52 protein-coding genes and 1 tRNA gene (1 of these 53 only partly in view) are annotated in these 56,612 nt (G+C 72.3%); 13 read left to right on the plus strand and 40 right to left on the minus strand.

The features are described 5' to 3' along the window. Positions 1–588 carry the final stretch of an oligosaccharide flippase family protein gene (locus tag E8D34_RS02540; protein WP_240771054.1) on the plus strand. 663 nt of this gene lie to the left of the window's left edge, so only the last 588 of its 1,251 coding nucleotides appear in the window; the start codon falls outside the window, past its left edge; its stop codon occupies positions 586–588. A 159-nt stretch (positions 589–747) separates the two neighbouring features. Here the strand turns inward: E8D34_RS02540 and polA are convergent, their stop codons facing one another. Continuing rightward, complete coding sequence (gene polA, locus E8D34_RS02545; RefSeq protein ID WP_136593032.1) at positions 748–3,447, minus strand: DNA polymerase I; 2,700 nt, start codon at positions 3,445–3,447, stop codon at positions 748–750. Between the two features lie 48 nt (positions 3,448–3,495). On the opposite strand from polA, the gene E8D34_RS02550 reads away from it, so the two are divergent. Next, a complete protein-coding gene (locus tag E8D34_RS02550; protein ID WP_136593033.1) occupies positions 3,496–3,918 on the plus strand; it encodes a hotdog fold thioesterase in 423 nt (140 codons plus the stop codon). Positions 3,919–3,972: 54 nt separating this feature from the next. On the opposite strand, the gene E8D34_RS02555 is transcribed toward E8D34_RS02550, so the two are convergent. Next, positions 3,973–4,611, minus strand: coding sequence for a GNAT family N-acetyltransferase (locus E8D34_RS02555; RefSeq protein ID WP_240771055.1), 639 nt, complete (start codon positions 4,609–4,611; stop codon positions 3,973–3,975). A gap of 308 nt (positions 4,612–4,919) precedes the next feature. Between E8D34_RS02555 and E8D34_RS02560 the strand changes: the two genes are divergently transcribed. The 6 genes from E8D34_RS02560 to E8D34_RS02585 all read left to right on the plus strand — a co-directional run bounded on the left by E8D34_RS02560 (position 4,920) and on the right by E8D34_RS02585 (position 11,985). Next, complete coding sequence (locus tag E8D34_RS02560) at positions 4,920–6,341, plus strand: lipase family protein (RefSeq protein ID WP_136593034.1); 1,422 nt, start codon at positions 4,920–4,922, stop codon at positions 6,339–6,341. A 181-nt stretch (positions 6,342–6,522) separates the two neighbouring features. After that, complete coding sequence (locus tag E8D34_RS02565; protein WP_206056521.1) at positions 6,523–8,046, plus strand: hypothetical protein; 1,524 nt, start codon at positions 6,523–6,525, stop codon at positions 8,044–8,046. Next, positions 8,043–9,413 carry a lipase family protein gene (locus E8D34_RS02570; protein WP_136593035.1) on the plus strand — a complete coding sequence of 457 codons (1,371 nt, stop codon included), beginning with the start codon at positions 8,043–8,045 and terminating at the stop codon, positions 9,411–9,413. The genes E8D34_RS02565 and E8D34_RS02570 overlap by 4 nt, the downstream gene beginning before the upstream one ends. Positions 9,414–9,614: 201 nt before the next feature. Further along, positions 9,615–10,403, plus strand: coding sequence for an ABC transporter substrate-binding protein (locus tag E8D34_RS02575; RefSeq protein WP_136593036.1), 789 nt, complete (start codon positions 9,615–9,617; stop codon positions 10,401–10,403). Between the two features lie 5 nt (positions 10,404–10,408). Beyond that, complete coding sequence (locus E8D34_RS02580; protein WP_206056522.1) at positions 10,409–11,215, plus strand: amino acid ABC transporter permease; 807 nt, start codon at positions 10,409–10,411, stop codon at positions 11,213–11,215. Beyond that, positions 11,212–11,985, plus strand: a complete 774-nt coding sequence (locus E8D34_RS02585; RefSeq protein WP_136593037.1) for an amino acid ABC transporter ATP-binding protein — start codon at positions 11,212–11,214, stop codon at positions 11,983–11,985. Before E8D34_RS02580 ends, E8D34_RS02585 begins: the two co-directional genes overlap by 4 nt. A 421-nt stretch (positions 11,986–12,406) precedes the next feature. On the opposite strand, the gene E8D34_RS02590 is transcribed toward E8D34_RS02585, so the two are convergent. The 6 genes from E8D34_RS02590 to E8D34_RS02615 all read right to left on the minus strand — a co-directional run bounded on the left by E8D34_RS02590 (position 12,407) and on the right by E8D34_RS02615 (position 18,145). Next, positions 12,407–13,126, minus strand: a complete 720-nt coding sequence (locus E8D34_RS02590; protein WP_136593038.1) for an ABC transporter ATP-binding protein — start codon at positions 13,124–13,126, stop codon at positions 12,407–12,409. Beyond that, positions 13,116–13,886, minus strand: coding sequence for an ABC transporter ATP-binding protein (locus tag E8D34_RS02595; RefSeq protein WP_240771088.1), 771 nt, complete (start codon positions 13,884–13,886; stop codon positions 13,116–13,118). The genes E8D34_RS02590 and E8D34_RS02595 overlap by 11 nt, the downstream gene beginning before the upstream one ends. Positions 13,887–13,959: 73 nt before the next feature. Next, entirely contained in the window at positions 13,960–15,093 is a 1,134-nt protein-coding gene (locus E8D34_RS02600) for a branched-chain amino acid ABC transporter permease (RefSeq protein WP_136593040.1), read from the minus strand. Beyond that, the gene (locus E8D34_RS02605) at positions 15,090–16,079 is read right to left on the minus strand and encodes a branched-chain amino acid ABC transporter permease (RefSeq protein ID WP_136593041.1); all 990 of its coding nucleotides are present in this window, start codon (positions 16,077–16,079) and stop codon (positions 15,090–15,092) included. The genes E8D34_RS02600 and E8D34_RS02605 overlap by 4 nt, the downstream gene beginning before the upstream one ends. Before the next feature lie 92 nt (positions 16,080–16,171). Continuing rightward, on the minus strand, positions 16,172–17,251 hold the full coding sequence (locus E8D34_RS02610) for a branched-chain amino acid ABC transporter substrate-binding protein (protein WP_206056523.1): 1,080 nt from the start codon (positions 17,249–17,251) through the stop codon (positions 16,172–16,174). A gap of 273 nt (positions 17,252–17,524) precedes the next feature. Then, positions 17,525–18,145: a response regulator gene (locus E8D34_RS02615; RefSeq protein ID WP_136593043.1), complete on the minus strand. Its 621-nt coding sequence runs from the start codon at positions 18,143–18,145 to the stop codon at positions 17,525–17,527. 118 nt (positions 18,146–18,263) lie between these two features. On the opposite strand from E8D34_RS02615, the gene E8D34_RS02620 reads away from it, so the two are divergent. Then, positions 18,264–18,336 (plus strand) — tRNA-Leu (locus tag E8D34_RS02620). A gap of 40 nt (positions 18,337–18,376) precedes the next feature. On the opposite strand, the gene pyk is transcribed toward E8D34_RS02620, so the two are convergent. The 8 genes from pyk to trpC all read right to left on the minus strand — a co-directional run bounded on the left by pyk (position 18,377) and on the right by trpC (position 30,674). After that, positions 18,377–19,837, minus strand: a complete 1,461-nt coding sequence (gene pyk / locus E8D34_RS02625) for a pyruvate kinase (protein WP_136593044.1) — start codon at positions 19,835–19,837, stop codon at positions 18,377–18,379. 122 nt (positions 19,838–19,959) lie between these two features. After that, on the minus strand, positions 19,960–21,429 hold the full coding sequence (locus E8D34_RS02630) for a glutamate synthase subunit beta (protein WP_136593045.1): 1,470 nt from the start codon (positions 21,427–21,429) through the stop codon (positions 19,960–19,962). Further along, complete coding sequence (gene gltB / locus E8D34_RS02635; protein ID WP_136593046.1) at positions 21,422–25,987, minus strand: glutamate synthase large subunit; 4,566 nt, start codon at positions 25,985–25,987, stop codon at positions 21,422–21,424. Before gltB ends, E8D34_RS02630 begins: the two co-directional genes overlap by 8 nt. 134 nt (positions 25,988–26,121) lie before the next feature. Further along, positions 26,122–27,153, minus strand: coding sequence for a prolipoprotein diacylglyceryl transferase (gene lgt / locus E8D34_RS02640; RefSeq protein ID WP_136593047.1), 1,032 nt, complete (start codon positions 27,151–27,153; stop codon positions 26,122–26,124). A gap of 3 nt (positions 27,154–27,156) precedes the next feature. After that, on the minus strand, positions 27,157–27,825 hold the full coding sequence (locus E8D34_RS02645; protein ID WP_136593048.1) for an SCO family protein: 669 nt from the start codon (positions 27,823–27,825) through the stop codon (positions 27,157–27,159). Next, positions 27,818–28,636 carry a tryptophan synthase subunit alpha gene (gene trpA / locus E8D34_RS02650; RefSeq protein ID WP_136593049.1) on the minus strand — a complete coding sequence of 273 codons (819 nt, stop codon included), beginning with the start codon at positions 28,634–28,636 and terminating at the stop codon, positions 27,818–27,820. The genes E8D34_RS02645 and trpA overlap by 8 nt, the downstream gene beginning before the upstream one ends. Further along, on the minus strand, positions 28,633–29,883 hold the full coding sequence (gene trpB, locus E8D34_RS02655; RefSeq protein WP_136593050.1) for a tryptophan synthase subunit beta: 1,251 nt from the start codon (positions 29,881–29,883) through the stop codon (positions 28,633–28,635). The genes trpA and trpB overlap by 4 nt, the downstream gene beginning before the upstream one ends. Then, positions 29,880–30,674: an indole-3-glycerol phosphate synthase TrpC gene (gene trpC / locus E8D34_RS02660; protein WP_136593051.1), complete on the minus strand. Its 795-nt coding sequence runs from the start codon at positions 30,672–30,674 to the stop codon at positions 29,880–29,882. The genes trpB and trpC overlap by 4 nt, the downstream gene beginning before the upstream one ends. 140 nt (positions 30,675–30,814) lie before the next feature. On the opposite strand from trpC, the gene E8D34_RS02665 reads away from it, so the two are divergent. Beyond that, positions 30,815–31,333 (plus strand): DUF4190 domain-containing protein, encoded by a 519-nt coding sequence (locus E8D34_RS02665; protein WP_206056524.1) that lies wholly within the window; start codon positions 30,815–30,817, stop codon positions 31,331–31,333. A 77-nt stretch (positions 31,334–31,410) separates the two neighbouring features. Here E8D34_RS02665 and E8D34_RS02670 read toward each other — a convergent pair whose 3' ends face one another. From E8D34_RS02670 to E8D34_RS02710, 9 genes are all read right to left on the minus strand, one after another. Then, positions 31,411–31,614 carry a hypothetical protein gene (locus E8D34_RS02670; protein WP_136593053.1) on the minus strand — a complete coding sequence of 68 codons (204 nt, stop codon included), beginning with the start codon at positions 31,612–31,614 and terminating at the stop codon, positions 31,411–31,413. Positions 31,615–31,710: 96 nt separating this feature from the next. Then, complete coding sequence (locus E8D34_RS02675; protein ID WP_136593054.1) at positions 31,711–32,064, minus strand: VOC family protein; 354 nt, start codon at positions 32,062–32,064, stop codon at positions 31,711–31,713. 65 nt (positions 32,065–32,129) lie between these two features. Further along, complete coding sequence (locus E8D34_RS02680; protein WP_206056525.1) at positions 32,130–32,561, minus strand: DUF2752 domain-containing protein; 432 nt, start codon at positions 32,559–32,561, stop codon at positions 32,130–32,132. 18 nt (positions 32,562–32,579) lie between these two features. After that, positions 32,580–32,780, minus strand: a complete 201-nt coding sequence (locus E8D34_RS02685) for an HGxxPAAW family protein (RefSeq protein WP_136593055.1) — start codon at positions 32,778–32,780, stop codon at positions 32,580–32,582. Between the two features lie 55 nt (positions 32,781–32,835). Further along, a complete protein-coding gene (locus E8D34_RS02690) occupies positions 32,836–33,516 on the minus strand; it encodes a Trp biosynthesis-associated membrane protein (protein WP_136593056.1) in 681 nt (226 codons plus the stop codon). Then, complete coding sequence (hisI, locus tag E8D34_RS02695) at positions 33,509–33,862, minus strand: phosphoribosyl-AMP cyclohydrolase (RefSeq protein WP_136593057.1); 354 nt, start codon at positions 33,860–33,862, stop codon at positions 33,509–33,511. The genes E8D34_RS02690 and hisI overlap by 8 nt, the downstream gene beginning before the upstream one ends. Then, a complete protein-coding gene (locus E8D34_RS02700; RefSeq protein ID WP_136593058.1) occupies positions 33,859–35,727 on the minus strand; it encodes an ABC transporter ATP-binding protein in 1,869 nt (622 codons plus the stop codon). Before E8D34_RS02700 ends, hisI begins: the two co-directional genes overlap by 4 nt. Next, on the minus strand, positions 35,724–37,559 hold the full coding sequence (locus E8D34_RS02705; RefSeq protein WP_240771056.1) for an ABC transporter ATP-binding protein: 1,836 nt from the start codon (positions 37,557–37,559) through the stop codon (positions 35,724–35,726). The genes E8D34_RS02700 and E8D34_RS02705 overlap by 4 nt, the downstream gene beginning before the upstream one ends. Positions 37,560–37,675: 116 nt before the next feature. After that, on the minus strand, positions 37,676–38,080 hold the full coding sequence (locus E8D34_RS02710) for a secondary thiamine-phosphate synthase enzyme YjbQ (RefSeq protein ID WP_136593059.1): 405 nt from the start codon (positions 38,078–38,080) through the stop codon (positions 37,676–37,678). Between the two features lie 189 nt (positions 38,081–38,269). Here E8D34_RS02710 and E8D34_RS02715 point away from each other — a divergent pair, with 189 nt between their 5' ends. Further along, complete coding sequence (locus E8D34_RS02715) at positions 38,270–39,583, plus strand: hypothetical protein (RefSeq protein ID WP_136593060.1); 1,314 nt, start codon at positions 38,270–38,272, stop codon at positions 39,581–39,583. Beyond that, on the plus strand, positions 39,576–40,088 hold the full coding sequence (locus E8D34_RS02720) for a SigE family RNA polymerase sigma factor (RefSeq protein WP_136593061.1): 513 nt from the start codon (positions 39,576–39,578) through the stop codon (positions 40,086–40,088). Before E8D34_RS02715 ends, E8D34_RS02720 begins: the two co-directional genes overlap by 8 nt. An 18-nt stretch (positions 40,089–40,106) precedes the next feature. On the opposite strand, the gene E8D34_RS02725 is transcribed toward E8D34_RS02720, so the two are convergent. The 11 genes from E8D34_RS02725 to E8D34_RS02775 form a co-directional block, all read right to left on the minus strand. After that, positions 40,107–40,568, minus strand: a complete 462-nt coding sequence (locus E8D34_RS02725; protein WP_136593062.1) for a VanZ family protein — start codon at positions 40,566–40,568, stop codon at positions 40,107–40,109. A gap of 58 nt (positions 40,569–40,626) precedes the next feature. Next, a complete protein-coding gene (locus E8D34_RS02730) occupies positions 40,627–40,989 on the minus strand; it encodes a hypothetical protein (protein WP_136593063.1) in 363 nt (120 codons plus the stop codon). 27 nt (positions 40,990–41,016) lie between these two features. Then, positions 41,017–41,787 carry an imidazole glycerol phosphate synthase subunit HisF gene (gene hisF / locus E8D34_RS02735; RefSeq protein ID WP_136593064.1) on the minus strand — a complete coding sequence of 257 codons (771 nt, stop codon included), beginning with the start codon at positions 41,785–41,787 and terminating at the stop codon, positions 41,017–41,019. After that, the gene (priA, locus tag E8D34_RS02740) at positions 41,784–42,539 is read right to left on the minus strand and encodes a bifunctional 1-(5-phosphoribosyl)-5-((5-phosphoribosylamino)methylideneamino)imidazole-4-carboxamide isomerase/phosphoribosylanthranilate isomerase PriA (RefSeq protein ID WP_136593065.1); all 756 of its coding nucleotides are present in this window, start codon (positions 42,537–42,539) and stop codon (positions 41,784–41,786) included. The genes hisF and priA overlap by 4 nt, the downstream gene beginning before the upstream one ends. Positions 42,540–42,631: 92 nt before the next feature. Beyond that, entirely contained in the window at positions 42,632–43,417 is a 786-nt protein-coding gene (locus E8D34_RS02745) for an ABC transporter ATP-binding protein (protein ID WP_136593066.1), read from the minus strand. Beyond that, positions 43,414–44,247, minus strand: a complete 834-nt coding sequence (locus tag E8D34_RS02750) for an ABC transporter ATP-binding protein (protein ID WP_136593067.1) — start codon at positions 44,245–44,247, stop codon at positions 43,414–43,416. The genes E8D34_RS02745 and E8D34_RS02750 overlap by 4 nt, the downstream gene beginning before the upstream one ends. Then, positions 44,244–45,191 (minus strand): ABC transporter permease, encoded by a 948-nt coding sequence (locus E8D34_RS02755; protein ID WP_136593068.1) that lies wholly within the window; start codon positions 45,189–45,191, stop codon positions 44,244–44,246. Before E8D34_RS02755 ends, E8D34_RS02750 begins: the two co-directional genes overlap by 4 nt. Then, the gene (locus tag E8D34_RS02760; RefSeq protein WP_136593069.1) at positions 45,188–46,204 is read right to left on the minus strand and encodes an ABC transporter permease; all 1,017 of its coding nucleotides are present in this window, start codon (positions 46,202–46,204) and stop codon (positions 45,188–45,190) included. Before E8D34_RS02760 ends, E8D34_RS02755 begins: the two co-directional genes overlap by 4 nt. A gap of 3 nt (positions 46,205–46,207) precedes the next feature. Further along, complete coding sequence (locus tag E8D34_RS02765) at positions 46,208–47,794, minus strand: ABC transporter substrate-binding protein (RefSeq protein WP_206056526.1); 1,587 nt, start codon at positions 47,792–47,794, stop codon at positions 46,208–46,210. Between the two features lie 136 nt (positions 47,795–47,930). Further along, positions 47,931–49,577 carry a hydantoinase/oxoprolinase family protein gene (locus E8D34_RS02770; protein ID WP_206056527.1) on the minus strand — a complete coding sequence of 549 codons (1,647 nt, stop codon included), beginning with the start codon at positions 49,575–49,577 and terminating at the stop codon, positions 47,931–47,933. Continuing rightward, entirely contained in the window at positions 49,570–50,664 is a 1,095-nt protein-coding gene (locus E8D34_RS02775; protein ID WP_136593070.1) for a DUF917 domain-containing protein, read from the minus strand. Before E8D34_RS02775 ends, E8D34_RS02770 begins: the two co-directional genes overlap by 8 nt. A 91-nt stretch (positions 50,665–50,755) precedes the next feature. On the opposite strand from E8D34_RS02775, the gene E8D34_RS02780 reads away from it, so the two are divergent. Further along, the gene (locus E8D34_RS02780) at positions 50,756–52,309 is read left to right on the plus strand and encodes a helix-turn-helix domain-containing protein (protein WP_136593071.1); all 1,554 of its coding nucleotides are present in this window, start codon (positions 50,756–50,758) and stop codon (positions 52,307–52,309) included. 453 nt (positions 52,310–52,762) lie between these two features. Here the strand turns inward: E8D34_RS02780 and hisH are convergent, their stop codons facing one another. From hisH to hisD, 4 genes are all read right to left on the minus strand, one after another. Then, positions 52,763–53,407: an imidazole glycerol phosphate synthase subunit HisH gene (gene hisH, locus E8D34_RS02785; protein WP_136593072.1), complete on the minus strand. Its 645-nt coding sequence runs from the start codon at positions 53,405–53,407 to the stop codon at positions 52,763–52,765. Between the two features lie 73 nt (positions 53,408–53,480). After that, complete coding sequence (hisB, locus tag E8D34_RS02790) at positions 53,481–54,089, minus strand: imidazoleglycerol-phosphate dehydratase HisB (RefSeq protein WP_136593073.1); 609 nt, start codon at positions 54,087–54,089, stop codon at positions 53,481–53,483. Beyond that, entirely contained in the window at positions 54,086–55,222 is a 1,137-nt protein-coding gene (locus E8D34_RS02795; RefSeq protein ID WP_136593074.1) for a histidinol-phosphate transaminase, read from the minus strand. The genes hisB and E8D34_RS02795 overlap by 4 nt, the downstream gene beginning before the upstream one ends. Further along, positions 55,219–56,520 carry a histidinol dehydrogenase gene (hisD, locus tag E8D34_RS02800; RefSeq protein ID WP_136593075.1) on the minus strand — a complete coding sequence of 434 codons (1,302 nt, stop codon included), beginning with the start codon at positions 56,518–56,520 and terminating at the stop codon, positions 55,219–55,221. Before hisD ends, E8D34_RS02795 begins: the two co-directional genes overlap by 4 nt. Positions 56,521–56,612 lie beyond the last annotated feature (92 nt).

The following is a 56,612-nucleotide window of genomic DNA, read 5'->3' on the forward strand; positions in this document are numbered from 1 at the left end:
AACTCCCAGGTCCTGCTCGCCTTCTTCGCGCTGTCCAACGTCGACATCGTGATCGCCCGCAACGTGCTCACCGAGCACGACGCCGGCCTGTACGCCGGCGGGCTGATCCTGACCAAGGCGGTGCTGTTCCTGCCGCAGTTCGTGATCGTGGTCGCGTTCCCCTCGATGGCCGATGCCGGCCAGCGGCGCCGCACGCTGAGCATCAGCCTCGCAGCGGTGGCCGTGATCGGCGTGGCCGTCACCGCCGGCGCCGCGCTGCTCTCGGACCTCGCCCTGGTCTTCGTCGGCGGCGACAGCTACAGCGAGATCGCGCAGCACCTGTGGATCTTCGCCGTGCTCGGCACGGTGCTGGCGATGCTCCAGCTGCTGACGTACTCGGTGCTGGCCCGCCAGGGCCAGCGCTCGGCGTACCTGGTCTGGGGCGCGCTCGTCGCGATCGTCGGCCTCGGCCTGGCCACCAGCACGCTGCGCGGCCTGCTCAGCGTCGTGATCGGCGTGGACAGCGCCCTGCTCCTGCTGCTGCTGGGGATCAGCCTCTACGTGATCCGCCCGACGCCCGACCGCGAGCCGGTCCCGTCCCACCGCTGACGTCCCGGCCACCCGGCACCGAGCGAACCTCGACCGCGCGCCGGCAGCGTGGCCGAGCGCAGCCGCCGCACGCCGCCAGTGCACAGCGACCACTGCGGCGACCGACTGCGCGCGCGGCAGCGGGGCGGAGCGAGGCGGAGACGCGCTCGCGCCCTCCCATCAGTGCGCGGCGTCGTGCCAGCTGCGGCCGGTGCCGACGGAGACGTCCAGCGGCACCGCGAGGTCGGCCGCTCCGCCCATCTCCGCCCGGACCAGCGCCTCCAGCTGCTCCCGCTCGCCCGGCGCGACCTCGAGGACGAGCTCGTCGTGGACCTGGAGCAGCATCCGGGAGGCGAGCCCCTCGGCCTCGATCCGGTCCTGCGTGCGCAGCATGGCGACCTTGATCAGGTCGGCGGCCGAGCCCTGGATGGGGGCGTTGAGCGCCATCCGCTCGGCCATCTCGCGGCGCTGGCGGTTGTCGCTGGTCAGGTCCGGCAGGTAGCGGCGCCGACCCATGATGGTCTCGGTGAAGCCGCTGCGCCGGGCGTCGTCGACGACGCCCGCGAGGTAGTCGCGGATGCCGCCGAAGGTCTCGAAGTACTCCTCCATCAGCGCGGCCGCCTCGCCGGTGGGGATGCCCAGCTGCTGGGAGAGGCCGAACGCCGACAGCCCGTAGGCCAGGCCGTAGTTCATCGCCTTGATCTTGGCCCGCTGCTCCGGGGAGACCTCGTCCTCCTTCACGCCGAAGACCCGGGAGGCGGTGGTGGAGTGGAAGTCGCGACCCGAGCGGAACGCCTCGATCAGCAGCTCGTCCTCCGACAGGTGCGCCATGATCCGCATCTCGATCTGGCTGTAGTCGGCGGTCAACAGGCAGTCCCAGCCCTCGCCGACGACGAAGCCCTCGCGGATCCGGCGCCCCTCCTCGGTGCGGACCGGGATGTTCTGCAGGTTCGGGTCGGTGCTGGACAGCCGGCCGGTGGCGGCGATGGTCTGGTTGAACGTGGTGTGGATCCGGCCGTCGGGGGCGACGGTCTTCAGCAGCCCCTCGATGGTCTGTCGCAACCGGGTCACGTCGCGGTGGCGCAGCAGGTGCAGCAGGAACGGGTGCTCGGTCTTGGCGAACAGCCCCTGCAGCGCGTCCGCGTCGGTGGTGTAGCCGGTCTTGGTGCGCTTGGTCTTCGGCATCCCCAGCTCGTCGAAGAGCACCACCTGCAGCTGCTTGGGCGAGCCGAGGTTGATCTCCTTGCCGATCACGGCGTAGGCCTCCTCGGCCGCCGTGCGCACCTCCTCGGCGAAGTGGGCCTCCAGCGAGGTGAGGTGCTCCAGGTCGACCGCGATGCCGGTCTGCTCCATCCGCACCAGCTGGGAGAGCAGCGGCAGCTCGACGTCGGCCAGCAACGCGCTGCCGCCGTGCTCGGCGACCGCGCCGTCCAGCGCCCCGGCGAGGTCGAGCACGGCCCGGGCGTAGAGCGCCGCGGTGGCGGCGACACCGTCGCCGGCGGGGTCGTCGTCGCCGAACAGCGACCCCTGATCGGCCTCGACCTCGGCCTTCAGCTCCCGCTTGAGGTAGCGCAGGGTGAGGTCGGCCAGGTCGTAGGAGCGCTGGTCGGGACGGACCAGGTACGCCGCCAGGGCGGTGTCGCTGGCCAGCCCGCGCAGCGTCCAGCCGTGCGCGGCCAGCGCGAGGATCGGCCCCTTCGCGTCGTGCAGCACCTTGGGCCGCTCGGCGTCCGCGAGCCAGGCGCCCAGCGCTGCGTCGTCGGCGGGGGCGAGCGTGGCGGAGTCGACGTAGGCGGCGCGCCCGTCACCGAGCGCGAACGCCAGCCCGTCCACCCGGCCGGTGCCCGAGCCCCAGTCGCCGCGGACGTGGACGCCGACCCGGTCGGTGCCGGCGGCGGTCAGCCAGGCGGCCACCTCCCCCTCGCCGAGGACGGTCGTGTCGAGCGCGAAACCGGCCTCCTCGACCTCCTCCTCGGAGGTGAGGCTCTCGAAGAGGCGGTCGCGCAGCACCCGGAACTCCAGGCTGTCGAAGAGGGTGTGCACCTCCTGCCGGTCCCACGGCCGGACCAGCAGATCGGCCGGCGTGAGCTCGAGGTCGAGGTCGCGGACCAGCGCGTTGAGCCGGCGGTTGCGCATCACGTCGCCGAGGTGCTCGCGGAACGCCTCGCCCTTCTTGCCGGTGATCTTGTCGGCGTGGGCGATCACGTTGTCGAGGCCGTCGTACTGGTTGATCCAGCGGGCCGCGAAGCCCGGACCGACGCCGGGCACACCGGGGAGGTTGTCGGAGGTCTCCCCCACGATCGCGGCCAGCTCGGGGTAGCGCGCCGGCGGCACGCCGTACTTCTCCTCGACGGCGGCCGGGGTCATCCGGGCCAGGTCCGAGACGCCGCGCATCGGGTAGAGCACCGTGGATCGCTCGGTGACCAGCTGGAGGGAGTCGCGGTCGCCGGTGAGGATCAGCACCTCCATCTCGGGGTCGTGCGCGAGCGCCTGGGTGACGAGGGTGGCGATGATGTCGTCGGCCTCGAAGCCCGCCTTCTTCAGGTACGGGATCCGCAGCGCGTCGAGCACGTCCTCGATCAGGGGCAGCTGGCCGCTGAACTCGCCGGGCGACTTGCTCCGGTTGGCCTTGTACTCGCCGTACTCCTCGGAGCGGAAGGTCGACCGGGAGACGTCGAACGCGACGCCGATGTGGGTCGGCTGCTCGTCGCGCAGCACGTTGATCAGCATCGAGGTGAAGCCGTAGACCGCGTTGGTGTGCTGCCCGGTGGTGGTGGAGAAGTTCTCGACCGGCAGCGCGAAGAAGGCGCGATAGGCCAGTGAGTGACCGTCCAGGAGGAGCAGCCGGGGGCGATCGGGCGTCGTCGTCTCGGTCACCAGCCGAGCCTATCCGCGACCGCCGACGGGGCCCGCACTAGGTTGTCGCCCATGGTGAGCGTGGACGACCTGGACGGAACCTTCCCCCACGGCCTGATGGGGCGGCTGAACGAGAAGCTGGGCGTCGAGCTGGTCGAGGCCGGCGCCGAGCGCCTCGTCGCGACGATGCCGGTGGAGGGCAACACGCAGCCGTACGGGCTGCTGCACGGCGGTGCGTCCGTGACGCTGGCCGAGTCGCTGGGCTCGATCGGCTCCGCGATGCACGCCCACCAGTTCGGCAAGATCGCCGTCGGCGTCGACATCAACGCCACCCACCACCGCTCCGCGACGGCCGGCACGGTCACCGGCGTCGCCACGCCCGTCCACCTGGGGCGGAGCAGCGCCTGCTACGAGGTCGTGATCAGCGACGAGGCCGGCAAGCGGCTCTGCACGGCCCGGATCACCTGCGCCCTGATCGAGGCGCCCCAGCGCTGACCAGCGCTGACCAGCGCTGACCAGCGGTGCGGGCGGCCGGACGCGGGCCCGGGCTCAGCCCCGCTGGGCTCCCGCGCCGGCGTCCTGCTCGTCGTCCGGCCAGTCCGGCGCGGCGGGGAGCTCGGCGATCTCGGCCAGCCCCGTCTCGTCGACCGGACGGGCCCGACGTGCGGTACGCCGGGCGGCGATCAGCCGGTTGCGGCCGGCGGCCGCCACCGGCTGCCGCGGGTGCGAGAGGCGGGAGCGCACCAGCATGGTCGGCGCCGCGCGCCACGTCGCGACCTGGGTCAGCCCCAGCCGCGCCATGAACCGGTTGGCCTCCCGCGTGGCCGAGGGGACCACGGTGGCCATCAGCAGCACGCCCTGCTCCTCGGCGAACGCCGTCGCGGCCTCCATCAGGGCCCGGCCGACGCCGTGTCGACGGAACTGCGGCAGCACCCGCGGCTGGATCGACTGCACGCACGGCTCGAGGTTGATCGGGGACAGCGTGCTCAGCCGGAGCAGGACCGCGCCGGCGACCGAGCCGTCGTACTCGACGACGACGAACCGTTGCTCGGGCGAGACGGCGGCCTGCTTGACGAGGAGCTCGATGTCCGCGGCCTGCTCGGAGCGGTCACCCCTGCGCAGCACGTCGGACCAGAGCTCGACGAGAACGGGAGCATCCTCCGGACGCGCGGCACGCGTCGAGATCACGGAACGGACCACTGGTCTCCGACCTTCCCCATGAGATGGCGTTGTCCCCAATGAAACTGTCCCCCGACGACCCCCAAGAGTACCCCGTGGTGCCGCTGCCGACCGATTCCACCTGTCCCCGATGACAGCGCGATGTCGGCTTCGTCACCAACGGACGACGGCCGCGCCGTCCGCGGGTCCCAGACTGGCCTATGCCGGAGGCGGCGCAAAGTAAAATCGTCCGCCCTCGTTCTAACTTCTCCCCACCTGCCTCGTTGGAGACGTACGTCACAGCGCACGGCGCGACGCGTCCCCAGGGAGGGAGACCCATGAGACGAGGCACCCGCCGATCAGGCATCCGCACAGCGGGCAGGCGCGCCATCGCGCTGGCCCTCTGCACGGCGGTGCTGGCGACGTCGCTGCTGGCACTCGCCGGCAGCGGGTCGAGCGCCGCCGCGGACACCGACGACCCCTCGGTCCGGCCCGGGATGGGCGACATCTTCAACGGCTACGTGGTCGGGGCGCTCTCCAGCGCCTCCGTCGGCTCGCCGAAGGAGATCTTCTCCGCGCTGCTCCCGAACGACCCGTTCTACGACGAGCCGACGCTGACCGGGCTGGAGCCCAACGGCACCCTGCTGAAGGCGAAGCCCGTCGACGTGATGTTCCTGGGCATCCAGCCGGGCAACCTCGATGCCTGGAAGGTGATGTACACGACCCGCGGCCAGCACGGGCAGCAGGTGATCAGCACGGGCATCCTGATGATCCCCGTCGACGGCACCCCGAACCACGAGCGGCCGCTGATCGCCTACCAGGAGGCCAACGACTCCGTCGGCGCCTACTGCCACCCGAGCACCCAGTGGACCGGGGGCGATCCGCTCGACGGATCGCTGTGGTCGGCGCTCGGACCGCTCGCGCAGATGTTCGGCGGCGGCGCGGCGGTGATGATCAGCGACGTCGGCAACAACGGGGATCCCGAGCCGCACGGCGTCTTCGGCGGGAAGTTCGGCGGCCACGCGCTCCTCGACGGGATCCGCGCCGCGATCGCGGTGCAGGACGCCGACCTCGCCGAGCGCCCCGAGATCGGCGTGTTCGGCATCGCCGGCGGCGGCGTCGGCGCCGCGTTCGCGGCGGAGATCGCCAAGAAGTACGCCCCCGAGCTGCGGATCAAGGGCACCGTGCTCGAGGGCATGGTGGTCGACCTGCAGAGCTTCTTCCGGACGGCCGACGGCTCGATCGGCTCGGGGTTCGTCTTCGCCACGCTGCTCGGGCTCGAGCCGTGGTACCCGGAGTGGGAGCTGGACAGCCAGCTGAACCTCGCCGGCCGGGCGATCGCCAAGCTCTTCCGCACCCAGTGCCAGACCCCGGCGTACTTCATGCTGCCGCTGGTGCCGCTGGACAAGCTCTTCAAGAACGGCGTGAACCCGGCTGACAACCCGATCTTCTTCAAGGCCTTCCAGGAGAACCTGCTCGGCAGCCCGTCCGCGAAGGACCCGGGGCGCGCCGCGCACCCGCCGCGCAAGAAGAACCGGATCCTGATCTCCTCCTGCGCCAAGGACGACTCACCGATGTCCCTGGTCCCGGCGAAGGACGCCCGCGACCTGGCCAAGCGGTACCGCCGCGCGGGCGCGAAGGTGAAGTACGCGCCGACGGACTGCTCGATGAAGCGGTTCATCACCGACCTCTACGGCTGGGGCACCGACCTGTTCGGGATGCAGACCATCCCGTGGCTCTTCAAGCAGATGCGGCGCTGAGGTGGCCCGTCACCCGTCGGCCGCGCCCGCGACACCGCCACGGCCGGCCCATCCCCCGTCAGGACCACCGTAGCCGACCGAACGTTCACTCACCCTGGGGCACAGCGACGCCTGATCGGGCTCGTTGTCGCGGGTCGCCCCCTTCACTCCACCGATCGACGACGCACGAAGGACGTACCCCATGCGCAACCGGATCGCCGGCGGCATCGCCGTCGCGCTCACGACCGGGGTGCTCTCCACGATGGCACCCGCACCGGCCCAGGCCGCCTGGCCCGCACCGGACTCGTGGCTGAGCATGCTCACCTCCACCCGCGACGCCGCGGCGGCCGCCGCCGCCGCGAGCACCACCTCGATCAGCTCCTCGAGCACCACCTCGACCAGCTCCTCGACCAGCTCCTCGACCAGCTCCTCGACCAGCTCCTCGACCAGCTCCTCGACCAGCACGGGGCTCTCCAGCGCGGCCCTGAGTGCGCTGGACCTGCCGCTGACCAACCGGGACGCTTCCGTCGCGACCGGCGGCGTCAACCCGGCGCTGCCCACCGACTCCGCGACGCTGGGCGCGCTGCTCGACCAGGTCCGCGCGGCCGGCTACGCCCCCACCCGGTACGCCGCGCTGCTGTACCAGTACTGGCTGGCCCGCTCCACCGAGGCCGCCGGCATCGACCTGGCCACGTGGAACCCGCAGACCACGGCCAAGGCCAACCGCACCAACCTGGTCAGGTCCTACCGCTACTACGAGGACTTCCAGCTCGCGCACCGCGAGCTGCAGTGGGCCGGCATGGCCGGCCAGGTCGGCGCCGACTTCGGCGGCGGCCTCGAGGACTTCGAGCTCGCCACCGACCTGCTCGACTGGGCCCAGCTCTCCACCCTGGTCAACAGGCTGGTAGCGAAGGTCGCCGCGGTCGCCGGCCAGGACTCGATCGACCAGCTGCCCGAGGGTCTGCCCGCCATCGTCGAGGCCTTCAAGACGGTCAAGCCGGCCGACTTCCGCTGGTTCCTCTCCCGCGTCCTGATCATGCAGAAGAACATCTTCGGCGACCTGATGCCGCTGCACACCGCCTACGTGGCCGACGGCGGCCAGCTGACCTCGGTCACCGAGATGATCGAGGCCGGCCTCTACGACGACGTCGACACCTACGCCGGCACCGGCACCGACGAGGACGAGGACGGCAACGGCGTCCACGACATGCTCGACACCTGGCGGACCATCGCGACCGGCTGGGACGGGATCTCCGCCGCCGAGGCCGGCCCGATCGCCGCCGCGAACAAGGAGCTGCTGCGCCGCGAGCAGTACGACGTGATCAGCACGCAGTGGGACGCCGCCCGCGCCTACAAGGGCTCCATCGGCGAGGCGCTGACCTACCTGATGACGATCATCGCCCACCCGTCGATCGCGGGCGTGCTGCCGCCGCGCGAGGCGAACCCCGTGATCGTCGAGAAGCGGCGCTGGACCGGCCGCACCGTCGTGGTCACCCTGCCGCTGCCGGACTGGAACTGGTCGGTCTTCGACGAGCGCTGGTCCTGGATCGAGGCGCAGCTGCTGCCCAAGTACGCCGACATGGTGATGAACGACTGGGACGCGCTGGAGGAGATCCTCACCAGGCCCTACGACTACCAGCTCGAGTCGGGCCGTCCGCTCCTCAACCTGCCCAAGATCCTCTACTCGATGATCACGACCCTCGACGTGAAGGTGGTCCGCAAGTGAGACGGCTCCGCACCACGATCGCCGTGGCCACGGCCGCGGCCCTGGCCACCCTCGCCGGCACCTCGCTGGCCCCCGCGCAGGCAGCGGACGACGGCTCGGTGTCGGTCACCCCGGCCCTCGGCGACGTCGTCAACGCCTTCGCGGTCGGCACGCTCCTGTCCGGCACCCTCGGCAGCCCGAGCGCCAACTTCGAGGCGCTCACCAACTCCGACCCGTTCTACGACGAGACCGGCGTCGACCGGTACGCCGAGCACGGCACGCTGCTGAAGTCGAAGGCGGTCGACGTCATGTTCCTCGGCTTCCAGCCGGGCAACATCCGTGCCTGGAAGGTGATGTACCCGACCACCGGCGAGCACGGGGAGAAGGTGATCAGCACCGGCATCCTGATGGTCCCCGACGACGGCAGGCCGGACTGGACCCGGCCGCTGATCGGCTACCAGATGGCCAACGACTCCCTCGGCCCGAACTGCCACCCCAGCGGCACCCTGACCGGTTCCAAGCCGATGGACGCGGCGGCCTGGTCGGCACTCGGCCCGTTGGCGATGTTCTTCGACCGCGGCGCCGCGGTGATGGTCAGCGACGTGGGCAACAACGGCTCCCAGGAGACCCACGGCGTCTTCGCCGGCAAGTTCGCCGGCGCGGCGATGCTGGACGGCCTCCGCGCGGCGCTGAACCTCTCGAAGCAGGAGCGCGGCCTGCGCCTCGCCCGGAGCCCGAAGATCGGCCTCTTCGCCGTCGCCGGCGGCGCGGTCGGCGCCGGGTTCGCCGGCGAGCTGGCCGCGAAGTACACCCCCGAGCTTCGGATCAAGGCCACCGTGCTGGAGGGGATGGTCGTCGACATGAAGACCTTCTTCAAGTACGCCGACGGCACCATGGGCTCGGGCTTCGCGTTCGCCACCCTGCTCGGCCTGGCCGAGTGGTACCCGGAGTGGCAGATCGACCGGGACCTCAACCTGATCGGACGGGCACTGGCGAAGGTCTACCGCAACGTCTGCCAGTCGCCGACGTACTTCGCGCTGCCGTTCGTGCCGCTGAAGTCCCTGTTCAAGGATCGGGTCAGCCCCGCGGACCGGCCGAAGTACCAGCAGGCGTTCACCGACAGCCTGCTCGGCCAGGCGGCCACCGGCACGCCGCAGGGCAAGGTGCTGGTCGCCTCCTGCGAGGAGGACAACTCCCCGCTGCAGCTGATCCCGGCGGAGGACTCCCGCACCCTGGTGCGGTGGTACCAGGAGCAGGGCGTCGACGTCACCTACGAACCGACCGACTGCTCGATGGTGCGCCTGCTGACCAACCCCTACGGGTGGGCGACCGACCTGTTCGGGATGCAGACCATCCCGTGGCTGTTCGACACCATCGAGGCCAGCTGATCCCCGGGTGACGCTGTCCGCAGCGTGGTGAGCGCGGGCCCGGCCGGGACCTCCCGGTCGGGCCCGCGCGCGTCCCGGCCACGGGTCGCGCCCAGGCCGCGGACCGACGCGCTCGCGGCCGGTGACGATTAGGTCACGATCCTGCACCGGTCAACCGGCTCGGCTCCCGCGGAGGACCGGGCCGCCCTAGGGTCCGGTGCCATGCACAAGCCGCGTATCGCTGCCCTGGCCCTGACCACCATCGCCGCCCTCGCGCTGGGCGCCTGCGGCTCGGACGACGGTGAGACGACCGACTCCGGCGCCGAGCTGATCAATGCCGGGACGCTGACCGTCTGCTCCGACGTGCCGTACCCGCCGTTCGAGGACTTCGACGAGGACAGCGACTCCGGCTTCAAGGGCTTCGACGTCGACATCGTCACCGAGATCGCCGCCCGCCTCGACCTCGAGCTCGTCATCCAGGACTCCTCCTTCGACGCGCTGCAGAGCGGCCAGGCCCTCAACGCCGGCCAGTGCGACCTGGTCGCCTCGGCGATGACCATCACCGAGGACCGCGCGAAGAACCTCGACTTCTCCGAGGGCTACTACGACTCCGAGCAGTCCCTGCTCGTGCCGGCCGGCAGCGACATCGCCTCGATCGGCGACCTCGACGGCAAGAAGGTCGGCGTCCAGCAGGGCACCACCGGCAAGGCGTACGCGGAGGAGAACGCCTCCGGCGCCGAGATCATCACCTTCCCCAGCGACGCCGAGATGTTCCAGGCGATCAAGGCCGACCAGGTCGACGCGCTCCTCCAGGACCTCCCCGTCAACATCGAGCACACCCGGACCGACAAGTTCGAGGTCGTCGAGAAGTTCGCGACCGACGAGCAGTACGGCTTCGCGATGAAGAAGGGCAACAGCGGTCTGGTCGACGAGGTCGACGGTGCGCTCGACGACATGCGCGGCGACGGCACCTACGACGACATCTACAACAAGTACTTCGCGACCAACTGATCGCCATGAAGCGAACGACCAAGGCTCGGGCCTGGCGTTGGGGGCTCAACGTCGCGGTCGTCGCGGCGATCGTCGGCCTGGCGCTGGCGGCCGACTGGCCGACGATCAAGGAGAACTTCTGGAACTCCGACGGCGTCGCGTTCACCGACGGCAACTGGGGTGACCTGATCACGATCGGCGTGGTCAACACCATCAAGTACACCGCGATCGCGTTCGGCGGCGGGCTGGCGCTGGCGTTGATGCTGGCGCTGGCCCGGCTCTCCCCGATCACGACGCTGCGGTGGCTGGCCACGGCGTACGTGGAGTTCTTCCGCGGGCTGCCGGCGCTGATCGTCATCCTGTTCATGGGCTTCGGCGTGCCGATCGCCTTCCAGTGGAAACCGCCGGGCGGGTTGATCGGCGCCGGCCTGATCGCCCTGATCATGGTCGCCAGCGCCTACATGGCCGAGACTCTGCGCGCAGGCATCCAGGCGGTGCCGACCGGGCAGATGGAGGCGGCGCGGTCGCTGGGCATGAAGCCCGGGGCCACGATGTTCAAGGTGATCCTGCCGCAGGCCTTCCGGATCGTGATCCCGCCGCTGACCAACGAGTTCGTGCTGCTGATCAAGGACACCGCGCTGCTCTTCGTCCTCGGCGCCGCGTTCGACGAGCGCGAGCTCACCACGGTGGCCAGGGACTTCCAGTCCTCCGGTCCGTCTGCCGGCACCGCCACCAGCCTGATCCAGGCCGCGCTGCTCTACCTGGTGATCACCATCCCCCTCACCCAGCTCGTCGCCTGGCAGGAGCGCCGGCAGAGGAAGGCGACCCGATGACCTCGACGTCCATGACGCCCACAGCCGAGCCGGGGGCCACCGTGCCCGCGATCGACGTGCGGGGCCTGCACAAGTACTTCGGCGAGAACGAGGTGCTCAAGGGCATCGACTTCTCGGTGAACCCCGGCCAGGTGGTCTGCGTGATCGGGCCGTCCGGGTCCGGCAAGTCGACGCTGCTGCGCTGCGTGAACCGGCTGGAGGAGCCCACGTCGGGAGAGATCCTGATCGAGGGCATCGACATCTGCGACCCCGAGGTGGACCTGGACAAGGTCCGCTCCCGGATCGGCATGGTCTTCCAGCAGTTCAACCTCTTCCCGCACCTGTCGGTGATGAAGAACCTCACCCTGGCCCAGCGCTCGGTCCACGGCCGCAGCCGGAGCGAGGCGGTCGAGGTGGCGCGACGCAACCTCGCCAAGGTCGGCCTCGACCACAAGGAGGACGCCTACCCGGCGCACCTCTCCGGCGGCCAGCAGCAGCGGGTGGCGATCGCCCGAGCGCTGTCGATGGACCCGGACATGATGCTCTTCGACGAGCCGACCAGCGCGCTGGACCCCGAGCTCGTCGGCGACGTGCTCGGCGTCATGCAGGAGCTGGCCCAGGAGGGCATGACGATGATGGTCGTCACCCACGAGATGGGCTTCGCCCGCGAGGTGGGCGACAAGGTCGTCTTCATGGACGGCGGCGTCGTCGTCGAGGAGGGCATGCCCGAGGAGGTCCTGGACGACCCGCAGCACGAGCGGACCCAGGCGTTCCTCTCCAAGGTCCTCTGAGGACACCGCCTCGCGGATGCAGCAGGGCCCGGACGGATCAGCCGTCCGGGCCCTGCTGCTGTCCAGGCACGGCGAGAGCGCTGCGACCGGGTGCGCGGCTCCGGAGCAGTGAGTGACAGCCCGATCGTCCATCGCGATGCAGACTGTCATCTAACACGCTGTTGCACGCGGTGGCCGGCCGTTGCGGACCCTTCGAGCCCGCTGGAACGGCCCGCCAGCAACGCGAACTGTCTCCGGGCGCGCGCAACAGCGTGTTACATGGCAACGCCGAGCCACCACCGCCGCCACCCCACCAGGGGCCCGCGCGGCCGGCAGATCGACGTTCTCGGCGGGAGCACGCGTGCGAATCAGCACGCACGGCACGGGGCCCCGGACGGTTCAACCGTCCGGGGCCCCGTGCCGTTTCAGCGGGTACGACGTCTCAGACGTCGCCGCCCAGGTACGCCGCCTTCACCGAGTCGTCCCCGGCGAGCTCGGCGCCGGTGCCGGAGCGGACGATCTCGCCCGTCTCCAGGATGTGCGCCTCGTCGGAGCGCTTGAGCGCCTGGGCGGCGTTCTGCTCCACGAGGAGCACGGTGGTGCCCTGCTGGTTGATCTCCGTGACGATGTTGAAGATCTGCTGGATGAGCTTGGGGGCCAGCCCCATCGACGGCTCGTCCAGCAGGAGCAGGCGCGGCCGCGCCATCAGCGCCCGGCCGATCGCGAGCATCTGCTGCTCGCCGCCGGACATCGTGCCCGCGATCTGGTCGATCCGCTCCTGCAACCGGGGGAAGAGCGTCAGCACCCGGTCCATGTCCTCCCGGTAGGCGGCCGACTTGCGGTCGCTCCGGTGGTAGGCGCCCATGTCCAGGTTCTCGCGGACCGTCATGCCGACGAAGCAGCGCCGCCCCTCCGGCGACTGGCCGATGCCGAGCTTGACCCGGTCGTAGGGCGGGACGTGCGTGATGTCCTTGCCCTCGAACTTGACCGTGCCGGCCCGCACCTTCCGCAACCCGGAGATCGTCTTCAGCGTGGTCGTCTTGCCCGCGCCGTTCGCGCCGATCAGCGTGGTGACCGTCCCCTCCGGCACGCCGAAGGAGATGTCACGGATCGCCTCGATGTGCCCGTAGTTGACACAGAGGCCCTCGACCTCAAGAAGCATCTTCTTCGTCCACTCCCAGGTAGGCGGCGATGACCGCCGGGTTGTCGCGGATCTCGGAGGGGCGACCCTCCGCGATCTTGCGTCCGAACTCGAGCACCACGATCCGGTCGGTGACGCCCATGACCAGCTTCATGTCGTGCTCGATGAGCAGCACGGTGTAGCCCTGGTCGCGCACCTTGCGGATCAGCTCCATGAGCTGCACCTTCTCGGCCGGGTTGAAGCCGGCGGCCGGCTCGTCCAGGCAGATCAGCTTGGGCTCCGTCGCCATCGCGCGGGCGATCTCGAGCCGCCGCTGGTCACCGTAGGAGAGGTTCGAGGCCAGCTCGTCGGCCTTGTCCACGATGCCCATGAAGCGCAGCAGCTCCATCGCACGGCGGTGGCCGCGCTCCTCCTCCTGACGATGCCGCGGGAGCCGGAACAACGCGCTGAGCATGCCGGTCCGGTGCTGGGCGTCGGTGCCGACCAGCACGTTCTCCAACGCCGTCATCGTCGGGAACAGACGGATGTTCTGGAAGGTGCGGGCGATCCCCTTCTGGGTGATCTTGTGCTTCTTCAGCCCGACGACCGACTCACCCTCGAACACGATGTCGCCGCTGGTCGGCTTGTAGACCCCGGTGACCGCGTTGAAGCAGGTCGTCTTGCCGGCACCGTTGGGGCCGATCAGGCCGAGGATCTCGCCCTCCTGGATCTGGAACGACACGTCGTCGAGGGCCGTCAGGCCACCGAACTTCAGGGTCAGGTGCCGCACATCCAGCACCACCGCGCCGTCCTTGACGGCCGGATCCACAGCACTCAGCGTCTCGGCCCCGTTCGTGCCGTACGCAGGGGTCTCCTCAGACACGGGCGTTCTCCTCTCCCCCGGAACCGTCATGACCTTCCTCGAGGTCCTCCAGCTCCTGCTCCATGTGCTTGGCACGCACCGTGCGCTTCGGCGGCAGCAGGCCCTCCGGACGCAGCGCGGCGAGCGCCACCAGCGCGAGGCCGAACGCCAGCACCCGGAAGTCGTCGAACTCCCGGAACCGCTGCGGCAGGTAGGCGACCAGGATCGCGCCGATGAGCACGCCCCACCGGTTGCCCTGGCCGCCGACGACGACCGCCGCCAGGAACAGGATCGAGTAGAGCAGCAGGAACGACTGCGGATTGATGAACCCCTGGCGGGTGGCGTAGAGGCCGCCGGCGAGACCGCCGACGAACGCACCGGTCGCGAACGCGAGCAGCTTGAACTTGAAGGTCGGCACGCCCATCAGCTCGGCGGCGTCCTCGTCCTCGCGGGTAGCCTCCCAGGCCCGACCGACCCGGCTGTTCTTGATCAGGATGTCGGCGATGAGCACCAGGATGACCGCGGTCAGCGCCATCCAGTAGTAGGGGATCTGGTCCAGCACGCCGAACTTGAGGAACGTCGTGGTGTCCTTCGTGTCGACCAGGACCGTGCCGTCGCCCCAGAACAGGTGCGGGATGTCGAACCAGCCCTCGTCGCCGCCGAGGCTCGGCGGCTTCACGACGCCCGGGATGCCCTTGGAGGCACCGAGCCACTCCGTGTTGACCGCGACGAGACGGATGATCTCACCGAAGCCGAGGGTCACGATCGCCAGGTAGTCGCCGCGCACCCGCAGGGTCGGCCAGCCGAGCAGGACGCCCGAGAGCATCGCCACGACGACACCGGCCGGGATCGCGAGCAGCAGCGGCCAGCTGGCGTGGAACGAGGTGAGGATCGCCACCGTGTAGGCGCCGATCGCGTAGAAGCCGACGTAGCCGAGGTCCAGCAGGCCGGCGTAGCCGACCACGATGTTCAGCCCCAGCGCGACCAGGCCGTAGATCGAGACCGTGAACAGCACGCCGCCGAAGTCGACCCCGGGGGTCGAGATGAACGGCGGCTCGAGCAGCGGCAGGGCGTAGGCCAGCAGCGCCAGCAGGGCCCAGACCACGATCTTGACCGGCGTGGGGAACGCGCTCCACTTCGCCATCATGCGCGTGCCTTTCCGAGAGACTCGCCCAGCAGGCCGGTGGGCCGGAAGAGGAGGATCAGGACCAGCAGCACGAACGCGACCACGTCGCGCCACTCGCTGCCGAACAGCGCCTGGCCCCAGTTCTCGGCGACTCCGAGCACCAGGCCGCCCAGCAGCGCGCCGCGCAGGTTGCCGATGCCGCCGAGCACCGCGGCGGTGAACGCCTTGACGCCCAGCAGGAAGCCGATGTCGTACCGGGTCACGTCGATCTTGAGCATGTAGAGGAACGCCGCCACACCCGCCATCAGACCACCGATCAGGAAGGTCATCTGCACGGTCCTGGTCGGGTTGACGCCCATCAGGGAAGCCGTCTCGGGGTCCTGCGCCGTGGCGCGGATGCCCTTGCCGAGCTTGGAGCGCCGGACGAACTGGTCGAGCAGGACCATCATCGCGACCGCGGAGACGATCACGATGATGTCGATGCTGGAGATGGAGATCCCCAGCAGGTCGAAGCGCGGCTTGTCGATCGCGCCGGCGATGCTGTTGTTGATCCGCGCCGCCGACACGTACTTGTCGAGCGCGTCGCCCGCGCCGAAGAACTCGGCCACGCGGTCGCGCAGGCCCATCAGCTCGGCGAGCACGAACGAGGCACCGATCGCGGAGATCAGCGCCACCAGCCGGGGCGCGTTCCGCTTGATGAGCGGACGGTAGGCGACCCGCTCGAGGATCAGGGCGATCGTCGCCGACATCGCCATGGACGCGACCAGCGCGGCGATCAGGATCGCGATCAGGCCGATGCCGCTGGCGTCTGCCGCGTTGAAGGCGGTGATCACCCAGAACGTCGCGAAGGTGCCGTACATGAACACCTCGGAGTGCGCGAAGTTGATCAGCTGCAGCACGCCGTAGACCATCGTGTAGCCCAGCGCGATCAGCGCGTAGATCGCGCCGAAGGCGAGACCGGTGATGGTCAGCTCGGGAAGATTGTTGAAGAAGAAGTCGAAATTCACCCAGGCCTCCTGGCCCTTGGTTCCGGACAGGAGACGCGGCCGGGGACATCGTCCCCGGCCGCGTCTCTTGTCATGCTGGACCGATCAGCGGATCACTTGATCTCGCTGTCAGCGACGATCGCGCCGTCCTTCACCGTGTAGGCGTAGACGTGGACGTCCGAGGGCTCACCGGTCTCGTCGAAGGTGAGCTGCTTGGTGATGCCGGGCTCGTCGTAGTCGTTGACGAAGGCCAGCATGTCCTCGCGGTTGTCGATGCCCTCGCCGATGCCGGCGAGGAAGATGCTCGCGGCGTCGTACGCCTCGGCGGCGTAGGTGCCCGCAGCCTCACCGAACTCGTCCTCGTACGCCGACGCGAACTCGGCCACGGCCGGGTCGGTGTCGGGGATGCAGGGGCAGGTGATGATGGTGCCCTCGGCGGCCTTGCCGGCGTCGAGGTAGGCCGGGTCCTTCACGCCGTCGGCGACGACGAAGACGCCGTCGAAGCCGCCGTCGCGGAGCTGGCCGACGAGGATGGTCGCCTCGGCGTAGTAGCCACCGAAGAAGACGGCGTCCGGCTTGTCGGACTTGACCTTGGTGACGGTCGCCGAGAAGTCGGTCTGACCGGCCTGGATGGTGTCCGTGCCGGCGACCGAGTCGCCCAGGGTGTCGGCCACGATCTCGGCCAGGCCGGCGCCGTACTCCGAGGCGTCGTCGATCACGAAGGTCGACTTGGCCTGGACGACGTCCTGGATGTACTTCGCGGCCGCCGGGCCCTGCGTCGCGTCGTTGCCGAGCGCGCGGTGGAAGGTGTCCCAGCCGTTGGTCGACAGCGCCGGGTTGGTGGCGGACGGGCTGATGGTCGGCAGACCCGCCTCGGCGAAGATCGGGCCGGCAGCGGCCGACTCACCGGAGAACGCGGGGCCGACGACGCCGATGACCGACTCGTCACCGGCGAGCTGGGTCGCCAGGGACGGGGCCTCGTCGGGCGAGCCCTGCGAGTCGCTGATGGTGAGCTCGACCTCGCAGTCGGCGTCCTCGTTGTACTGGTCCACGGCGAGCTGCGCGCCCTGGATGATCGGCTTGCCGAGACCCGCCGCGGGGCCCGTCTCCGGGCCGAAGAAGGCGAGCTTGAGGTCGCACGCGGCGTCGCTGCTGCCGCCCTCGCTGTCCTCCGTGGTACCGCACGCCGTCATGGACAGGCTGAGGGCAAGTGCCGCCGCGCCCAGTCCGAATACCTTGTTTCGCCTCAAGACGATCCCGCTTCCTTACTCGGTCCGTGAGCAACGCTCGTGCCCACGAAGGAGGTTTCCTGGCGCGGAACGTACACCGGCAGGGAGGCGCCTGTAAGCAGCTCACACGCCGAAGGGACGAATCATGATCGTTCTGTTACATAAGCCGGCGGGCAGACCAAATCCGGACCGGTGTGACGCTCGCCCCTGCCCGTGCTCGGCGGGGGCCGTCGGCGCTCAGCCGGGTGCGCCGGGGACGCCGTGCGTGACCACGCCCTCGGCCACCTCGCGCATGGACATCCGCAGGTCCATCGCGGTCTTCTGGATCCAGCGGAAGGCCTCCGGCTCGGTGAGCGACAGCTTCTCCTGCAGGATCCCCTTGGCCCGGTCGACCGCCTTGCGGGTCTCGAGCCGCTCCTTGAGGTCGGTCACCTCACGCTCCAGCTGGGCGATCTCGGCGAACCGGCTGACCGCCATCTCGATCGCCGGCACCAGGTCCGACTGGCTGAACGGCTTGACCAGGTACGACATCGCGCCGGCCTCGCGCGCCCGCTCCACCAGGTCACGCTGGGAGAAGGCGGTCAGCATCACCACGGGTGCGATCCGCTGCCCCGCGATCGCCTCAGCGGCCGCGATCCCGTCCAGCACGGGCATCTTCACGTCCAGGATCACCAGGTCCGGACGGAGCCGCTCGGCCAGCTCGATCGCCTTCGCGCCGTCGGCGGCCTGGCCGACGACGTCGTACCCCTCCTCGACGAGCATCTCGGCGAGGTCCATCCGGATCAGGGTCTCGTCCTCGGCGATGACGACGGTGCGGGCCGGCGTGGAGGACGGGGAGGTCGGGGCTGCTTCGGTCACGTCGCCAAGGCTAACGGCCCTGCCCACGGCGGCGCAGGTGACTTCGAGTGCCCCCGGTCACCCCCCACCCCGGGCCGATGCCGTCGCCGCCGGGCCGTTGGGCTAACGTTCCCTGCGCGCCCCGGTAGCCCAACGGCAGAGGCAGTGGTCTCAAACACCATCCAGTGTGAGTTCGAATCTCACCCGGGGCACCCGTTCCACTCCCCCGCCGCGGCCCTCGGCCCGGCCGCGTCAGCCGCGGCGGTACGCCGGCGCCACCTCGTTGATCGCGTCGCCCATCCGGTGGATGCGCAGGGCGTTCGTCGAACCGGGGATCCCCGGCGGGCTGCCGGCCACGATCACCACCAGGTCACCCTCGGACACCCTGCCGATCCGCAGCAGCTGCTCGTCGACCTGGCGGACCATCTCGTCGGTGTGCTCGACCTCGCCGGTCCGGAACGTCTCCACGCCCCAGCTGAGGGCGAGCTGGGAACGCACCCGGGCGTGGGGCGTGAACGCGAGCACCGGGATCCGGCTGCGCAGCCGGGAGAGCCGGCGCGCGGCGTCGCCGCTGGTGGTGAACGCGACGACGTACTTGGCATCGACGCGGTGCGCGACCTCCTCGGCGGCCTTGGTGATCACGCCGGAACGGGTGTGCGGGTCCCACTCGATCTTGCCGAACCGGTCCATCCGGTCCTCCTCGAACGCGTGGCTCTCCGTGGCCGCGATGATCCGAGCCATCGTCTCCACCGTGTGGATCGGGTGGTCGCCCACGCTGGTCTCCCCCGACAGCATCACCGCGTCGGCGCCGTCGAGGACGGCGTTGGCCACGTCGGAGGCCTCGGCCCGGGTCGGCGCGGGATTGGAGACCATCGACTCCAGCATCTGGGTTGCGACGATCACCGGCTTGGCGTAGAGCCGCGCCTTCTCGATGACCTGCTTCTGCAGGAACGGCACCTCCTCCAGCGGGCACTCCACGCCGAGGTCGCCGCGGGCCACCATGAAGCCGTCGAAGGCGTCGATGATCTCGTCGAGGTTGTCGATCGCCTGCGGCTTCTCGATCTTGGCGATCACCGGCAGCATGACGCCCTCCTCGCGCATCACCCGCCGTACGTCCTCGGCGTCGGCGGCGTTGCGCACGAAGCTGAGGGCCACGAAGTCGACGCCCAGGCGCAGGGCGAACCGGAGGTCCGCCTCGTCCTTGTCGGAGAGCGCCGGCACCGACACCGGGACGCCCGGGAGATTGATCCCCTTGTGGTTGCTGACCCGGCCGCCGACCAGCACCTCGGTGACCACGCTGGTGTCGGTCACCTCGACCACCCGCAGGCGGATCTTGCCGTCGTCGATGAGGATCGGGTCGCCGGGCTTCACGTCACCGGGAAGGCCCTTGTACGTGGTTCCGCAGATCTTGTCGTCGCCCTCGACGTCACGCGTGGTGATCGTCCACTGCTGGCTGCGACGCAGCAGCGCCGGACCGTCGGCGAACGTCTCCAGCCGGATCTTGGGGCCCTGCAGGTCGGCGAAGATGCCGACGCTGTGCCCGCTGGCGTCCGATGCCTCGCGGACCAGCTTGTAGGCCTCCGCGTGCTGGGCGTGCGTGCCGTGGCTCATGTTGAGCCGCGCGACGTCCATGCCCGCGTAGACGAGCTCGCGAATCCGGCGCTCGGTGTTGGTGGCCGGTCCCAGGGTGCACACGATCTTGGCTCTCCGCACGGGAGCAGCCTATCGGTCCCGGGTTGGAACGTTCAGAGCGCCGCTCGACGGCTCCGTGCACGCTGCGAAAACGACCGCGAGTCGGCAGAGGATCTCTGCCGACTCGCGGTGGGGCGCGGTGGTCAGACCACCAGCGGGCGGGCCGTCGGCGGGATCGGCGCCGGCAGCGTCGTGGCCCCGGTGAGGAACTCGTCCACCGCGGCGGCCGCCGAGCGGCCCTCGGCGATCGCCCACACGATCAGCGACTGGCCGCGGCCGGCGTCGCCGGCGACGAAGACGCCCGGGACCGAGGACTGGTAGCCCTTGTCGCGAGCGACGTTGCCGCGCGGGTCCAGCTCGACGCCGAGCTGCTCCACCAGGCCGGGCTGCTCCGGACCGACGAAGCCCATGGCGAACAGGACCAGGTCGGCCGGGATCTCGCGCTCGGTGCCTGCGATCTCGGTCAGCCGCCCCTCGACGAACTCCACGTCGACCAGGCGCAGCGCCCGCACGTTGCCCTCCCCGTCGCCGAGGAACTCCTGGGTGGAGACCGCGTAGACGCGTTCGCCGCCCTCCTCGTGCGCGGAGGAGACCCGGAAGATCATCGGGTACGTCGGCCACGGCTGGCCCGCGGGTCGCTCCTCGGTGGGCTGCGGCATGATCTCCAGCTGCGTGATCGACGCCGCACCCTGACGGATGGACGTGCCCAGGCAGTCGGCGCCGGTGTCACCGCCACCGATGATCACCACGTGCTTGCCGTCGGCGCGGATCTGCCCCTCGACGCTCTCCCCCAGCGAGACGCGGTTCGCCTGCGGCAGGAACTCCATCGCTTGGTGGATGCCGTTCAGCTCCCGGCCGGGGACCGGCAGGTCGCGGGGAACCGTGGAGCCCATCGCCAGTACGACGGCGTCGTACCGGTCCCGGAGCCGGTCACCGGTCAGGTTGCCGGTGCCGACCTCGACGCCCGAGCGGAAGATGGTGCCCTCGCGCTTCATCTGGTCCAGACGACGCTCGAGGTGCTTCTTCTCCATCTTGAACTCGGGGATGCCGTAGCGCAGCAGCCCGCCGGGCTTGTCGGCCCGCTCGTAGACAGCCACGGTGTGGCCCGCCCGGGTCAGCTGCTGGGCGGCGGCCAGGCCGGCCGGGCCCGAGCCGACGACGGCGACCGTCTTGCCCGAGAGCCACTCCGGCGGCTGCGGCCGGACGGTGCCGTCGGCCCAGGCGCGGTCGACGATCGAGACCTCGACGTTCTTGATCGTCACCGGGTCCTGGTTGATGCCGAGCACGCAGGCGGTCTCGCACGGCGCCGGGCAGAGGCGACCGGTGAACTCCGGGAAGTTGTTGGTCGCGTGCAGACGCTCGATCGCGCCCTCCCAGTCGTCACGCCAGACCAGGTCGTTCCACTCGGGGATGATGTTGCCGAGCGGGCAGCCCTGGTGGCAGAACGGGATCCCGCAGTCCATGCAGCGGCTGGCCTGGACGTTGATGATCGGCAGCAGCGCGCGCCCGATCCCGTCGGGGTAGACCTCGTTCCAGTCCTGGACGCGCTCCTCCACGGGGCGGCGCTCAGCAACCTGCCGCCCCTCCTTGAGAAATCCTCGGGGATCAGCCATGGAGGGCCTCCATCATCGCGTTGGCCACGCCGTCCTCGTCGAGCCCGTCGGCCTCGGCCTTCGCCTTGGCCTCGAGCACGATCCGGTAGTCGCGCGGCATGACTTCGGTGAACCGGGACAGCGAGGCGTCCCAGTCGTCGAGGAGGGCGGCTGCGACCTCGGAGCCGGTCTCCTCGTGGTGGCGGCGGACCAGGGCCTGCAGCTCGTCGGCGTGAGCGGCCGAGACCGGTCCCAGCTCGACGAGCTCGCGGTTGACCCGGATCTCCTTGAGGTCCAGCACCCAGGCGACGCCACCGGACATGCCGGCGGCGAAGTTGCGACCGGTCTTGCCGAGCACGACCACACGACCGCCGGTCATGTACTCGCAGCCGTGGTCGCCCACGCCCTCGGTGACCACCGAGGCACCCGAGTTGCGCACGCAGCAGCGCTCGCCGACCCCGCCGTGGATGAAGATCTCACCCGCGGTCGCGCCGTAGGCGATCGTGTTGCCGGCGATGATGTGCTGGTTGGCCTGGAACGTCGCGCTCCGGTCGGGCCGGATCGCGATCCGGCCGCCCGAGAGGCCCTTGCCGACGTAGTCGTTGGCGTCGCCCTCCAGGCGCAGCGTGATGCCCGGGGGCAGGAAGGCACCGAAGGACTGCCCGGCCGACCCGAGGAAGGTCAGGTCGATCGTGCCGTCGGGCAGGCCCGCGCCGCCGTACCGCTTGGTCACCTCGTGGCCGAGGATCGTGCCGACCGTGCGGTGGACGTTCTTGACCTCCAGCTGCGCGCGCACCGGCTCGCCGCTCTCCAGCGCCGGCGCCGCGAGCGGCACGAGCTGGGTGACGTCGAGCGACTTCTCCAGGCCGTGGTCCTGGCCCTTGGTGTTGCGCACGTCCTGGTCGGGGAAGTGGGTCTCGGCGACCTCGACCTTGTGCAGGATCGGGGTCAGGTCGAGCCCGGAGGCCTTCCAGTGCTCGATCGCGTCGACCACGTCGAGCGCCTCGACCTGGCCGACGGCCTCCTCGATGCTGCGGAAGCCCAGCTGCGCGAGCAGCTCGCGGACCTCCTCGGCGATGAACTCGAAGAAGTTCACGACGTACTCGGCCTTGCCGTTGAACCGCGAGCGGAGCACGGGGTTCTGGGTGGCGACGCCGACCGGGCAGGTGTCCAGGTGGCAGACCCGCATCAGGATGCAGCCCGAGACCACCAGCGGGGCGGTCGCGAAGCCGAACTCCTCCGCGCCGAGCAGCGCGGCGATGACCACGTCCCGGCCCGTCTTGAGCTGGCCGTCGGTCTGCACGACGATCCGGTCCCGCAGGCCGTTGAGCAGCAGGGTCTGCTGGGTCTCGGCCAGACCGAGCTCCCAGGGGCCGCCCGCGTGCTTCAGCGAGGTCAGCGGGGAGGCGCCGGTCCCGCCGTCGTGGCCGGAGATCAGCACCACGTCGGCGTGCGCCTTGGAGACGCCCGCCGCGACGGTGCCGACGCCGACCTCGGAGACCAGCTTGACGTGGACCCGCGCCGCCGGGTTGGCGTTCTTCAGGTCGTGGATCAGCTGCGCCAGGTCCTCGATCGAGTAGATGTCGTGGTGCGGCGGCGGGCTGATCAGTCCCACGCCCGGCGTCGAGTGCCGGGTCTTGGCCACCCACGGATAGACCTTGTTGCCGGGCAGCTGCCCGCCCTCGCCGGGCTTCGCGCCCTGCGCCATCTTGATCTGGATGTCGTCGGCGTTGGTCAGGTACTCGCTGGTGACGCCGAACCGGCCCGAGGCGACCTGCTTGATGGCGCTGCGCCGCTCGGGGTCGTAGAGGCGCTCGGGGTCCTCGCCACCCTCACCGGTGTTGGACTTGGCGCCCAGCCGGTTCATGGCGATCGCGAGGGTCTCGTGCGCCTCCTGGCTGATCGAGCCGTAGGACATCGCGCCGGTGGAGAACCGCTTCACGATGTCCGCGACCGGCTCCACCTCCTCGATCGGGATCGGCGTGCGGCCGAACGCGGCGGCGTCCTTGAACTGGAACAGCCCGCGCAGCGTCATCAGGTTCTCGGACTGCTCGTCGACGGCCTTCGTGTACTGCTTGAAGATGTCGTAGCGACCGGTCCGGGTCGAGTGCTGGAGACGGAAGACCGTCTCGGGGTTGAACAGGTGGGGCTCGCCCTCGCGGCGCCACTGGTACTCCCCGCCGATCTCGAGCTCGCGGTGCGCCGGCGAGATGCCGCCGCGCGGGTACGCCGTGGCGTGCCGCAGCGCGACCTCCTCGGCGAGGGTGTCGAGCTCGACGCCGCCCAGCTTGGAGGTGGTCCCGGTGAAGTACTTGTCGACGACGGACTGGGAGAGGCCGATGCACTCGAAGATCTGGGCGCCGGTGTAGGACGCGACCGTCGAGACGCCGATCTTGCTCATCACCTTGACCACGCCCTTGCCGAGCGCCTTGATCAGGTTCTTGACGGCCACCTCGGGCTCCGTGGTGACGTAGTAGCCCTCGCGAGCGAGGTCCTCCACGGTCTCCATCGCCAGGTACGGGTTGACCGCGGCCGCCCCGTAGCCGACCAGCAGGGCCACGTGGTGCACCTCGCGGACGTCACCGGCCTCGACCAGCAGCCCGACCTGCGTCCGGGTCTTCTCCCGGACCAGGTGGTGGTGGACCGCGCCGGTGAGCAGCAGCGACGGGATCGGCGCGAGGTCGGCGGTCGAGTGCCGGTCGGAGAGCACGATGATCCGTGCGCCGTCGGCGATCGCCTCGGAGACCTCAGCGCAGATCTCGTCGATCCGCCGCGCCATCGCCTCGCCGCCGCCCTCGACCTCGTAGAGGCCGCGGGAGACGTGGGTGATGAACCCCGGCATGTCGCCGTCGCGGTTGATGTGGCGGATCTTGGCCAGGTCGTCGTTGGAGATGACCGGGAACGGGAGCACCACCTGCCGGCACGAGGCCGGGGTGGGCTGGAGCAGGTTCGACTCCGGCCCGATGCTGCCGTTCAGGGAGGTGACGAGCTCCTCCCGGATCGCGTCCAGCGGCGGGTTGGTCACCTGCGCGAAGAGCTGGCTGAAGTAGTCGAACACCAGCCGCGGCTTGTCGCTGAGCGCCGCGATCGGGGAGTCGGTGCCCATCGAGCCGAGGGGCTCCCCGCCGGTGTTGGCCATCGGCGTGAGGATGACCCGCAGCTCCTCCTCGGTGTACCCGAAGACCTGCTGGCGACGGGTGACCGAGGCGTGGGTGTGGACCACGTGCTCGCGCTCGGGCACGTCGTCGAGGTGGATCAGGCCGCCGTGCAGCCACTCGCCGTACGGGTGCTCCGCGGCGAGCTGGGACTTGATCTCCTCGTCCTCGATGATCCGGTGCTCCTCGGTGTCGACCAGGAACATCCGGCCCGGCTGGAGCCGGCCCTTGCGCACCACGCTGGCCGGGTCCAGGTCGAGCACGCCGACCTCGGAGGCCAGCACCACGAGACCGTCGTCGGTGACCCAGAACCGGGAGGGACGCAGGCCGTTGCGGTCCAGGACCGCGCCGATCTGGGTGCCGTCGGTGAAGACCACGCAGGCCGGGCCGTCCCAGGGCTCCATCATCGTGGCGTGGAACCGGTAGAAGTCGCGCCGCTGCGCGTCCATCTCGGTGTGGTTCTCCCACGCCTCCGGGATCATCATCAGCACCGCGTGCGGGAGGCTGCGGCCGCCCATGTGCAGCAGCTCCAGCACCTCGTCGAAGGAGGCCGAGTCCGACGCACCGGGGGTGCAGATCGGGAACAGCCGCTCCATGTCGCCGGGGATCAGGTCGGAGGAGAGCAGCGCCTCGCGGGCCCGCATCCAGTTCCGGTTGCCCATCACGGTGTTGATCTCGCCGTTGTGGGCGATGAACCGGAACGGGTGCGAGAGCGGCCAGCTCGGGAAGGTGTTCGTGGAGAACCGCGAGTGCACCACGGCCATCGCCGAGGCGACCCGCTCGTCGACCAGGTCGGGGAAGAAGTTGTCCAGCTGGGCGGTGGTCAGCATGCCCTTGTAGGCCAGCGTCCGCGAGGAGAACGACGGGAAGTACACGTCGGTCTCACGCTCGGCTCGCTTGCGCAGGCAGAACGCCAGGCGCTCCAGGTCCATGCCGTTCAGCGCGCCGCCGGGCGCCATCACGAAGAGCTGGCTGAACGTCGGCATGACGCTCAGCGCCATGGTGCCCAGGATGCTCGGCTCGATCGGCACGTCGCGCCAGCCGAGGACCTCGAGGCCCTCCTCCGCCGCGATCTCCTCGATGCGTCGGCGGGTCTTGGTCACCGCCTCGTCGTCGCCGGGCAGGAACGCCGTGCCGACGGCGTAGCTGCCCGCGGCGGGCAGCGTGAAGCCGGCGTCGGCGGCCACGTCGCGCAGGAACGCGTCCGGGACCTGCAGGAGGATCCCCGCGCCGTCACCCGAGTTCACCTCGGCGCCGGCGGCGCCGCGGTGGTCGAGGTTGCGCAGGGCGGTCAGTGCCTTGGCCACGATGTCGTGGCTGGCCTCTCCCGTCAGGGTCGCCACGAAGGCGACACCACAGGCGTCCCGCTCATGGCGCGGGTCGTAGAGGCCTTCCGGCGGCGGGAACGCGTGCGAGTAGGGCACCAGAGTTCTCCCGTCGACTACGTCTGTGTCCGTCGTTCAAGGATCGGACCACAGAAGGTGGGGCGCAAGGGACGTCACTGGCCCACGCGGCGGAACCCTCACGTTACCACCGCGTTGCAGCGCTCGGCCCGGACCTACTCGGACGTGGACTCGCGACCGGGTGTGGTGCCCGTCTCACCGGTCGCGGGGCCGCCGCCACGCCCCTCGTCGGGGGCCTGGCGGCCACCCCGGGACTCCTGGGGCTGCTCGTCCTCCTCCGCCTCCGCGCTCGGCTCGCGCCCGGGCAGGTACACCGAGTCCTCCCGACCGGGGTGCGTACGGCGCGACCACTCGAAGAAGAGCGCCGCGGCCACGAACAGCACGATCGAGGTCCAGACGTTGAACCGCAGCCCCAGGACGTGCTCGAGCTGCACGTCGTCGATGCGGAGGTACTCGATCCAGCCGCGGCCGAGCGTGTAGGCCATCACGTAGACGGCCATCACGCGGCCGTAGCCGAGGCGGTAGCGACGCTCGAGCCAGAGCACCACACCGAACGCGGCCAGGTTCCACAGCGACTCGTAGAGGAACGTCGGGTGGAAGGTCGTGCCCACCTCGAACGTGCAGGTGCCCGACCCCGCCGGGTAGTCGCAGTTGCGCGGCCAGTTCGACGGATCGATCTCCAGCCCCCAGGGCAGGTCCGTCGGACGCCCGTAGAGCTCCTGGTTGAACCAGTTGCCCCAACGGCCGATCGCCTGGGCCACGAGCACCCCCGGCGCCAGGACGTCGACCAGCGGCAGGAACCGGATCCCCTTGCTCCGCGCTCCCAGGTAGGCGCCGAGCGCGCCCAGCGCGATCGCACCCCAGATGCCGAGGCCACCGCGCCACACGTAGAGCGCGGAGATCGGGTCCTTGCCCTCCCCGAAGTACTTCTCCCAGTCCGTCGCCACGTGGTAGAGCCGGCCGCCGACCAGGCCGAACGGCACCGCCCAGATCGCGATGTCCTGGATGTCGCCGTACCGGCCACCGCGGGCCTGCCAGCGCCGCTCGCCGATCCAGATCGCGGCGACGATGCCGAGGATGATGCACAGCGCGTAGCCGCGGATCGGCACCGGGCCGAGGTACCAGACGCCCTGCGAGGGGCTCGGGATGGTCGCGGTGATGAGCCCCGCGGTGAACTCGGTCAGCATTCCTCAGTCCCCTTGGGTCCGGTCGTCGAGCAGCGTGTGGATGTCATCGGCGTACTCCGGCGCGGTGGTCTCCTCGTTCCAGACCACGGTCGCCTCCCCGTCCTGGAGGCCGAGCACGCTGGTGGTGTGGCCGCCGAGGTCGTAGCCGCCGGTCGGCAGCTGCTGGCCGTCGCTCACGTAGACCTTCACCGGCTTGCCGACCTCGATGATCGTGTCCAGGTCACCGGTGAGGCCGACGAACGACGGGTCGTAGCTGTCGAGGTAGCGGCGCAGCGCCGCCTCGTCGTCGCGGGCGGGATCGGTGGTCACGAAGACCATGCCGACCCGCTCCCGGTCCTCGTCGGAGAGCCGGTTCATCGCGGCCGCCACGTTGTTCATCACCAGCGGGCACAGGTCCGGACAGTGCGTGTAGCCGAAGAAGAGCAGCGTGACCGCGTTCTCGCGGGTGTCGGTGGCCAGGGAGTACGACGCGCCGTCGGTGTCGGTGAGCGCCACGTCCGCGGCCGGCCACGGGTTGTCCAGGCGGCGGCCGGCGAAGTCCGAGCCGTCCGAGGAGCCGCAGGCCGTCGCGAGGAGCGCCAGGGCGAGCCCCAGCGCGACCGCCGCGCCTCGTGACCGGCGGCGCCCTCCGTACGGCGGCCGTCGACGTCCGGGCCGGTTCCGCTCAGGCACGCACCGCTCCGGCCACGCCGGCCGCCAGGTCCTCGGTCAGCGCGGCGAGCGCCTTCAGGCCGGCGGCGGGGTCGCCCGGGTGCTCGGCCAGGGCGCGCACGAAGGCCGAGCCCACGATCACGCCGTCGGCGTAGGAGGCGAGCTCCGCGGCCTGGGCACCGTTGCTCACGCCGAGTCCGACGCCGACGGGGAGGTCGGTGGCCGCCTTGGTCCGGGCCACCAGGGGCGGCGCCAGGTCGCTGGTCGAGGTCCGGGCCCCCGTCACGCCCATCACGGCGGTCGCGTAGACGAAGCCGCGGCAGGCGGCGGTGGTCAGCGCGATCCGCTCGTCCGTCGAGGACGGCGCGACCAGGAACACCTTGTCCAGGTCGCGCGCGTCGGCCGCCGCGATCCACTCGGGCGCGTAGTCCGGGGTCAGGTCGGGGGTGATCAGCCCGGCACCGCCGGCGTCGAGCAGGTGCTGTGCGAACCGGTCCACGCCGTAGGCCTCGACCGGGTTCCAGTAGGTCATCACCAGGGTCGGGGTGCCGGTGGCGGCGACGGCCTCGACGGTGCGCAGCACGTCGCGGATCCGGACCCCGCCGTCCAGCGCCTGCTGGGCGGCGGCCTGGATCGTGGGGCCGTCCATCACCGGGTCGCTGTAGGGCAGGCCGATCTCGATCACGTCGCAGCCGGCGTCGACCATCGTGCGCAGCGCCTCGATCGAGCCGTCCACGTCGGGGTACCCGGCCGGCAGGTAGCCGACCAGCGCGGCCCGCCCCTCGGCGCGGGCCCGGTCGAAGGCCGCCTTCGTGGTCTGGGTGGCGCTCATGCCCGCTCCCCCGCGCGTCCGCCGCGACCCGCCTGGCCGAGGTCGAAGTAGTCCAGCGCGGTGCCCATGTCCTTGTCGCCGCGCCCCGACAGGTTGACCAGGATCGTCTGCCCCGGGCGCTCCTCGGCCACGCGCAGTGCGCCGGCGATCGCGTGCGCGGACTCGATCGCGGGGATGATCCCCTCGGTCCGGGCCAGCAGCGCCATCGCGTCCATCGCCTCGGCGTCGGTGACCGGCAGGTAGGTGGCGCGACCCGACTTCGCGAGCTGGGCGTGCTGCGGCCCGACGCCCGGGTAGTCCAGCCCCGCCGAGATGGAGTGGGACTCCACGGTCTGGCCGTCCTCGTCCTGCAGCACGTACGTGCGGGCGCCGTGCAGCACCCCGACGCTGCCGGCGTGGATGGTCGCCGCGTGACGGCCGGTCTCGACGCCGTCGCCGCCGGCCTCGAAGCCGTAGATCGCCACGTCGGCGTCGTCGAGGAAGCCGGCGAAGAGGCCGATCGCGTTCGAGCCGCCGCCGACGCAGGCAGCGACCGCGTCCGGCAGCGCGCCGTACTGGTCGAGGCACTGGCGACGCGCCTCGTCGCCGATGCCGCGCACGAACGAGAGCACCAGGCTCGGGAACGGGTGCGGGCCGGCCGCGGTGCCGAACAGGTAGGCGGTGTGGTCCACCGACGCCACCCAGTCGCGCAGCGCCTCGTTGATGGCGTCCTTGAGGGTCGCGCTGCCCGACTCGACGGGGATCACCTCGGCGCCGAGCAGCTGCATCCGCGCCACGTTCAGCGCCTGGCGCTCGGTGTCCACCCGGCCCATGTAGACGGTGCAGTCCAGCCCCAGGTACGCCGCGGCCGTGGCCGAGGCGACGCCGTGCTGGCCGGCGCCGGTCTCGGCGATGACGCGCGTCTTGCCCATCCGCCTGGTCAGCAGCGCCTGGCCGAGCACGTTGCGGATCTTGTGGGCGCCGGTGTGGTTGAGGTCCTCGCGCTTGAGCAGGATCCGGGCGCCGGCCCGCTCGGAGAGCCGGGTGGCGTCGTAGAGCATGCTCGGCACGCCGGCGTACTCGCGCAGCAGCCGGTCGAACTCACCCGTGAACCCCGGGTCGGCCATCGCGTCGCGCCAGGCGACGTCGAGCTCGTCGAGCGCGGCGATCAGCGCCTCGGGCATGAACCGGCCGCCGAAGGCGCCGGCGCCGCCGAACCAGCCGAGGGCGTCCGCGTCGAAGGTCCCCTGGGCGGTGCTGCTGCTCACGGCTTCACTCCCGTCATCGCGGCGACCGCCTCGCGCGGCGCGCCGTCCTTCACCAGTGCCTCGCCGACCAGCACCGCGCGGGCGCCCTCGCCGACGAAGCGAGCCACGTCCGCCGGCCCGCCGATCCCCGACTCGGCCACCAGCACGCGGTCCTCGGGCACCATCGGCGCGAGCCGGCCGAACGTGCTCGGGTCGACCGCCAGCGTCTTCAGGTTGCGGGCGTTGACGCCCACCAGCTCGGCGCCCAGCGCGACGGCCCGCTCGGTCTCGGCCTCGTCGTGCACCTCCACCAGCACGGTCAGCCCCAGCTCTCGGGCGGTGTCGTGCAGCCGGTCGAGGAGGTCGCCGGGCAGCGAGGCCACGATCAGCAGCGCGAGGTCGGCGCCGGCGGCGCGCGCCTCCACCAGCTGGTACTCGGTGACGATGAAGTCCTTGCGCAGGATCGGGGTGTCCACCGCGGCGCGGACCGCGCGCAGGTCGTCCAGGCTGCCGCCGAAACGGCGCTGCTCGGTGAGCACGCTGATCGCGGCGGCGCCGCCGGCGGCGTACTCCGCGGCGAGCGCGGCCGGGTCCGGGATCTCGGCCAGGTCGCCCTTGCTCGGGCTGCGCCGCTTCACCTCGGCGATCACGCTCGAGCCGGGGAGCCGGAGGTGCGGCATCGGGTCCCGCGGCGGCGGGGCGTCCGCGAGGAGGGCGCGCAGCTCCGCGAGCGGGAGCGCCGCCTCCCGGACGGCGAGGTCCTCCAGGACCCCGGCCACGATCCCGTCGAGCACGGTCGTGTGCGCCGACATCCCGCCTCCGTCTCGCCTCAGCAACCAGCGACGAATCTCGTCGCTGCCGGTGTCGAGTGTGGCACGCGCCCACTAGGGTCCTGGCAACTGCCCGGACGTTGGCCGGGTGTGACGTGCGTTCGCCGAGGAGAGGCAGACCAGTGAGCTACAACCAACCCCCGCCGCCGGGCAACGAGCCGCCGGGCAACGAGCCGCCCGGAACTCCGCCGCCGGGCGGGTACGGCGCGCCGCCGCCGGACGGGTACGGCGCGCCGCCGCCGGACGGGTACGGCACCCCGCCGTCCGGCGGGTACGGCACCCCGCCGCCTCCGCCGCCGGGTGGCTACGGCCCCCCGCCCGGTGGCTACGGCGCGCCGCCGGGATTCGGCGGTGAGCCGGCCAAGCCCTCGGTGATGGCGATCAGCTCGCTGGTCACCGGCATCCTGAGCATCGTCTGCTGCCTCTGCTGGGGCCTCGGCGGCCTGCTGGGCATCGCCGCCGTGGTGCTCGGCTACCTCGGCCGCAAGGAGGTCGCCGAGTCCGGCGGCGCCAAGACCGGCGGCGGGCTCGCGCTCGCCGGACTGATCTGCGGCGCGGTGGCGATCGCGCTCTCGATCCTGTTCTGGGTGCTGGTCCTGGTGACCGGCAGCTTCGACGCGAACTACACCAGCGACTTCTGAGTCGCTGTCACCGAGCGCCGGTCGGTCCCGCGGGACCGGCCGGCGCTCCGTCGTTCGCGGGACCGGTCACCGACCGGTCACCGACCGCTCGTCGGGCTACCGAAGCTGTTCCAGCGGGTCCTCGGGCGCACCATCCGGGAGAGGATCAGCAGCTCGCTGCACGGCAGGGCTCCGGACGGCTCGAGGCCGATCGACGACGCGCCGCCGCATCCGCCCGACGGTGCGCTCCCGACGCGGTACTCGACGGTGTTCTCGACGACGACGTGGTTGACGCTGGGCAAGACGGCCTCCAAGGCGATGGGACAGTTCCCTCGGAGGAGCCGTGGGGCCGCGTCCTGATACGCCCCGGTCCCGACCTGGCCCGGATCAGCGTGGACTCACGCCGGCTGCCAGAGCTCGACCCGGTTGCCCTCGGGGTCGGTCACCCAGCCGAAACGCCCGACGCCGTCCATCTCCTCGACCTCGTCGGCCACGTCGGCCCCGGCGGCCCGCAGCTGGGCGATCATCGCGTCCAGGTCGCGGACCCGGATGTTGAGCATCGCCTGCTGGGCCCGGTCCCCGAAGTAGTCGGTGTCACGCCCGAACGTGGCGAAGACGCTCGGACCCGCGTCGGGGAACCACAGGCCGTGCTCGCCGTCCCCGACGCCGAGGCACTCGCGGTACCAGGCGCTCAGCGCCTCCGGGTCCGCGGCGCGGAGGAAGTAGCCACCGATGCCGAGCGCTCGCTCCATGGCGCCAGCCTGGCAGGCCCGCGGCCGCCGCGGCCAGGTCCTGCCCGGTTCGGACCGCGGGACGGTCAGGGGGCGAGCCAGGCGCCCGCGGGGGTGTTGCGCAGCACGGTGAAGGCCACCAGGCCGACCCCGAGGAGCACGACGGAGACGTTCATCGACCGCTCCGAGGGGGTCCAGCGCCGGTCCGTCCAGCGCCCGGCGCTCCACCGGTAGAACAGATAGGCCAGGACCGGGATCGAGGCCACGAACAGCAGGTTGGACGAGGCGGCGTCGAGGACCCGCAGGTTGCCGAGGTCGTTGACGGCGCGCAGGCCACCACAGCCCGGGCACCAGAACCCCATCGCCGCCGTGGGGCACATGCCCCACGAGCCCTGCTGGTGCGGGTCGCGCAGGTGCAGCGCCAGGGTCGCCGCGGCGACTCCGCCGGCGACGAGCGCCGGCGGCACCATCCGGCGCCACCTGTCGGTGGCGCGGACGGCGGCCGGCGCGAGCGTCACCTCAGCCTGGATCCGGACTCAGTGGCCGGACTCGTGCAGCCCCATCTTGGCCATCACGAAGAAGGCCACCGCGGCCGCGACGAGCAGGCCGGCGCCGACCCAGAACAGCACGTAGTTGATCGGCGAGAGCGACACGCCGACGCCACCGACGACGAACCCCAGGAGGCCGATCAGGACGGCGGTCCAGGCCGCCGGGGTGTTGCCGTGGTTGTCGGCCATGAAGTCAGCTCCTCGTAGTCAGGCTCGACGCCCTTCGTGGGCGCCGGGCAGGATTCTACGCAGTCGGGTCCTCGCCCTCGTCGAGGGACTTCCACACCTCGAGGTGGGAGCGCTCCTCGACGGGTGTCGGAGTGGCGGTGGCGGCGCTGTCGCGGTCCGCGGGACCAGCCCCGGAGGAGGACCCGGCCTCGCCGGCCGCCGCCCCGCTCGGGGCGTCGTAACGGGCGCCCATCTCGGGCCACCCCGGCGACCAGCGGACCGCGGCGACCGCGGCCAGCGCCGCCACCAGGCCGCCGACCAGCGTCGCCCACAGCCACGGCGTCGGGTCCAGCGGGACCGTGCCCGCGGCCGCGGATCCGACCCGGTCGGCGATGTCGGCCGCCGCGTCGTCGGCCTGGACGAACCCGCCGACCACCACCACCGCGACGATCCCGGCGCCGGCCACCGCGGCCAGCGCGGCCACCAGCCGCCGGAACCGGCCGCGGGCCACCAGCACCACGCCCCAGCAGGCGAGCGCGACCAGGGCCAGCGCGCCGGCCAGCGGGAACTCCACGCGGTTCACGTCGGCGTAGGCCTCGCCGCCGAAGACCTCGGAGCCGACGCCGGACCAGTAGGACCCGGGCACGGTGAGCATCGCCCGGTGCCCGCCGACCGCGGCCAGCCCGGCACCGGCGAGGCCGGCCAGGACGACCGGCCCGAACGTACGGCGGGCCGCCGGGTCGTGCGACTCAACCACCGAGCAGCCCCTCGTCGAAGCAGGTCCGCGCACCGGTGTGGCAGGCCACGCCGACCTGGTCCACCTTGACCAGCAGCGTGTCGCCGTCGCAGTCCAGGCGCACCTCGCGCACGTGCTGCGGGTTGCCGGAGGTCTCGCCCTTGACCCAGTACTCCTGCCGCGACCGGCTCCAGTACGTCGCCCGGCCGGTGGTCAGGGTGCGGTGCAGCGCCTCGTCGTCCATCCACGCCAGCATCAGCACCTCCCCGGTGTCGTGCTGCTGGACGACCGCCGGCACCAGCCCGTCGGCGGTGCGCCGGAGGCGGTCGGCGATGGCGGGGTCGAGCGCGGGATCAGGCACGGTCACCGCTCGATGATAGGTGCGCCGGCCACCGGGCTCTGCCCGGTGCCGTGCTGGGCCACCCAGGAGCGGTGCAGGCCCGCGTAGACGCCCTCGGGGTCGGCGACCAGCGCGGCGTGCGGCCCCTGCTGCACGATCCGCCCCTGGTCGACCACGACCACCTCGTCGGCCGCCTCCGCGGTGGAGAGCCGGTGCGCGATGGTGACCGCGGTGCGCCCCGCCATCAGCCGCTCCAGCGCCCGGCCGATCCGCATCTCCAGCTCCGGGTCGACCGCGCTCGTGGCCTCGTCCAGCACCAGCAGGTCCGGGTCGGCCAGCTGGGCCCGCAGCAGCGCCACCAGCTGGCGCTCGCCGGCCGAGAGCGACTCACCGCGCTGGCCGACCTGCGTGGCCAGGCCCTGCGGCAGCCCGTCGAGCCAGTCCCCCAGGCCGAGCTCGGCGGCCGCATCGGTGATCTCGGCGTCGGTGGCGTCCAACCGTCCGTAGCGGACGTTGGCCGCGACCGTGTCGTCGAAGAGGAAGCCCTCCTGCGGCACCAGCACCACGCTGGCGCGCAGGCTGGCCTCGGCCACGTCGCGCAGGTCGGTGCCGTCCAGCAGCACCCGACCCGAGCTGGGGTCCATCAGCCGGGTCAGCAGCTTGGCCAGCGTCGACTTGCCCGAGCCGGTCTCGCCGACCACCGCCACCCGGCGCCCGGCCGGGATGGAGAGGTTGATGTCGCTCAGCACCGGACGCCCGCCCGGGTAGGCGAAGCCGACGTCCTCGAAGTCCACGTCCACGGCCCGGTGCGGCAGCGCGACACCCTCGGGTCCCGGGTCGACCAGGTCGGCCGGGGTGTCCAGGATGCCGATCACGCGGCGCCAGCCCGCGATCGCGTTCTGGGCGTCGGTCAGGATCTGGGTGCCCATCTGCACCGGCCCGACGAACAGCGTCACCAGGAACGCGAACGCCAGCACCTCGCCGGCGGTGATGCTGCCCTCGCTGCTCCCCCACAGCACCCCCTGGCCGAGCCAGATGCCGACGATCAGCACGCCGGCGTTGGCCAGGCCGGCCGAGATGCCGCCGAGCGAGAACGAGAACGCGGTGAACCCCTGCGCGCGGGTGCTGGCGGCCTTGTGCGCGTCGATCGCGTCGTCGATCCGGCGCTGGGTGCGGTCCTCGACGGCGTAGGAGCGGACCACCGCGGCGCCGACCACGGGCTCGGAGACGGCGGAGAGCAGCACGCCGACCTGGCGGCGTACCGTGCCGTAGGCGGCGGAGAGCTTGCGCTGGAAGTAGCGCAGGCTGAGGAAGAGCGGCGCGAAGCAGAGCCACACCACCAGCGCGAGCTGCCAGCTGTAGACCACCATCACCACGGTCGCGACCAACACCTGCCCGACGCTGACCACGGCGAGCAGGCCGCCGAAGACCAGGAACTGGCTGATCTGGTCCACGTCGCTGGTGACCCGGGAGACCAGGGCGCCGCGGCGCTCGGTGTTCTGGGTGAGCAGCGGCAGGTCGTGCACGTGCCGGAACGCCTTGACCCGCAGCGTGGCCAGGCCGCGCTCGGAGGTGTCGAAGAGCCGGGCCGTCATCTTGTACGACGCCCAGCCGGCGACCACGATGCCGCCGGCCGCGAGCAGCGCCATCGTCGTGGTGTAGCCGACGTCGGGCCCGCCGGCGGCCCGCAGGCCCCGGTCGACGGTCTGCTGCACCGCGATCGGCACCACGATCTGGCCGAGGGAGGCGACCAGGGCCAGCAGCAGCGTGACGCCGATCCCCTCGGCCAGCTCCGGGGAGTGCCGCACGCCCTTGCGCAGGGTCTCCCACGCGCCGATCTCCTCGCCGGTGCTCAGGCTGGTCCCGGACCGGGACTCCTGGACGGTGCTCATGCGGTCACCTCCTCGGTCTGCTCGGTGGGGTCGGTCTCGGTCGGCTCCCCGTGGTGCTCGGCCTCGTAGGCGTTGACCAGGCGGGCATAGTCGGCGTTGCGGGCGACCAGCTCCGCGTGCGGGCCCCGGTCGACGATCGCGCCGCCGGAGAGGAAGAGCACCTCGTCGGCCAGGCCGATCGTCGCCTTCCGGTAGGCGACGACCACGAGCGTGGCATCGCCGTCACCGCTGCGGAGCGCCCCCAGGATCCGGGCCTCGACCTCGGGGTCGACCGCGGAGGTGGCATCGTCGAGCAGCAGCAGCCGCGGCCGGCGGACCAGCGCCCGGGCCAGGGAGATCCGCTGGCGCTGCCCGCCCGAGAGCGAGGTGCCGCGCTCCCCCAGCCGCGTGTCGAGGCCCTCGGGCAGCGCGGCGACGAAGCCGTCGGCCTGGGCGGTGCGCAGCGCGGCCCAGATCTCCTCGTCGGAGACGTCGGCGCCGAGCGTGATGTTGCCGCGGACGGTGTCGTCGAAGAGGAACGCGGTCTGCGGGACCATGCCCAGCACGCGCGCCAGCGCGCCGCGGTCGAGGTCGCGCAGGTCGGTGCCGTCCACCCGGATCGAGCCGTCGTCGACGTCGACCAGCCGGGTGAGCAGGGTGGTCAGCGTGCTCTTGCCGGACGCGGTGGCGCCGACCAGCGCGACGGTCCGGCCCGGCTCGACGGTGAAGGTCAGGTCGCGCAGCAGCGGGCGGTCCGCGTCGTACCCGAAGCCGACACCGTCGACCTCGAGCCGCACGCCCGAGCTCGACGGCGCGACCACGGCCTCGCCGTACGCCATCGAGCCGGTGGCGGCGAGGACGGAGGAGACACGCTGGTAGCCGACCACGCTGCGCGGGAACTCCCCCAGCAGCCAGCCGATGGAGCGGATCGGGAAGGAGACGACGGTCAGCAGGTAGGAGACCGTGACCACGGCGCCGGCGTCGGTCTGGCCGCCCAGCACCCGGTGCACGCCGATCACGAGGACCACCAGGACCGCCAGGTTGGGCAGCGCGGCGAGCGTCGGGTCGAAGGCGGCCCGGATCCGGCCGACCCGGATGTTGGCCTCGCGCAGCTCGGCCGCCTTGGCGGAGAAGCGGGCCGTCTCCTCGGGCTCGCGCCCCAGGGTCTTCACCACCATCGCGCCGTCGAAGGACTCGTGGGCGATCTCGCTCAGCTCGGCGCGCAGCTGCTGGGCGCGGGTGGCCCAACCCTGCGCGAGCCGCTGGTAGACGACGTTGGTGAGGATGACCAGCGGGAAGACGAGCAGCCCGACGGCGGCCAGCACCAGGTCGGCCAGCAGCATCTGGACGACCGCGATCACCATCATCGCGATGGTGCCCACGGCCATCGGCAGCGGCGCGATCGGCCCCCAGGCGGCCTCGACGTCGGCGTTGGCGTTGGAGAGCAGCTCACCGGTGGGGTGCTTCTGGTGCCACGACATCGGCAGCCGCAGGTACTGGCGGGTGACCGCGCGGCGGCTGTGCGCCTGCATCCGGTACTGCATCACGCCGGCGCCGAGCCGGCGGGCGACGATGCCGACCGCGCGCAGGATCGCGACGCCGACGAAGAGCCCGAGGACCGCCCACAGCATGTTCGCGCCGATCTCGCCGGTCTTGAACGCCGGCAGCACCACGTGGTCGGTGGCCCAGCCGAGCACCCAGGCGTCGGCGACGGTCAGGGCGCCGAACAGCACGCTGCCGATGGTGGAGACGGTGAAGATCATCGGCTCGCGCCTGATCGCCACCCACAGCACCCGGAACCCCGCGCTCGTCGTGCCCCGGACCGTGCCGTGCCCTGCCGTCTGCTCTGCCACCCGCTCCTGCTCTCCCGATCGCGCGCCCGGTCGCTCCTGCGATCGCGCGCAACTCGGGACAACGCCGCACCGGGGTCGGCGTATTCCGGCCCGGCCGGGCGTCACCCCGGTCCGGATCAGCCTGCCAGGAAGCTGAACCGCACCTCGCGGCGGGCGTTGTCCACGTTGAGATCGACCAGGCAGACGCTCTGCCAGGTGCCCAGCGCCAGCCGCCCGGCGAGCACCGGCAGGGTCGCGTACGGCGGCACCAGCGCCGGCATCACGTGGGAGCGGCCGTGGCCGGGGCTGCCGTGCCGGTGCCGCCACCGGTCGTCGGCGGGCAGCAGGTCCTCGAGGGCGGCGAGCAGGTCGTCGTCGCTACCGGCGCCGGTCTCCAGGATCGCCAGACCGGCGGTCGCGTGCGGCACGAAGACGTGCAGCAGCCCGTCGCCGCGCCCGGCGACGAAGGCCTCCACGTCGCGGGTCAGGTCGAGCACCACCTCGGTGCCGCCGGTGGTGTAGGTGCGTACCTCGGAGTCCATGCCGTGATCCTCCCAGGGCCGGGGTCGGGTGTCGGCTAGCGTCGGCGCCGCGCGCGGAGCGGCTGCCGACGTTGCCGCGGCCGCCGGGCTGGGAGCGCTGCGCAGAAATCCGGGGCACGACCCCCTCCCCGCGGCCCGCTCGTGGCGTGAGAGGGGTGACGGACCACCACCGCGGCGACTGGGGGGACCATGACGACACTGGGCGAACGCCTGGACGAGCTGGCGGCGACCGCGCCGACCGGCCGGGACGGGGTGCCGGCGCACGAGCTGTGGGCGCGGGGCCGGCGACGGGCACGGGTACGGCGCGCCGCCGGCGCGGCGGTCGGCGCCGCCGCGGTCGCGCTGATCGCCGTCGCGCTGGCCGTCGTACCGACGACGCCGGGCGACCCGCCCCCGGCCGACGGCCGCCCGTCCGGCCCGCACCTGCCGACCGTGGTCAACGCGCCGGGTCAGTGGGCCGAGCCCGAGGAGCCGACCGGCGCCATCGCGGCGCTCGGCATGGCGTTGCGGACCGAGCCGGCGGGGATCACCGGCGGCCGGGACACGCCCTCGCTGTTCGCGGTGTCGGCGGAGAGCGGCCGCTCGTTCTGGCTGGACCTGCCCGGGGTCGACGTGAGCGCACGGCCGCTCGTCGGCTGGTTCGCGCTGTCGCCCGACGGGCGGTTCGTCGCGTGGGACCGCCGTGGCCCGGCGGGGCCCGACGAGGAGGTCGGCCCGTTGCTCGGGTGGTCCGTCATGGACACCCAGTCCCACAACCGGATCTTCGACGTCGGCGACCGCCGCTCGCGCGAGCTCGAGGAGACCGTGAACGACCTCGCGTTCTCCGCCGACTCCCGGTACCTGCTGACCAGCTACGCGTATCCCGGCGACGGGAGTCGCGACCACCGGTTCGTGGCCTGGGACTTCCGCTACGGCGGTCGGGACGTGATCGAGCGGCCCGGCCACTACTGGCTGCCGACCCTCGGCGAGGTGCCCGGGGCGGTGGCCTGGGCGCGCGGTCGCACCATCCACCTCGACACCGGGTTCGGCGACCCGATCGACCTCCGGATGCCGCGGGACGTCGTCGACTTCGCCATGTGGCCGGCGGCCGAGGCCCCGATGGCCTACATCGGCGACGACGACGGCGACTGGCACCTGTACGGCGGCGCGACCTGGGACGCGGCTCGCGACCACCGGCTGCCCCTGGACGTCGAGCCGAGGGAGATCCTCGGCTGGCGCGACGCCACCCACGTCGTCGTCGGTCGCAGCGCACGCACCGTGCGGGTCGTCGACGTGACCACCGGCACGGTCGAGAAGGTGTGGATGGCTGGCCAGGGGGACGTGATCAACGCGCCCCTCCTCGCCGCCGACCTGTGGCAGCACGACCTGGTGCCGCCGCCCGCGCGGGAGGGAACCAGCGACCCGCGTCGGCCCTACCGCCTGGCCGGCGGCGCGGCCCTGGCGCTCGCTGCGCTCGGCGCGCTGGGCGCCGTCGCCCGGCGCGCGTGGAGGCGTCGTGCCTGAGGCGAGCATCGCGGGCTTCGAGGAGTGGGTCGCCGCCCGGCGCGGCGCGCTGCTGCGCACGGCGTACCTGCTCACCGGGGACCCGCACGAGGCCGAGGACCTGGTCCAGGCGACGCTGATCCGGGTCGTGCCGCGCTGGGCCCGGATCGCCGACGCCCCCGAGCCCTACGTCCGGCGGGTGCTGGTCACCACCAACGCCTCCCGGTGGCGCCGCCGCCGGTGGCGGGAGGTGCACACCGACACCGTCCCGGACCGACCGGCCGCCGCGCCGGAGACCGAGGCCGCCCTCGCCCTGCGCGCCGCGCTCCGCCAGCTCTCGGAACGGCAGCGCGCCGTGCTGGTGCTGCGCTACTACGAGGACCTCGGCGAGCGGGAGACCGCCGACCTGCTCGGGATCGGCGTGGGCACGGTCAAGTCGCACGCCCGCGACGCCCTGAAGCGGCTCCGCGTGCTCCTCCCCGGCCTGGAGCTGGAAGCGCGGGTGGGGCCCCGGGCCGCCGAGTGAGCGCGCGTCCCGACGTCGTCAGGCCCGACGCGCCGCCTCCTGCCTGCGCGCCTTGGCCCGGCGCCGCCGGATCGTCGCCGGCGCGGTGAGCACGAGCGCCAGCGCCACGCCGATCACCGCGCCCAGGCCGTTGGCGAGCAGGTCACGGTCGTCGGGCACGCGGCCCGGGATCTGCGTCTGCAGCGACTCGATGCCGGCGGTCATCGCGAAGGACACGGCGATCGCCAGCCACCAGCCGCCGGCACCGAAGAGCAGCAGCAGGAAGACGCCGATCGGCACGAACATCGCGATGTTGGCGCCGAACTCGAGCTCGGCGTACCCGATCGGTTCGGCGTAGCCGCGCCGGTGCAGCGCGTCCAGCACCCGCAGCGCGAGGTCGGTGGTGCCCGCGTGGTTCGACTGCGGGGTGAGCGTCAGCCAGGCGACGAAGACCAGGTAGGCGCCCGTGACCAGGCTGAGGAACGGGTGGCGGTGGAGCATCGGACCAGTGTGCCTGGGCGCCCGTGAGACGGCACCGGCGGACTGCGGGCCCGCGCGGTCAGGGCTGGCGCAGGGGGCGCACCAGGCGGACGCTCATGTGGAACGTCTTGGACGAGGCGCCCTCGATCACCACCAGGAAGCCGTCGGGACCGTCGCCGAACACCTCCCGCCGCCGCGGGTTCCACGGGTCGGGCGGGTCGAACTCCCACGCGGCGCCGAGCGCCACCGACAACGCCTCGTCCCGGTCCTGGAACGTGCGGCGCCCGAACTGCAGCTTCGTCGGCGGCTTGGCGTCGCCCGGGCCGGTGAACTCGATGACGACCCGCCACGGTCCGTCGGCACCCGGCTGCCCGACGACCGGCTCGCCCGCGCGCCGCGGCGCCGGCGCCCTGCCGTCCGGGTCGTAGATCTCGTACCCCATGTCGCCCCCCTCGAGCTCGAGCGCGCGTCAGCGCACCGGCAGACCGGCGCCGCGCAGCGCGTCCTTGACCTCGCCGATCCGCAGCGTGCCGAAGTGGAAGACCGTCGCCGCCAGGACGGCGTCGGCGCCCGCCTCGACCGCGGGCGCGAAGTGCTCCACCGCACCGGCGCCGCCGGAGGCGATGACCGGGATCGACACCTCCGCGCGAACCGCGCGGATCAGCTCCAGGTCGAAGCCGTCGGTGGTGCCGTCGGCGTCCATCGCGTTGAGCAGGATCTCCCCGGCGCCGAGCTCGGTGGCGCGCACCGCCCACTCCAACGCGTCCAGGCCGGCCGAGGTGCGACCGCCGTGGGTGGTCACCTCGAAGCCGGAGTCGGTGCGGGTCTCCCCCTGCACCCGCCGGGCGTCGACGGAGAGGACCAGCACCTGGTTGCCGAAGCGGTCGGCGATCTCGGCGATCAGCTCGGGCCGGTCGATGGCGGCGGTGTTGACCGCGATCTTGTCGGCCCCGGCGCGCAGCATCCGGTCCACGTCGTCGACCGAGCGGATGCCGCCGCCGACGGTGAGCGGGATGAAGACCTGCTCGGCGGTGGCCGAGACGATCTCCAGCGTCGTCGCCCGGCCCTCGTGGGAGGCGGAGATGTCGAGGAAGGTCAGCTCGTCGGCGCCCTCGGCGTCGTAGGTGCGGGCGAGCTCGACCGGGTCACCGGCGTCGCGCAGCGACTTGAAGTTGATCCCCTTGACGACGCGACCGGCGTCGACGTCGAGGCACGGGATCACCCGGACCGCGAGGCTCATGCGCCGGCCCGCCCGGCCCGGTCCGCGGGGAGGGTGAGCGCAAGCGCGTCCTCGAGGGTGAACTGGCCGGTGTAGAGGGCCGTACCGGCGATGGCGCCCTCGACGCCGATCCCCACCAGGTCCATCAGCGCGCGGATGTCGTCGAGCGTGGTCACCCCGCCGGACGCCACCAGCGGCCGGTCGGTGGCGGCGGCGACGTCGCGCAGCAGCTGCAGGTTCGGGCCGGCGAGCATGCCGTCCTTGTTCACGTCGGTGACCACGTAGCGCGCGCAGCCCTCGGCGTCGAGCCGGGCCAGCGTCTCGTAGAGGTCGCCGCCGTCGCGGGTCCAGCCGCGCGCGGCCAGGGTCCGGCCGCGGACGTCGAGGCCGACCGCGACCCGGTCGCCGTACGTCGCGATCGCCTTCGCGCACCACTCGGGCTGCTCCAGGGCGGCGGTGCCGATGTTGACCCGGCGGCAGCCGGTGGCCATCGCCGCCTCGAGCGACTCGTCGTCGCGGATGCCGCCGCTCATCTCGACCTTGATGTCGAGCCGGCCCACGATCTCGGCCTGCAGCTCGCGGTTGTCGCCGTGCCCGAAGGCCGCGTCGAGGTCGACGAGGTGGATCCACTCCGCCCCGGCCTCCTGCCAGCGCAGCGCCGCCTCGATCGGGTCGCCGAAGGTCTTCTCCGACCCGTCGACGCCCTGCACCAGCTGGACGGCCTGGCCGCCCTTGATGTCGACGGCCGGCAGCAGCTCCAGGTAGTCACCCATGACCACGACCCTAGGAGTCGCCGACCTCGGCACCTGCGGCGTCCCGCTTCCGCGAGACGCCGCAGGTCCGTCCGCCCGGACCTGTCGGGGTGTCAGGTCCTGGCGGCGGGGAGCTGCGGACCGCCCAGCTGGGGGACGGCGGCCCGCAGCCGCTCGGTGTAGGGGTGGGCGGGTCGCGTCAGCAGCTCCCGCGTCGGTCCCCTCTCCACGACCCGGCCGGCCTGCATCACCATCGACTCGGCGCAGAGCCGGTCGACGACGGCCAGGTCGTGGGTGATCAGCAGCATGGCCAGGCCGTGCTCGTGGCGCAGCCTCTCGAGCAGCTCGAGGATCCGCGCCTGGACGGTGACGTCCAGCGCGCTGGTGGGCTCGTCGAGGACCAGCAGCCGCGGCTCCACCGCCAGCGCGCGGGCGATGCCCACCCGCTGCCGCTGCCCGCCCGAGAGCTCGTGCGGGCGACGCCCCTCGATGCCCGGGAGCGTCCGCGGGTCCAGCCCGACGTCGGCGAGCAGCTCACGGACCCGGGCGGCGCGGGCGCGCCGGCTGCCGCGCATCCCCTCGGCCACCGAGGCTGCGACCGTCATCCGCGGGTCCAACGTCTCCACGCCGTCCTGGAAGACCGGCTGCACGGTGCTGCGGTAGATCCGCCGCTCGGCACGGGAGAGCCCGGCCAGCGACGAGCCGCGGAACCAGACGGTCCCCCCGGCGGCGGGGAGCAGCCCGAGCAGCGCCCGCGCGAGGGTGGACTTGCCGGAGCCGCTCTCCCCCACCACGCCGAGGGTGTCGCCCTCGCGCAGGGTGAGGTCGACGTCGTGGACGACCGTGGTCCGCCCGTAGGCCAGGCAGAGGCCGGACGCCTCCAGCAGCGGCTCGCTCACCGGTCTCCTCCGATCGTCGGCACCGCGGCCACCAGCTCGCGGGTGTAGGCGCAGGTGGAGCGGCGCAGCACGTGGTCGACGTCGCCCTCGTCGACGACCGCGCCGTCCTTCATCACCACGATCCGGTCGGCGACGGTGGAGACCAGCGCCAGGTCGTGCGAGACCAGTACGACGGCCACGCCGCGCTCGGCGCGCAGCCGCTGCAGCACGCCGATCACCTCGGCCTGCACGGTGACGTCCAGGGCGCTGGTGGGCTCGTCGGCGGCGATCACGCCGGCCTCCAGCGCCACCGCGAGCGCGATCGCGAACCGCTGGGCCTGGCCGCCGGAGACCTGGTGGGGGTAGCGGTTCAGCACCTCGGCGTCGAGCTGGACGCCGTCGAGCGCCGCCGCGATCCGGGCCTTCGCCGCGGCGCCGGTGACCCCGTGCCGCTTGAGCACGCGACGGATCAGGGTGCCCAGCCGCATGGTCGGGTTGAGCGAGCCCTGCGGGCTCTGCATCACCATCGCCACCCGCGAGCCGCGGATCGCCCGCAGCCGGCGCTCGGGGGCGCTCAGCACGTCGAGGCCGTCGACGGTGACGCTGCCGGTGGTCTCGGCGCCGGTGCCCGCGAGCAGCCCGGTCATCGCCTGGAGCAGGGTCGACTTGCCCGAGCCGCTCTCGCCCACCACGGCGACGCACTCGCCGGCGCGCACGTCGAGCCGCTCCATCGAGGAGACCCGCCGTCCGGCGTACGAGACGACGAGGTCGCGGACCTCCACGATCGGTGCGAGCTCGCCGTTCGGCCCGATGCTGGTGGCCGGGGTCGCGGGTCCGGTCGGTGCGGTCATCGGACACCTCGCCTCGGGTCGAGCGCGTCCCGCAGTCCCTCGCCCAGGACGTTGAAGCAGAAGGCGGTCACCAGGATCGCCAGGCCCGGGAAGGCGGCGACCCACCAGGCGGTGCTGAACAGCGACTGGCCCTGCTGGACCATCAGGCCCCACTCCGCCGCCGGCTCCTGGGCGCCGAGGCCCAGGTAGGACAGCGAGGCGGCGGTCAGGATCACGCCGCCGGCGTCCAGCGAGAGCTGGACCAGCACCGGGGTCAGCGAGTTCGGCAGCACGTGGCGCCACACGATCCGGGCCCGGGAGACGCCGAGGCAGCGGGCGGCGTCGACGTAGGCGCGACCGCGGATGCCCGCGGCGGTGGCGGCCGCGAGCCGCGTGTACCAGGGCCACCAGGTGAGCGCGATGGCGAGGATCGCGGTGCTCACGCTCGGGCCCAGCAGCAGCGCCAGCACCGCGGAGAGCAGCAGCGCGGGGAAGGCCAGGAAGACGTCGGTGACCCGCATGATCACGTCGCGCAGCCAGCCGCCGGCGTAGCCGGCCACGACGCCGAGCGAGACGCCGACCACGGCGGCGATCGCCAGCACCGCGGCGGCGATGCTCAGCGAGGTCCGGGCGCCGTACAGGACGCGGCTGAGCACGTCGCGGCCGACCCGGTCGGTGCCGAGGAGGTGGTCCCCACCGGGCGCCTGGAGCGCCTCCAGCGGGTGGGTCGCCGTACGGCCGTCGGCGGGGTACGGCGCGAGCCAGGGCGCGAGCAGCGCGGCCGCGACGATCAGCAGCAGGACCACGGCGCCGATCAGGGCGAGCCGGTCGCTGCCGACCAAGGCGGCGACGGGACGGCTCCACCGGCCGCGGTAGGCGGGCGCCCCCGGGGTGTCCGGGGCGTCCGGGGCGGCCGGCGCGGTGGCGGGCGCGCCGTCGCGCTCGCGGGGAGGAAGCAGGCTCATGCGGCACGCACCCGGGGGTCGACGAGGGCCTGGAGGAGGTCGACGAGCAGGTTGAGCACCACGTAGACCAGGGCGACCACCAGCGTGACGCCGGCGATCGCCGGGGCGTCGACGGACCGGATCGCGGCGGCGGTGTAGCTGCCCATGCCCGGCCAGTTGAAGATCGCCTCCACCAGGAAGCTGTTCACCAGCGCGTAGGCGAAGACCAGCGCCAGCAGGGAGAGGACCGGCCCGATCGCCGGTCGCAGGGAGAAGCGGACCAGCACGGCCAGCCGCCCGAAGCCCATCGCCCGCTCCATCCGGGCGTGGTCCTGGGTGGACTCCTCGATCAGCGCGGCGCGGGTCATCTGCGCGACCGCGCCGATCGGGTACGCCGCCAGCACGACGGCCGGGAGCACCAGGTGGTGCAGGGTGCTGAGCAGGATCGGCCAGTTGCCGGTGATCAGCGCGTCGACGACCGTGAGGTTGGTGTAGACGGTCAGCGGGCTGCTCTGGTCCAGCGCCCTGTCGTACTCGCTGGCCGTCGGGAACCAGCCGAGCCGGGTGGCGAAGGTGAGCTGCACGAGCAGCCCGAGCAGGAAGACCGGGAACGAGACCAGCAGTACCGAGGAGAGCCGCACCGAGGTGTCCACCGGGCCCCGCTTGTAGCGGGCGGCCAGCACGCCGAGCGGGATCCCGACGAGGACCGCCAGCACCATCGAGGCGCCGACCAGCTCCAGCGACGCCGGCAGGGCGCGACCGAGGTCGCTGGTCACCGGCTGCCGGGTGGACAGGCTGACCCCGAGGTCACCCTGGAGCAGGCCCTGCAGGTAGTGCCACAGCTGCACCGGGAGCGGCTGGTCGAGTCCCAGCCGCTCCCGGGCAGCCTCGAGCTGCGCCTCGCTGGCCCGAGCACCCTCTGCGCTGACCGCGGCGTCCCCGGGGATCTTGCGGGCGATCAGGAACGAGATGACCACCACGCCCAGGACCACGAGGGCGGCCTGGGCGAGACGGCGCAGAAGGTAGCGGGGCATCGATCAGCCGGCGTTGGTCAGCTCGTGCACGAACACGACGTTCGGGTAGGCCGGGTTGTCGACGTAGCCCTCGACGCTGTCGGCGTAGGCCCGCTGGTAGGTCTGCACGAACAGCGGCGCGACCGCGGCCTGGCCGGTGACCAGCTCGTCCTGGAGCTTGCCGTAGGTCGCCGCCGCCGACTCCGGGTCGGTCGCGGTGAGCACGGGCAGGGCGTCGATCTGCTGGTCCACCTCGGCGTCCTCGAGGTACGTCAGGTTGAAGTACGGCTCGTCGGAGGAGCGGAAGATGTTCGCGAACCACGAGTAGGCGTCGGCGTAGTCCGGGTACCAGTACATGACGAAGATGTCCTGGCGCTCACCCTTGGTGGCCTGCTTCCACTGCGCGTTCCACTGCATCGGCTTGGCCTCGAGCGAGCCGCCGACCTCGGCCAGCGCGGACCCGAGCAGCGTCGCGAAGAGCTGCTGGTCGTCGTCGCCCTGGGCGTACGTCATGGTCAGCTCGAGCGGGTTGGCCTCGTCGTACCCGGCCTCGGCGAGGAGGCTGCGGGCGGCCTCGACGTCCTGCTCCAGCACGTAGCCCTCACCGGCGCCGAGCAGCCCGGCGGGGACCACTCCGTCGGCGGCGACCACGGCGCCGTCGAGCGCGGCGACCAGGCCGGGGACGTCGATCAGCAGCCGGAGCGCCTTGCGGACCTGCTCGTCGGCGAGCGGGCCGTCGGCGGTGTTGAACAGCGCGAGCAGGTTCTGGAACGAGGACTGCTCGCTGGTCTGGACGCCGTCGGTGTCGGCCGCCTGGGCGAACAGCTGCGGGCTGAGCCGCTCCACGTAGTCGATGTCGCCGGACTGGAGCAGCTGCCAGGCCGTGGTCACCTCGGGGGTGACGCGGAACTCGACGGCGCGGTACTGGTCGTCCTCCCAGCCACCCCAGTAGTCGTCGTAGGCCTCCAGGCGCAGCTCGGTCTCGGCGCCGGGCTCCCAGCTGGCGACCGTGTAGGGGCCGGAGCCGGCGTCGTTGCCCTCGTCCAGCCACTCGGCGAGGTCCCGGTCGCCCGCGGCTTCGACGTCGTAGATGTACGCCGCGTACGCCGAGGAGGCGACCAGGTCGAGCGGGGTGGCGTAGTCGAGGTGGAAGACGAGCGTGCGCTCGTCGGTGGCCTCGATCTTCTTGACGGCGTCCCAGATGTAGGCCGGGCCGCCGCCGAGCTCGATGGTGCGCTCGATCGACTGCTTCGCGGCGGTGGCGTCCAGCGCGCGGCCGCTGTGGAAGGTCACCCCGTCGCGCAGGGTGAAGGTCCAGGTGAGGCCGTCCTCGGAGCTGCTCCACTCCGTGGCGAGGCGGGGCGTGACCTCCTCGCTCGTGGAGTCGTAGCCCGTGAGCGACTCGTAGAGGTTCTCCATCGCGATGATCTCGTTGGAGTAGGACTCGGCCGGGTCCCACTCGGTGACCACGTTGAGGTTGAAGGCGTAGACGAACGTGTCGTCGGCGGCCGCGCCGGTCCCGCCCGCACCGCGGACCTCACCGCCACCGCACGCGGCGGTGGCCAGGCTCAGCGACGTCAGCACAGCGCCGACGGCAAGGAGTCGCTTCACGATTGCTCCGTTCAGTAGTTCATGAATCACATCAGTCACACCTGACACGCCCTCGGGCCGGGTCCGACAAGTCCTCGACGAGGACTCCGAGAAGTTCCTGCTCCCCCGCTCGCGCGGGGCCTGGGTGGGACGTGGGTCAGATCCGTCCCAGGGGACCGGCCGCCTTGACGTGCACCCGCAGGGCGGGCTCGGGCAGGTAGCTCAACGGCACCTCGGTCAGCTCCACGACCTCGACCCGGCTCGGCTCGGCGCCGGCCTGGATCGCCCGCTGGCAGGCGATCTGCTTGGCCTCCTCCAACGCGTCGGCGCGGCCCGGACCGGCGGGCACGATGGTCTCCCACCGGCCGCTGGCCATCGCGATCGCGGCGCCGACGGCGTTCGCGACCTGCCCGTAGCGGGGACGCAGCACCTTGCTCACGCCGGGCAGGTCGTCGGGGACCAGGAACGAGCCGCCGCCGACCGCGACCAGGGGCTGCGAGGTCTTGCCGAGGCTGACCAGGTCGACGGCCTCCTCGATCGCGTCGTCGGAGCGCGCCAGGGCCGCGGCCAGCACCTTGACCGCCGCGTGGTCGGCGAGCGACACGGTGCCCTCGATCTCGGTGCGGCCCTCGGAGAGCGCCGCGTCGGTCAGCGTCGGCACCGCGCCGCCGAAGGAGAGGCCCTCCTCGGTGAGCGCGTAGCCCACCGAGTCCGGCCCGACCGTGACGTCGGGGACCTCGCCGCGGATCCGGGTGCCGCCGCCGATGGCGACGCCCAGGATGTCGGGCATCCGGAAGTTGGTGCGCACCCCGCCGATGTCGACCGCCAGGGCCGACTCCCGCGGGAACCCGCCGACCAGGACCCCGAGGTCGCTGGAGGTGCCGCCGACGTCGACCACGATCGCGTCGCTGACCCCGGAGAGGAACGCCGCCCCGCGCAGCGAGTTGGCCGGCCCCGAGCCGATGGTCAGCACCGGGTAGCGCGCCGCGAAGTCCGGCGCCATCAGCGTGCCGTCGTTCTGGGCGAAGTAGCTGGTCACGTCGAGGCCGTGCTGCTCCAGCACCGCCGCCAGCGCCTGGGTGACGCCGCGGGCCACGCCGTACAGCGAGGCGTTGAGCACCGTCGCGTTCTCGCGCTCGACCAGGCCGAGGCTGCCGATCTCGTGGCTGAGCGAGACCGGGACGTCCTCGCCGAGCTCCTCGGCGACCAGTCCGGCGACCTCGAGCTCCTGGTCACGGAAGGCGGGGCTGAACACGCCGGTGACCGCGATCGCGTCGGCGCGGCCGGCCACCGAGCGCAGGAAGGTCCGGATCGCCTCGGTGTCCAGGGGCGCGATCGGGTACCCGTCGACGAGGTGCCCGCCGCCGGCGACGACCGCGTCGAGCAGGACCGCCCGGCGCAGGTCCGCCGGCCACGCCTGCAGGGGCGGTACGGCGGTGGTCGCCGGGGCGCCGAGGCGGACCACCGCGACCCGACCGAGGTCGTGGCGCTCGAGGATGGCGTTGGTCGCGTGCGTGGTGCCGAGCATCACCCGGCCCACCCGCGAGCGGCGCGGGCCGAGCTCGGCGAGCACCGCCTCGACGGCGCGACCGAGGCCGGTGGTGACGTCGCGGGTGGTCGCCTGCTTGGTCCAGGCCAGCACGGTGTCGAGCTCGTCGAGCACCACCGCGTCGGTGTGGGTACCGCCGACGTCGATGCCGATCCGCAGGTCGCGGCCGGCGCTGCCGCCCGCGGCGACCTCGACGTAGCCGGCTTCGTGCGCGGCGGCGTCCGCGGCGCCGTGGCCGCCCTTCTGGTCAGGCACGGACCGCTCCGATCTCCTCGACGGGGACGTAGTCGAGGTCGTAGCCGAAGGCGCGCGGCCCGGCGATGTCGAGACCTCGGGGGGTGCGCCACAGCTGGTCGCAGGGCCACGCCAGGACGCTCACGCGCTGGCCGTAGCGGACCATCTCGGTGGAGATCGCCTGGGCGCTGGCGCTGTCGACCAGGGTGATCAGGTCCGGCACGCTGGCCAGCACCTCGCCGTCGTCGAGCACCACCAGGTTCTCGTTCTGGATCTCGATCCGGACCAGCCGGCCGCGGTCGGCGCCGGTGCTCTCGACCACGACGGAGCCGCGGACGAAGCCACCGCCGGTGCGGCGCTCGACGTCGATGACCTTGCCGGAGACGAGGTGGCGCGCCGACAGCACGTCGGTCAGCGCCGCCAGCGGGTCGGCCTGACCCACGGTCGCCGAGCCCAGCGCCACAGCCTGGCTGACGGTGCCGTGGATGACCGCGTCGCGGGCGTCCTCGGCGGTGAGCACGTAGTCGGCCATCAGCGAGTGGGCGCCGCTGGCGACCGCCAGGGCGCGGGCCAGCCGCTCGGACCACGCGCCGTCGACCGGACGGACGACGGAGACGTTGCCGATCACGTCGGCGAGCACGATCAGGTTCGGCGGGAGGCCGACGACGTTCATGGAGACCATCTGGACCTCCGGGAACGCGCGGCCCATCCCGTCGGCGTCGACGAGCGGCACCCCGAGCCGGGACGCCCAGCCGACCGGCTCCACGCCGTTGTTGCCGCCGATCTCCGAGGACATCACCGCGGCGATCGGGGCGCCGACGATGCGCTCCACCTCGGCCGCCAGGCGGACCACGTCGTCCTCGTTGGCCAGCATCTCGTGCGAGACGGTCGGCGCGCCGATGCCCGAGAGCGGCACCACGACGTCGTCGTCGGCGAGCTCGTCGAGCGTGACGACCTTGACCGGACCGGAGGTCTCCAGGGCGCGGCGGGCCGACAGCAGGCCCGTCTCGACGCTGCCTCCGCCGCCGGTGCCCAGGATCGCGCACCCGCGGGCCAGGGCGTCGAGGTTGTCCACGGTGATCTCGCGGACTCGGGGGTATCCGTGCATGGGGACGATCCTGGGCGACAGCCTCCGCTGTCAGCCATGTCGTCTCACCACATTTTTTGACCGCTGTTTGTCATCTCGACACAATGCACCGGTGACGACCGTCGTAGACCTGCTGGGCACCGGGGCGCACCGCGGACTGGTGATGCTCACCACCTCAGCGCACGGTTCGGGGGACGGATCCGGCGACGACGCGGCACGCGAGATCACCGAGGTCGCCGCGATCGACGACCTCGCCGACGTCACCGGCCCGCGCGCCGGCGCCCTGCTGGTGCTGCTGCCCAGCGCGCTGGCCGGCCGCGAGCCCTACGAGCTCGACGTCGCCTTCCGGCGGTGCATCGAACGCGAGCACGCCGCCATCGTGCTGGTCGGCCGCCAGCAGGTCCCGATCACCAGCGCACGCCTCGCCGAGCGTGGCGGCCTCGCGCTGCTCGGCGTCCCCGCCAAGACGAACGTCGCCGAGCTGATCCTGTGGCTGAACCGCGCGGTCCGCGGCGGCGCCGCGGACACGCTGGCGCGTGCCGAGGCGACCCTCGCCCTGTTGGCGCGGTACGGACAGCGCGGCGACGAGGAGTGGACCGTCGAGGACCTGCTGGCCGACCTCGGCCAGGCGCTCGGCCACCCCCTCGAGCTCACCGCGCCCCGGGCCGACGGCGTCGAGGCGTCGCTGGCCGCGTTCGGCGCCTCCGGCCAGGTCGTGGCCGGGGACCGCGTGGTCGGCGAGGTCTCCTGCCCCACCGGCGACCACGCGGCCCGGCTGGTGGTGCCGGCCGTCGCCGCCGCCGTCGGCCACCGCCGGCGCCGCGACACCGAGCGCGCGTTCGCCCCCTCCCAGACCCGCGCCGAGCTGCTCACCCAGATCGTCGTCGCCGAGCCCGGCCACCTCGCCGGCCTCGACGCGCAGGCGCGGCGGATCGGGTTCCCGGTCGACCTCACCCACCTCGCCGCGCTGGTGCGGCTCGAGCCGCGCGAGGCGCGGTCGGTCGAGGCGCGGGTCTCGGCCCAGCGACGCCTGGTCCGTCAGGCGGAGCTGACCGCCCTCGAGCTGCTGCTCCCCCGCCCCGGCTGGTGGCACGTCGCGCGGGTGGCCGACGGGCTGCTCGTGGTGGCCAGCGACGACGCCGAGGCCGGCAGCCTGGCGGGCAGCGCGCGGCGCGCGCTGACGGACCTGCTCGCTGCCCTGCACACCGACGAGGCGGCGCTCTACGCCGGGCTCGGCACCGACCAGCGGGGCATCGGCGGGCTGCGGCAGTCGGCGGTCGAGGCGCGCGCGGCGGCCGACCTCGCCGAGCAGGCCGGCCGCGACGGCGTACTGACCACGCTGGACTCCACCGGCGTACGACGGGTGCTGGCCGACCTGTGGGCCTCGCCGCTGAGCCGCCGGATCATCCTCGGCCTGCTGGCCCCGCTGGACGCCCTCGGCCCGGAGCGGGCGGCCACCGCACTGGAGACGCTGGGCGCCTACCTGGACCACCAGTGCTCACCGAAGCACGCCGGCGCCGTGCTCCACCTCCACCCGAACGCGGTGACCTACCGGATCCGGCGGATCGAGGAGACCCTCGACGTCGACCTGCGCGACCCCGACGTCCGGTTCGGGCTGCACCTGGCCTGCCGGATGCGCGGCAGCGAGGTGCTCACCCCGGCGTAACCGATCGGGCCGCGGTGGAGGCGGAGGCCCCATCGGCCGCCGTACGGAACCCGGCGAGAGCCGCTAGGGCTTCGAGCACGCCCTCAGGGCTCTCGCAACCAGCTGCGGAAACGCCATCAGGCTGCCTGACGAATACCAAGGTGGAACCGAGGAACGAGCCGATGGCCGTTGGTCGCCACGGGATCTGTCAGCGGCAGCGGATGCGGCGCTCACGGCACGCTGAGTCGCGGGCCGCCCGGTCCGGGAGGTGGGTCGTGTGCCCGAGACATCGGCATGGCGGGTTACTGGGCACACGACCCCGTCTGGCCCGCCATCCGGCTCGAGTCGTGTGCCCCATACCCCGGAATAGCGGGTTCTCAGGCACACGACCCGCCTCGCCCAGCCTCAGGCGGTCGCTGGGCTGCGTCCCGACGGGCCCGACCACCTCAGGCCGAAGGCCCAGGGGCCCAGTGCTCAGAGCGTCTGCACCCAGTTGCGCAGGAGCGCCGCGCCCGCGTCCCCCGACTTCTCCGGGTGGAACTGGGTGGCGCTCAGCGGACCGTTCTCGACCGCGGCGACGAACCGGTCGCCGCCGTGCTCGGCCCAGGTCACCCGCGGCTGGTGGGAGTCCGGGGTCCGGTCGTTGGTGACCAGGGTCCAGTCCCGCACGCCGTAGGAGTGCACGAAGTAGAACCGCTCGTCCTCGACGCCGGCGAAGAGCCGGGCTCCCTCGGCGACCTCGACGGTGTTCCACCCCATGTGCGGCACGATCGGCGCCTGCAGGCGCTCGACCACCCCGGGCCACTCGCCGCAGCCCTCGGTCTCCACGCCGTGCTCGATCCCCTTGGCGAAGAGGATCTGCATGCCGACGCAGATGCCGAGCACCGGACGGCCTCCGGAGAGCCGGCGGGCGATGATCCGCTCGCCGCGGATCGCCCGCAGGCCCTTCATGCAGGCCTCGTAGGCGCCGACGCCCGGCACCAGCAGGCCGTCGGCGGCCATCGCCGCGTCGAGGTCGCTGGTCAGGGTGACCTCGGCACCGGCGCGCTCCACGGCCCGCACCGCCGAGCGCAGGTTGCCGGAGCCGTAGTCGAGTACGACGACGGTGGGCTTGCTCATCGCGACCGCCCCCACGCTCCGGTGGTGTCGACGCTCGGCGCCAGGGCGCCTCGCACCTCAACCAGCGGAGCGATCACAGCGCACCCTTCGTGGACGGGACCCCGGTCTCGCGCGGGTCGAGCGCGACCGCGTCGCGGAAGGCCCGGGCGAACGCCTTGAACTGGGTCTCCACGATGTGGTGCGGCTCGCGGCCGGCCAACACCCGCACGTGCAGCGTCAGGTGCGCGTGGTGGGCGATGGAGTCGAAGACGTGCTGGGTCAGCGAGCCCAGGTAGGGCACGCCGGTGCCGCCGAGCTGCACGTACTGCTGGCCCTCGGGCTCGCCGACGTGCACCGCGAACGGGCGGCCGGAGACGTCGACGACGCAGTGCACCAGGGCCTCGTCGAGCGGCACGGTGGCGTCGCCGTACCGGCGGATGCCCTTCTTGTCCCCCAGCGCCTCGCGCAGCGCCTGGCCGAGCACGATCGCGGTGTCCTCGACCGTGTGGTGGGCGTCGATGTGCAGGTCACCGGCGGTCTGCACGGTCAGGTCGACGAGCGAGTGGCGCGCGAAGGCCGTGAGCATGTGGTCGTAGAAGCCGACGCCCGTGGAGATGTCGTGGCGGCCGGTGCCGTCCAGGTTCACCTCGACGAGGACCTTCGACTCGCTGGTCTGACGCTCGACCCGGGCGGTCCGGCTCATGCTCGTTCTCCGTTCACTCCACTGGTCACTTCGGCAAGGGCGGCGCGGAACGTCGCCATCTCCTCCGGGGTCCCGACCGAGACCCGCAGCCAGCCGTCCGGCCCCGTCTCCCGGATCAGCACGCCCCGGTCCAGCAGACCCTGCCAGACCGCGTGCCGGTCCGCGAACCGGCCGAACAGCACGAAGTTCGCGTCCGAGTCCGCGACGTCGTAGCCGCATCCTCGCAGGTGAGCGACCAGGGCGTCGCGCTCGACGCGCAGCTCGTCCACCTTCCCGAGCAGCTCCGGGGCGTGCCCCAGCGCCGCGACCGCGACCGCCTGGGTGACCGCGGAGAGGTGGTACGGCAGCCGGACCACCCGGATCGCGGCGGTGATCGCCGGGTCGGCGGCCAGGTAGCCCAGCCGCAGCCCGGCGCCCGCGAACGCCTTCGACATGGTCCGGGTGACGACCAGGTTGCGGTAGGTCTCGAGCAGCTCCAGCGCGCTCGGCACGCCCTCGCGGCGGAACTCGCCGTAGGCCTCGTCGACCACGACGACGCCGTCGTCGCCGGTGGCCTCGCACAGCGCCGCCACCGCCTCGGGCGGCAGCGCCGTGCCCGTCGGGTTGTTGGGGCTGGGCAGCAGCACCACGCTCGGCTGCTCGCGCTTGACCAGGTCGCGCGCGGCGTCGAGGTCGATCGCGAAGTCCTCGGCCCGGCGGCCGGCGACCCAGCGGGTGTGGGTGTCGCGGGCGTACTCCGGATACATCGAGTACGTCGGCGCGAAGCTGATCGCGGTGCGCCCGGGGCCGCCGAAGGCCTGGAGCAGCTGGAGCATCACCTCGTTGGAGCCGTTGGCGGCCCACACCATCTCCGGAGTGACCCGGACGGCGGTGCCGCTCGTGGCCCGCGCCAGCTCCCCGTTGAGGTAGTCCGCGAGGCCCTCGCGCAGCGCGGTGAACTCGCGGTCGGGGTACCGGTTCAGGGTGCCCGCCGCCCGTCCGGCCGCCGCCGCGATGTCCGCGACGCAGGCCGGCGAGGGCCCGTACGGGTTCTCGTTGACGTTGAGCTGCACCGGTACGTCGAGCTGCGGGGCGCCGTACGGCTCGATCCCGCGCAGCTCCTCGCGCAGCGGCGGCCAGGAGTCGCCGCTCATGCGCGGCCGGTCCGCAACGAGACCGCGGCACCGTGGCCGGGCAGGTCCTCGGCCTCGGCCAGGGTGACCACGTGGCCGCCGACCTCGGCGAGCGCGTCGGCGGAGTACTCCACGACGTGCACCGACTTGGTGAACGCGCGGACCGAGAGGCCCGAGGAGTGGCATGCGCAGCCGCCGGTGGGCAGCACGTGGTTGGAGCCGGCGCAGTAGTCGCCGAGGCTGACCGGCGCGTAAGGGCCGACGAAGATCGCGCCGGCGTTGCGGACCCGGGCGGCCCAGGCCGCGGCGTCGGCGGTGTGGATCTCCAGGTGCTCGGCGGCGTAGGCGTCGACCACGGCGAGCCCCTGCTCGAGGTCGTCGACCAGGACGATGCCGGACTGGGGGCCCGCGAGCGAGGTGCGGATCCGGTCGCTGTGCTTGGTGGCCGGGACCTGCACCGCCAGCTCGGACTCGACCGCCTCGGCCAGCGCGGTGGACGGGGTGACCAGCACCGCGGCGGCCAGCGGGTCGTGCTCGGCCTGGCTGATCAGGTCCGCGGCCACGAACGCGGGGTCGGCGGTCTCGTCGGCGAGGATCGCGATCTCGGTCGGGCCGGCCTCGGAGTCGATGCCGATCAGGCCCTTGAGGAGCCGCTTGGCGGTGACCACGTAGATGTTGCCCGGCCCGGTGACCAGGTCGACGCGGCGGCAGGGGTCCGTCCCGTAGGCGAACATCGCGATCGCCTGGGCGCCGCCGACGGCGTACACCTCCTCGACGCCGAGCAGCGCGCACGCCGCCAGCACGGTGGGGTGGATGGAGCCGCCGAACTCCTTCTGCGGCGGGCTGGCCAGGGCGATCGAGCGGACGCCGGCGGTCTGCGCCGGGACCACGTTCATCAGCACGCTGGAGACCAGCGGAGCCAGGCCGCCGGGGACGTAGAGACCGACCCGGTCCACCGGCACCTTGCGGTGCGTGACCCGGGCGCCGGGCGCCAGGTCGGTGACCACGTCGGTCTCGAGCTCGGCGGTGCAGGTGGCGCGCAGCCGGCGGATCGACTCCTCCAGGCCGGCGCGGATGTCGGGGTCCAGCGCCTCGAGCGCGGCCCGGGTGGCTCCCTCGGGCACCCGGATGTCGTCGAGGCGGACGCCGTCGAAGCGCTCCCCCAGCTCGAGGATCGCCTCGACCCCGCCGGTCCGGACCTGCTCGCAGATCTCGTGCACCGCCGGGACCGCCGCCTCGATGTCGAAGTCGGCGCGGGGCACGGCGGCGCGGTAGTCCGCGTCCGGTCCGGAGCCCCGCAGGTCGATGCGCTGGATCATGGGTCGATTCTACGGTTCGCCGGGTGTGGCTGCCGCGCCGGTTCCAAGCGGTGGTTGGTGTCCCGGATGCGGGTTCGAAGTTCGGGCTACTA

Origin of the sequence: Nocardioides sp. GY 10113 (genome assembly GCF_004919105.1) — a bacterium.
Classification (GTDB): domain Bacteria; phylum Actinomycetota; class Actinomycetes; order Propionibacteriales; family Nocardioidaceae; genus Nocardioides.

What these genes read in the sequence shown, in the direction of transcription:
- E8D34_RS02550 (WP_136593033.1), top strand. Translation starts at nt 3,496, where the DNA reads ATGGTGAGCGTGGACGACCTGGACGGAACCTTCCCCCACGGCCTGATG.
- E8D34_RS02560 (WP_136593034.1), top strand. Translation starts at nt 4,920, where the DNA reads ATGAGACGAGGCACCCGCCGATCAGGCATCCGCACAGCGGGCAGGCGC.
- E8D34_RS02565 (WP_206056521.1), top strand. Translation starts at nt 6,523, where the DNA reads ATGCGCAACCGGATCGCCGGCGGCATCGCCGTCGCGCTCACGACCGGG.
- E8D34_RS02575 (WP_136593036.1), top strand. Translation starts at nt 9,615, where the DNA reads ATGCACAAGCCGCGTATCGCTGCCCTGGCCCTGACCACCATCGCCGCC.
- E8D34_RS02580 (WP_206056522.1), top strand. Translation starts at nt 10,409, where the DNA reads ATGAAGCGAACGACCAAGGCTCGGGCCTGGCGTTGGGGGCTCAACGTC.
- E8D34_RS02585 (WP_136593037.1), top strand. Translation starts at nt 11,212, where the DNA reads ATGACCTCGACGTCCATGACGCCCACAGCCGAGCCGGGGGCCACCGTG.
- E8D34_RS02590 (WP_136593038.1), bottom strand. Translation starts at nt 13,126, where the DNA reads ATGCTTCTTGAGGTCGAGGGCCTCTGTGTCAACTACGGGCACATCGAG.
- E8D34_RS02600 (WP_136593040.1), bottom strand. Translation starts at nt 15,093, where the DNA reads ATGATGGCGAAGTGGAGCGCGTTCCCCACGCCGGTCAAGATCGTGGTC.
- E8D34_RS02610 (WP_206056523.1), bottom strand. Translation starts at nt 17,251, where the DNA reads ATGACGGCGTGCGGTACCACGGAGGACAGCGAGGGCGGCAGCAGCGAC.
- E8D34_RS02630 (WP_136593045.1), bottom strand. Translation starts at nt 21,429, where the DNA reads ATGGCTGATCCCCGAGGATTTCTCAAGGAGGGGCGGCAGGTTGCTGAG.
- lgt (WP_136593047.1), bottom strand. Translation starts at nt 27,153, where the DNA reads ATGCTGACCGAGTTCACCGCGGGGCTCATCACCGCGACCATCCCGAGC.
- trpA (WP_136593049.1), bottom strand. Translation starts at nt 28,636, where the DNA reads ATGAGCGCCACCCAGACCACGAAGGCGGCCTTCGACCGGGCCCGCGCC.
- trpC (WP_136593051.1), bottom strand. Translation starts at nt 30,674, where the DNA reads ATGTCGGCGCACACGACCGTGCTCGACGGGATCGTGGCCGGGGTCCTG.
- E8D34_RS02675 (WP_136593054.1), bottom strand. Translation starts at nt 32,064, where the DNA reads ATGGAGCGAGCGCTCGGCATCGGTGGCTACTTCCTCCGCGCCGCGGAC.
- E8D34_RS02685 (WP_136593055.1), bottom strand. Translation starts at nt 32,780, where the DNA reads ATGGCCGACAACCACGGCAACACCCCGGCGGCCTGGACCGCCGTCCTG.
- E8D34_RS02700 (WP_136593058.1), bottom strand. Translation starts at nt 35,727, where the DNA reads ATGAGCACCGTCCAGGAGTCCCGGTCCGGGACCAGCCTGAGCACCGGC.
- E8D34_RS02710 (WP_136593059.1), bottom strand. Translation starts at nt 38,080, where the DNA reads ATGGACTCCGAGGTACGCACCTACACCACCGGCGGCACCGAGGTGGTG.
- E8D34_RS02715 (WP_136593060.1), top strand. Translation starts at nt 38,270, where the DNA reads ATGACGACACTGGGCGAACGCCTGGACGAGCTGGCGGCGACCGCGCCG.
- E8D34_RS02725 (WP_136593062.1), bottom strand. Translation starts at nt 40,568, where the DNA reads ATGCTCCACCGCCACCCGTTCCTCAGCCTGGTCACGGGCGCCTACCTG.
- E8D34_RS02730 (WP_136593063.1), bottom strand. Translation starts at nt 40,989, where the DNA reads ATGGGGTACGAGATCTACGACCCGGACGGCAGGGCGCCGGCGCCGCGG.
- hisF (WP_136593064.1), bottom strand. Translation starts at nt 41,787, where the DNA reads ATGAGCCTCGCGGTCCGGGTGATCCCGTGCCTCGACGTCGACGCCGGT.
- priA (WP_136593065.1), bottom strand. Translation starts at nt 42,539, where the DNA reads ATGGGTGACTACCTGGAGCTGCTGCCGGCCGTCGACATCAAGGGCGGC.
- E8D34_RS02750 (WP_136593067.1), bottom strand. Translation starts at nt 44,247, where the DNA reads ATGACCGCACCGACCGGACCCGCGACCCCGGCCACCAGCATCGGGCCG.
- E8D34_RS02755 (WP_136593068.1), bottom strand. Translation starts at nt 45,191, where the DNA reads ATGAGCCTGCTTCCTCCCCGCGAGCGCGACGGCGCGCCCGCCACCGCG.
- E8D34_RS02760 (WP_136593069.1), bottom strand. Translation starts at nt 46,204, where the DNA reads ATGCCCCGCTACCTTCTGCGCCGTCTCGCCCAGGCCGCCCTCGTGGTC.
- E8D34_RS02775 (WP_136593070.1), bottom strand. Translation starts at nt 50,664, where the DNA reads ATGCACGGATACCCCCGAGTCCGCGAGATCACCGTGGACAACCTCGAC.
- hisH (WP_136593072.1), bottom strand. Translation starts at nt 53,407, where the DNA reads ATGAGCAAGCCCACCGTCGTCGTACTCGACTACGGCTCCGGCAACCTG.
- hisB (WP_136593073.1), bottom strand. Translation starts at nt 54,089, where the DNA reads ATGAGCCGGACCGCCCGGGTCGAGCGTCAGACCAGCGAGTCGAAGGTC.
- E8D34_RS02795 (WP_136593074.1), bottom strand. Translation starts at nt 55,222, where the DNA reads ATGAGCGGCGACTCCTGGCCGCCGCTGCGCGAGGAGCTGCGCGGGATC.
- hisD (WP_136593075.1), bottom strand. Translation starts at nt 56,520, where the DNA reads ATGATCCAGCGCATCGACCTGCGGGGCTCCGGACCGGACGCGGACTAC.